The sequence below is a fragment of the Lysobacter spongiicola DSM 21749 genome, from assembly GCF_900167055.1.
GTDB classification, from domain to species: Bacteria; Pseudomonadota; Gammaproteobacteria; order Xanthomonadales; family Xanthomonadaceae; genus Novilysobacter; species Novilysobacter spongiicola.
This window is the reverse complement of the sequence record NZ_FUXP01000001.1, coordinates 53,798-110,596: the sequence shown is the minus strand read 5'-3', so window position 1 is coordinate 110,596 and position 56,799 is coordinate 53,798. Positions and strand designations below refer to the sequence as shown.

The window sequence follows — 56,799 nt, the reverse complement described above, 5'->3', positions numbered from 1 at the left end:
CTGAAGTCGCTCCTACAAGAACTTGCGGATGTTCAGGAGGCAGCCAGCCGGTCCGCGGCTGCGACGATCTCCTCCTCGCCGGGGATGACCAGGAAGGCGGCGCCGGCCAATGGCGTGTAGGTGTCGGCACCCACCACCCGGTGGAAGGGCCTGCTGCCGTGCCCGCCCTCGGCGATGGCGGTGATCACGCCCTCGCCCACGCCGGCGCTGCGGCGTCCCTCGTCCACGACAAGGATGCGTTTGGCGGTGCGCGCCTGCTCGACGATGTAATCGGTGTTGAGCGGCACCAGCCAACGCAGGTCGACCACCCTCGCCTTCCAGCCGTGCTTCTGTTCGATCTGCCGGACCGCGCGCAGGCTCATCGGCACGCCGTTGCCGTAGGTGAAGACCACAAGGTCATCGCCGCTGCTGCCGTCGTCCGGCAGGTACACCCGTCCTTCCCCCAGGGGCATCGCCTCGCCGGGCGCCGGGTAGCGGGTAAGCCACAGGCCATCGCCGGGCTCGTGCAGGTCCTTGGTCATGTACAGCGCGATCGGCTCGAGGAAGATGCTGACCCGGCCGTCCACCTTGGCCAGTGCCGTCAGCGTGCGCAGCATCGTTGCCGCATCGTCGCCGCGCGACGGGCAGCCCACCACCAGCCCAGGGATGTCCCGCAGTGCGGTGATCGAATTGTCGTTGTGGAAGTGCCCACCGAAGCCGCGCTGGTAGCCGAGTCCGGCCATGCGCACCACCATCGGATTGCGATACTGGTCGTTGCTGAAGAACTGCAGGCTGGCGGCCTCGCCGCGGATCTGGTCGCAGGCGTTGTGGAAGTACGCCAGGTACTGGATCTCCGGGATCGGCAACATGCCGACGTTCGCAAAGCCCTGCGCCATGCCCAGGATCATCGTCTCGTCCAGCAGGGTGTTGAACACGCGCCGGGGCCCGAAAGCCTTCTGCAGGCCCTTGGTTACCGTATAGACGCCGCCCTTCTGGGCCACGTCCTCACCGAACAGCACGGCCTCCGGATACTTGGCGAAGGTGTCGTGCAGCGCGTTGTTGATCTGGATCGCCAGGTGTCGTGGGGGCTGGTTCTCGGGCAGCTTCGATTCGCTTCCGAACACCTCTTCCCGGCGTGCACCGTAGTCCGATCGTCCGGCCTCGGCCTCGACCGCCGCAGGCGTGTACGGCGCCAAAGGCGCGACCACATCCTCCAGTCGATCCAGCTTGGGCCGCCGGTCCGCTTCCTCCGCGGCGGCGAAGCAGCGCTTGCGCGTGTCCTCGTACAGCGCCAATACCTCGTCCTTCGACATCAGGCCCGATTCGAGCGCGATCGCGGCGGAGCGCAGCAGCGGGTCGGTGGCCTCCACCTCGCACAGCTCCTGCAGCGAGCGCCACTCGATCTCGAAGTCGGTCCCCGCATGGCCCATGATCCGGGTCGTGCGCAGGTGCAGGAAGGTCGGGCGACGCGTCCGCCGGCAGTGCTCGACCGCCCGCTCCACGTCGCCATAGCCGTTCGCCAGGTCGAGGCCGTCGGCGAAGAAGTAGTCGAGGTTGGGCCGCCGCGAGAAGTTCTGCGCGATCCAGCCGTTGGGCGTCTTGACCGAGATCCCGATGCCGTTGTCCTCGCAGACGAACAGCACCGGCGCCGGCAGCCGCTGGTAGGCGGTCCAGGCCGCCGCGTTGAACGCCGTCTGTGCGGTCGCGTGGTTGGACGAGGCATCGCCGAACGAGCAGATGGCAATGCTGTCGTCGGGGATCGGCAGGCTGTGTCCCAGCCGCTTGCCGGCCTCGATCGCAACCGCGGTGCCCAGCGCCTTGGGCAGGTGGGAGGCGATGGTCGATGTCTGCGGCAGCACCCAAAGCGGTTTGCTGCCCCAGACCTTGTGTCGCCCGCCACTGGCGGGATCGTCCTTGCTGGCGGCGAAGCTCAGCGCGGAATCCATGATCGGGTCGAGCCTGGCTTCGCCCGCCGGCAACTTGCGGAATCGCTCGGCCATGAATGCGCCGGAGCGGTAGTGCAGGAATGCCGGGTCGGTATGGCGCGTGGCGCGCGCGACCATCGCGTTGCCTTCGTGGCCGGACGAACCGATGGTGTAGAAGACCTTGTTCTGCACCCGCAGGACCCGTGCCATCAGGTCGAGGTGGCGGCTCACCAGTTGCGATTCGAATATCTCCCGGAAGCCGTGCGCATCGAGCCGGCTGCCATCGAGGATCGGCTCATCCCCTGCCGGCGCAACGTCGGTGCGCCCGCTCCAGTCCTTGACGAACTCGGTGAAGTTGGCGTCGCAGATTTCCGCGCGGTTGAGGCCGCGCATGCGGGCGGGAATCGGGTTGGCAGTCGACATGGCGCTTCTTGGATGGTGGGGCGGCTTCAGCCGCGACGGGGAGCGTCCCCGGAAGACAGGGTGCTGCGGCGGGCGAACCACTCTTCGCGGGACTGGCCCCAGATCTCGATCGGAACCTCCTCGAGCGGTGGCGGCAGTCGCCCGGGCCCGCGGTTGATGGAGCCCAGCCGCCGTGCAAGCGCCTGGGATGCATGGTTGGCCGGGGCGATCGAGTGGATGACTTCGCTCCAGCCCAGGTGGTCGAAGGCCCAGTCGATCGACGCGATTGCCGCTTCGCGGGCATAACCCTGCCCCCACGCCGAGCGCAGGAACGACCAGCCCACCTCGGTACCAGGCCAGCCTTCCGGCTGCCACGGCCCCGCCCGCCCGATCCAGCGGCCGCTGGACTTGTCGATCACGGAGAACATCGCATAGCCCTGCATCGCCCAGGCACCAGGCATCTGCAGGAAGTTCCGCCAGGCGGCGGTCCGTGGCATGCGGCCGCCGATGTGGCGGGCCGCCTCCTCGTCATCGAGCAGTTCGGCAACGCCTTCGAAGTCTTCCCGCAGCGGCGGACGAAGGATCAGGCGCTCGGTTTCGAGCGTGGGGCCCAACGGATGGGACGGCATGGGGCGGTACTCCGGATCCTGATCGATCAGAACGCGTTGATACCCGTCAGCTCGCGCCCCACCACCAGCTGGTGCACGGTTTCGGTGCCTTCATAGGTGATGACCGATTCCAGATTCAGCGCGTGGCGGATGGCCGCGTGCTCGGTGGTGATGCCGGCGCCGCCGAGCAGGTCGCGGCAGTCGCGCGCGATGTCGATCGCCATGCGGCAGTTGTTCCACTTGGCCAGCGAGACCTGCGTGGGGGCCATCTTGCCGGCATCCTTCAGACGGCCGAGCTGCAGCGACAGCAGCTGAGCGGAGGTGATCTTGCGCGCCATTTCCGCCAGGCGCAGCTGCACCGCCTGGTTCGCCGCCAGCGGACGGTCGAACAGGATGCGCTCCTTGGAATAGCCCAGCGCTTCGTCCAGGCAGGCGATAGCGGCACCGATCGGGCCCCAGGTGATGCCGTAGCGGGCCTGGGTCAGGCATCCGAGCGGCCCCTTGAGGCCCTTCACGTTCGGCAGGCGATTGGCCTCCGGCACGCGCACGTTGTCGAGGAACAGCGAGCTGGTGACCGACGCGCGCAGGCTCATCTTGTGCTTGATCTCCTGGGCGGCGAAGCCGGGCATGCCCTTTTCCACCACGAAGCCCTGGATACCGTCATCCGTGCGCGCCCAGACGATGGCGATGTCGGCCAGGTTGCCGTTGGTGATCCACATCTTCGAGCCGGTCAACAGCCAGTCGTCGCCGTCGCGCTTGGCCACGGTCTTCATGTTGGCCGGATCGGACCCACCGTGCGGTTCGGTCAGGCCGAAGCAACCGATGACCTTGCCCGCCGCCATGTCCGGCAACCACCGCTGCTTCTGCTCCTCGGTGCCGTAGGCGAAGATCGGGTACATGCACAGCGAGGACTGCACGCTGACGAAGCTGCGAATGCCGCTGTCGCCACGCTCGAGCTCCTGGCAGATCAGGCCATAGGACACCGAATTGAGGCCTCCACCGCCGTACTGCTCCGGCAGCGTGGAGCCCAGCAGGCCCAGCTCCGCGATCTCGCCGACCAGCTCGCGCGGGAACCTCGCCTCGTCGAAGGCATCGCCGATGATCGGGATAACGCGCTCGTCCGTGAACCTCGCCACGGTGTCCTGCACTGCGCGCTCTTCCTCGCTGAGCAGTGAGCGGACGTCGTAGAGGTCATACGGATGCAGGGCCATGGGAGACTCGGATGTCGGGAAAACCGCCATTGTAAGGCGAGGAAAACAAAACGGGGCCGGAAGATCCGGCCCCGTGGGGTAGAAGCCTGGCAGTCGGGCATCAGCCCCTGTCGACGCCGCCGATGGCCGCGGTCTGCACCACGACTTCTCCATCAACCACCGGCAGGCGGTCGCCGGGGCGCTGGTCGAAGCGCATCGTCTGCTCGGCACCGTCATAGCGGTAGGTCACGTCGTAACCGACGACATGGTCCTCCGTGCCCAGCTTGATGCGTTCGCCCGGCTTGCTGCCGGTGCGCATCGAACCGGTGGTTCCGTCCGGATTCCGATAGGTCACGTCATAACCGACGACGGTGGTGGACTGGGACGTGTCGGAGACGGTGCGGCACTGCCTGTCGACACGCTCGACCACCTGACCGCCGACGTGGTTGCGGTCCACGCGGTTGCCCACGTAACCACCGGCTACGGCACCGGCCGCGGTGGCGACCTTCTTGCCGTTACCGCCGCCGACCTGGTTGCCGAGCACGCCGCCGATCAGTGCGCCGGCGACCGTACCGCCGACGTTGCCATCGCGCTCGGGCAGGCGCTCCTGGACCACCACGTCTTCGCAAACTTCGCGCGGCGTGGTGCTGGTGCTGGTCTCGCGCACCGGATCGGTCCCGATCACGGTGGCATACAGATCACGCTTCTCGGTCACCTCTTCCACGTCCACCACTTCGGCGTATTCCATCCTGCCGATGTCGGTGTCACCGGCGACATCGCCGTCGGTGGCCGGAAGCAGGTTCGCGGGCTCGACAAGCGCGGCACCCACGCCCTCGCCCGGCTCGGCCTGGAAGCTCTGGTAAGCAGCCACGGCCACACCGCCAACCAGCAGCGAGGCGATGGCAACGGCAATCATGTTCTTGTTCATGGTGCGCCTCCGACGGGATGGGTCCCGGTTGTGGTGATCGCATTCCAGCACCGTGAAGCTGAACGGGCTCCCAATTTCTTAACGAATCGATCCACCAGCCGTCCGGGCCGTTGAAAAATCGGCGGCGACATACACTCCGTGTTAGCTATAAACACTCCTTTCCGACACCGGACTCTTCCATGGCAAACCCGCTGCTGCTGCCACTGCTGGCCTGGGCCCGCAGGTTGCGCTACCCCACCCTGTTCAAGTTCACCGCGATCGCATTCGCGATCAGCGTGCTCTGGCCGTTCGACCCGATCCCGTTCATCGACGAGATCGTGCTGGGCCTGGGCACGCTGCTGCTGGCGAACTGGAAGGACCGCAATCCGCCGATCGAGGGTGAGGTCGTCAAGGAGCGCAGCCGCAAGCGCTAGCCGATGCTCGTCGATTCACACTGCCACCTCGACGCCGCACCGTTCGACGCGGATCGCTTGGACGTGCTGCAACGCGCGCTCGCGGGATCAGTGTGCAGGCAGATCGTGCCGGCAACCACGGCGGACCGGTGGCCACGGGTCCGGGATACCTGCGCATCGCACCCCGGGCTGCATGCCGCGTATGGCCTGCACCCGATGTTCCTTGCCGACCACCTGCCCGCGCACTTGAATCTGCTCCAGGCCTGGATCGAAGCCGAGCGGCCGGTCGCCATCGGCGAGTGCGGCCTGGATTTCCACGTCGAGGGGCTGGCGCGGGACAGGCAGTCATCCTTCTTCGAAGCCCAGCTGCGGCTGGCTGCGGAGTTCGAGCTCCCCGTGATCGTGCACGCGCGCAAGGCTGTGGACGCGGTCATCTCCGCGATCCGGACGGTCGGGGGCCTCTCGGGCATCGTGCACAGCTTCTCGGGGAGCGAGCAGCAGGCCAGGCAATTGGCGGATCAGGGCTTCCTGCTGGGCATCGGCGGCCCCGTCACCTACGAGCGGGCGCAACGCCTCCGGCGCACCGTCGCCAACGTCCCGCTGGAGTGGCTGGTACTGGAGACGGATGCGCCCGACCAGCCCGACTCGGGCATCCGCGGGCAGCGCAACGAGCCGGCCCGTCTCGCTGTGATCGCGCAGGCCGTGGCCGAACTCCGCGGCTTGGCCCCGGCCGAGGTCGCGGCGGCGACGTCGGCCAACGTGGAGCGCATTTTCAGGCTGGCGAAGGCGGAGCGGGAATCCTCCGCTGCTTGAGCAGCATGTCCAGTGCCTTGCCAGCCATCACGAACGCGAATGCGCCGGTGACATGGGTGGCGGCGCCCAGTCCGGCGCCGCAGTCGAGTTTCAGCGCGGCCTCGCCATCCACCGCGGGCCGGGTGCCGCACACGCTGCCATCGGGCTGGGGATAGCGCACGTTCTCGAGTGAATACACCGCGGGGACCCCAAAGTATCGGTCACGGTTCTTCGGAAAGTTGAACTCGCCCCGCAGCTTCCTGCGGATCAGCGCGAGCATCGCGTCGTGTTCGGTCCGCGACAGGTCCCTGACCCTGACCAGGGTTGGATCCAGCCTGCCGCCGGCCGAGCCGCACACCAGCAGCGGCAACTTGCGGCGACGGCACCATGCGATGAGCTCGACCTTGCTGCGGAAACTGTCGCAGGCGTCCAGTACCAGGTCGAAACCTGGCGACAGCAACGCCTCCAGGTTCGACGGCGTCAGGAAGCTGGTGATGGCATTGACCTCAACCAGCGGATTGATCTGCCGGCAACGCTCCGCCATCGCTTCGACCTTGGCGCGCCCGAACTGTCCCTCGTGCGCCGGCAGTTGCCGATTGCTGTTGGAGACGCAGATGTCATCCGCGTCGATCAGCGTCAGGTGGCCAACGCCGCTGCGCGCCAATGCCTCCACCACCCACGAGCCCACGCCGCCCATGCCCACGACCGCGACCCGCGCCCGGCTGAAGCGCGCGAGCGAGCCTGATCCGTACAGGCGGTCGATCCCGCCGAATCGCTCGAGCAACCGTGGGTCCAGTGCAATCTCATCCATCGGGCAATTGTAGTTCGCGCATCGCTTCGGCGCCTTTGGATTCCCCGGCTGCGTGCTATCTTCCCGCGATCCATCACGGAGGTGACGTCATGAGTGATCCGAAGCCCGGAAGTCCCGACTCGTCCCGGCACGGCAACGGGGCGAAGTACATGTTGCTTCTCCTGGTCGGCCTGCTGGTTGGCGTGGTGGCGACGGTGATGGCCATGCGGGCGCTGGACGCGCGACGCGACCACTTCCCCGGCAGCGTCATGCAGGTGCAGCAGTGGCACCTCGCCCAGCTCCGCGGCAGCGTGGAGCGCAACCGCTGCAGCGCAGCCGACAGCGTGCCCCACCTCCAGACCCTGCGCGCCACCGGCAACGACCTTGAACCGGCATTCCCGGGACTTGCCGATGACGAGCGGTTCGCCACGCACGCCAGCCAGTTCCGCCGCACCCTGGATGCGGCGCTTTCGCGTCCACCCGCCGACTGCGAAGCGTTGGGCGTGGTAGTGCAGGACCTGGGCGAGAGCTGCAAGGGCTGCCACCAGGACTTCCGCGGCTGAACCGCCGCCTGCCATGCCTGCAGGGTTGATCGGCTGTTCACGGGGTCGGCAATAGGTTGGTGCGGCGTGGCGACCGCCACCGCGCTTCCCCCATGCAGGAGATCCGCATGAACATCCAGAATACCCGTCTGCTTGGCGTGGCCGCGGCCGCGATGCTCGCCGTCACCGGCTGTGCCACCTCCGGCTATGGTTCCGGCTATGGCAGCACCAGCCCTACCCCCAGCTATGGCAGCGCCCCGTCCAACTGCTACGACTGCGGCACCGTATTGCGCATCGAGCAGGTCGGCGGCAGCAGCGCTCCCCGTGCTACCGGAGCCGTACTCGGCGGCCTCGTGGGCGCCGCCGCAGGCCGCGAGCTCGCCGATGACGAAAGCTCCGGCCGACGCAATACGGCCACGGCAGCCGGTGCAGTCGCAGGCGCCCTGGCCGGCAATGCCATCCAGAAGAACGTCACCGACGCCCGCTACAACGTCCATGTGCGCATGAACGATGGCCGCACCACCGTGGTCACCCAGGAGGACCTGGGTGGAGTCCGCGAGGGCTCGCGCGTCCGCGTGTACAACGGCCGCGCCTGGGCGCAGTAATACACCCAGCGCGATCGGATGGCAGAACGGCCCGCTTCGGCGGGCCGTTTTCGTGCCCGTGCACTATCTTTCCCTGAACCTCGAGCCGGACCCCTACCCGTGGATATGCAGATCGTCTACTACGTCATCGCTGGCATCCTCATCCTTGCCGGCGTCGCAGGCACCATCCTCCCGGCCCTTCCAGGCCTGCCGCTGGTGTTCGCGGGGATGGTGCTGGCTGCCTGGGCGGGCGGTTTCGAGGAGGTGGGGGTCGGCATGCTGGTACTGCTCGGCATACTCACGCTGCTCTCGATAGCCGTGGACTTCCTGGCCACGGCGATGGGTGCCAAGCGTGTCGGCGCAAGCCGCCTCGCCTTGGTCGGCGCGGTCATCGGCACGTTCGTGGGCATCTTCTTCGGCTTCATCGGGTTGCTTGCTGGCCCCTTCATCGGGGCGCTCGCCGGCGAGCTGCTGCACGGGCGCCACGTGGGGCGCGCCACCCGTGTCGGCTTCGGCACCTGGATGGGCATCTTCTTCGGGACGGTACTCAAGATCGGTTTGGCATTCGCGATGCTGGGGCTGTTCGCTTTCGCCTGGTTCTTCTGACAACGACACCGGGCCCGAAGCACTGCGGGAAAACGGCCTTCACGCGCCTTTGGTCGCGCGGAAGCCAGAGTAACGATCCTGAATGGGAGAGGGGACCCGATGCCCTACTGGAGCCAGAAGCGCATGAGTTGGACGATCGCGGCAACCGTGCTGTTGACCATCATCGTGGTGGTCGTGGCGATCAACTTCGTCACGCCGGAGAAGGAACTCCAGCGCAAGATCGAGCATCACTACGCCATTTCCGACTCGCAGTTCCTGCGCGAGATGTCGGTCATGCTCGGACCTTCGGTGCTGCCCGGAAACAAGGTCGAAGCACTCAACAACGGCCAGGAGATCTTCCCGGCGATGCTGGAGGCGATCAAGGGCGCGAAGGTCTCGATCACCTTTGAAACCTACATCTACTGGTCCGGCGAGATCGGCGAGACCTTCACCGACGCGCTGGCCGAACGCGCCCGGGCCGGCATCCCGGTGCACGTCACGATCGACTGGGTCGGCAGCTTGAAGATGGACCAGGAGCTGCTTGACCGCATGGAAGATGCGGGCGTGCAGGTCGTGAGGTACCGGCCGTTGAAGTGGTACAACGTGAGCCGCATGAACAACCGTACCCACCGCAAGCTGCTGGTGGTGGACGGGTTGGTCGGGTTCACGGGTGGCGTCGGCATCGCCGACATCTGGCAAGGGGACGCGGAAGATCCCGATCACTGGCGCGACATGCACTTCCGCGTCCAGGGACCTGTGGTGGCGCAGATGCAGGCCGCCTTCAACGACAACTGGATCAAGGCAACCGGCGAGGTCCTCAACGGGCCGAAGTACTTCCCTGAGCCGGAGCCCGGCGACGGCATGCCCGCCCACCTTTTCATCGCGTCCCCCGCCGGTGGGAGCGAGAGCATGCACCTGATGTACCTGATGGCGATCGCCGCGGCGGAGCACTCCATCAACCTGACGGCCGCCTACTTCGTCCCCGACCCTCTGATCATGGATGCCCTCATGGCGGCACGCGACCGGGGTGTGCAAATTCGCATCCTGGTACCGGGCAAGCACATCGATTCCGATGCGGTGCGCATGTCCTCCAAGGGCAGCTGGGGGCCGCTACTACGCGCTGGGGTGGAGATCTACGAGTACCAACCCACGATGATCCACACCAAACTGCTGGTGATCGACCGGGAGATGGTGTCGGTCGGTTCCACCAACTTCGACATCCGGTCCTTCCGCCTCAACGACGAAGCCAGCATGAACGTCTACGACCGCGAATTCGCTGCCGAGATGGCCGAGGTATTCGAGCAGGACCTGAAGTCCGCCCGGCCCTATACGCTGGAAGAATGGAGGAACCGCCCGTGGACCCAGAAGTTGGCGGAACGGGTGCTCCTGCCGATCAAATCGCAGTTGTGACGGCCAGGCTTCGCTCCCGCTTTGGCGCCTTCGTGGTGCTCTGCGGGTTGCTCGCCGGCCCGGCCGCTGCGGTGCCATCGGCACCGGCACCGGCACCGGCACCGGCCCCGGCGGCTGCCACGGCGGGGCCCAGCGATGACCTGGCAGCACAGCAGCGGATCGAAACCCGTCTCGGCCGGCTGGATGGAATGGATGACGTGCAGGTCGCGGTGCAGGCCGGCGTCGCCCGGCTGGAAGGAAAGGTGGTTGAAGCCAGTGACCGCACCCTTGCCGGGGAGATCGCCGGCCAGCAACCCGGCGTCACCGCCGTGGACAACGGCGTCGTGATGGACACCAGCCTCTCCGTCCGGTTCCAGGTGGCCATGGACGAACTGGCTGAGCGGGCGGTCCAGCTCCTGGGAAGCCTGCCGCTCCTGCTGGCGGCACTCGCGGTTGTACTGCTCGCGTGGTGGCTCGGCCGCACCCTTGGCAGGCGCGCCGGCGCGCGCCACTGGCGCTCGAGCAACCCGTATACCGCCGGGCTCGTCCAGCGGCTGGTGCAGTGGCTGACCATGTTGGCCGGGCTGGTCATGGCGCTGGACCTGCTGGGCGCCACCGCGATGGCCGGGGCGGTGCTGGGGTCGGCCGGGGTCATCGGCCTGGTCGCGGGTTTCGCGTTCAAGGACATCGCGGAGAACTACGTCGCGGGGATCCTGCTGAGCCTGCGCAGGCCGTTCAACCCCGGCGAACTGCTGCGCATCGAACAGTACGAAGGCAAGGTCGCGTCCCTCACCGCCCGCTCCACGATCCTGGTGACCCTCGACGGCAATCGCCTCAGCCTGCCCAATGCACTGGTGTTCAAATCGGTGGTCCTCAACTACACGCGCAACCCGGGGCGCCGGTTCGACTTCTCCATCGCGATCGATGGGAGCATTTCGATCAAGGCTGCGCGCCAGGTCGGCATGGCGGCACTTTCGGCGACGCCCGGCGTGCTGGCGGACCCCCCGCCGTCCTGGACTGCGGAGGACGACGACGGCACCACGGTCCGGGTGCGCTTCTTCGGCTGGGTGGACCAGCGCGAGAACGACATCGGCAAGGTCCGCAGCGAAGCGATCCACCAGGTTCGGGAAGCATTCTCCGCACATGGCATCATCGGCCCACGCCAGCTCCATTACGTGGCATCTTTGTCCGGCGAAGAAACCGCCGCTCCGTCGCGGCCCACCCCTGCCGACGATGGCGAAGTGGACACATCCGTGGTCCACGACATCGACGACCAGGTCCAGGCCGAAAGACGCGAGCATTCCAAGGAAGACCTGATCGGACCTGCACAGTGAAGGGATACCCCGAAGCGCACCGCCCTGCCCCCGCGTCCCCGCCTGCCCTGCGATTGGCAATGCTGATGGGTGCATGCCTGTCGGGGCCCGCCATCGCCCAGGACGAAATACCGAACCCCGGCGCCTGCGCCGCGATCGGCGCCGACGTCGAGCGGCTCGCCTGCTACGACTCGGCCTTCCGCCGGCCACCTCCGGACCCGGAGCTCGCCGATGCGGAGGCACTCGATGCACGTGCTTCGCGCCAGGCGCGCGACAGCCAGGACGACGAGGAACGGGCACCGCTGCCACGGCGGGAGCGCGCCCGCCTTGCATTCAGCGACCTGTTCCGGGACGAAGGTGCGGAATCCGGTCGCGACCGCATCGCCAATGCGGGGCGCGGCGGCTTGCTGGACAGCCGCTGGGAGCTGGCCAAGGACTCGAAGTTGGGCGTGTTCAACTTCCGCGCCTACAAGCCCGTGTACCTGCTCCCGGCGTTCTGGAACAACAACACCAACCCCACGCCGCGCTCGTCCGATCCCGAGGGCGAGCCGGTTGCATCGCAGCCCGTCGATGCGCTGGAAGCCAAGTTCCAGATCAGCTTCAAGACCAAGGCGCTCGAGAACCTCATCGGCGACAACGGCGACGTCTGGATGGGTTACACCCAGAGCTCGCGCTGGCAGGTCTACAACACCGAGGCCTCCCGGCCATTCCGCGAAACCAACTACGAGCCCGAGGTGATGCTGGTCTTCCGTACCGGCTACAGCCTGGGTGGATGGCGCGGGCGGATGGCCGGCATCGGGATCAACCACCAGTCCAACGGCCGGGCGGATCCATTGTCGCGCAGCTGGAACCGGGTGGTCGCAAACATCGGCCTGGACCGGGAGAACTGGGCACTGACCCTGCGCCCATGGTGGCGCCTGTCGGATGGCGACGAAGACGAGAACCCGGGCATCGAGAACTACATCGGGCGTGGCGACCTGACCCTGATACACACCCGCGACGGCCACGAATTCGCGCTGATGGCGCGCCACTCCCTGCGCGGTGGTGATGACTCCAGGGGCGCTTTGCAGTTCGACTGGGGTTTCCCCATCAACCGCACGCTGCGGGGCCACGTGCAGGTCTTCGACGGATACGGCGAAAGCCTGCTCGACTACGACCACCGGGCCACGCACATCGGACTTGGCATTTCGCTGCTGGAATGGTTCTGACGTTGCACCGCTGACGCTTCTGGCCGGCGTGGGCGAAGGTTGCACGACAGGCGCAAAAGGAGGACGAAGCCATGGAAGCCAGACGCATCCTCTCGATCGACGGCGGCGGCATCCGTGGCCTGGTCAGCTGCACATGGCTCGGGGGCGTGGAAGACGCGCTGGCGCAGGCAGGAAAGCCGGGGCTGCTCGCGAACTTCGACCTGATGGCGGGCAGTTCGACCGGCGCCCTGGTCGCCTGCGGGCTGGGCCTGGGGCTGGCGCCCGATGCACTGGCGGAGCTGTACCGGGCAAGGAGCGCGGAGATTTTTCCCGGCATGGCCAGCCGGCTGTGGTCACGGGCGTCGCGCTTCCTCTCAGCGGGCCCCTCGGCCCCCAAATACGACGGGAGGGGGCTGGAGCGGGTGCTGCGCGATGTATTCGGGGACGCGACGCTGGGGCAGCTCCAGCTGCCGACCCTGATCACCAGTTACGACACGATCAGCCGCAAGCCGCTGATCTTCAAGAGCTTCAAGGCCAGCCACAGGGACCTGCCGATCCGTGAAGTCTGCCGCGCCTCCACTGCTGCGCCGACCTACTTCCCCGCCCACCCGATGGACGTCGACGGCCTGCCGCGCTCGTTGATTGATGGCGGCATCGTGGCCAACAACCCTACCGCCTGCGCGATTGCGGAAGCGCTGCGCCACGACCGCGAGGTCATCCAGTGTGGAGACCTGGTGGTTCTCTCGGTCGGCACGGGTGAGCGCAACCGCCCGATCCCCCTGCAGAGCGCACGCGAATGGGGCGCCGTGGAGTGGGCGATCCCGATCATCGACGTGCTGTTCGATGGCAACACCGATTCCGTCGACTACATCACCCGCCACCTGGTGGGCGAAGGCTATTTCCGGATGCAGGCGGAATTGCTGGTTGGCCTGGACGACCTGGACGACACCAGCGCGACCAACGTGGCCGCCCTGGATGCGATGGCCCGGGACTACCTAGAACGGGACAGCACCCGTCGCAAACTGGAAGCGCTGGTCACCCGCCTGTAGGAGCGGCTTCAGCCGCGATCGGATCCATCGCCCGCGCGAGCTGTTGTAGGAGCGGCTTCAGCCGCGATCGGATCCATGGATCGCTCGACCGTCTCCCGTTCGCGGCTGAAGCCGCTCCTACAGAGGAGTCCCACCAGATCGCCGGCGCCCTGACCCTCCCAACGTCGGCGGAGTCCCGCTCCTCCCGCCGTCGGCCGAAGTCCCGCCCCCCCCAAGGTCGGCCGGGGCGCCTGGCGCGGCGGCCGACCTCAGGCCACCACCACCGGTATCTTGCCGATCCGCGCCTGCCATTCGCGCGGCCCGGTCTCGTGGACCGACTCGCCGCTGCTGTCCACGGCGACAGTCACGGGCATGTCCTGCACGGTGAACTCGTAGATCGCCTCCATGCCCAGATCCTCGAAACCGACCACGCGCGAGGCCTTGATGGCCTTGGACACCAGATAGGCGGAACCACCGACTGCCATCAGGTAGACCGACTTGTGGCGGCGGATCGCATCGATGGCGGCCGGGCCGCGTTCGGCCTTGCCGACCATGCCCATCAGGCCGGTCTGCTCCAGCACCTGCTCGGTGAACTTGTCCATGCGGGTGGCGGTGGTCGGACCGGCCGGGCCGACGACTTCGTCGCGAACCGGATCCACCGGCCCGACGTAATAGATGAAGCGCCCGCGGAAATCCACCGGCAACGGCTCGCCCCGGTCCAGCATGCCGACGATGCGCTTGTGGGCGGCGTCGCGGCCGGTCAGCAGCTTGCCGTTGAGCAGCAGGGTCTCGCCCGGCTTCCAGCTCGCAACCTCTTCGCGGGTCACGTTGTCCAGGTCGACGCGGCGGCCCTTGCTGGTGTCGTGGGTGAGCTTGGGCCAGTCCTCCAGCGAAGGCGGGTCCAGCTGCACCGGACCGCTGCCGTCGAGCACGAAATGCGCGTGCCGGGTCGCCGCGCAGTTCGGGATCAGCGCCACCGGCAGGTTGGCCGCATGGGTCGGGTAGTCCTTGATCTTGATGTCCAGCACCGTGGTCAGTCCGCCCAGGCCCTGCGCACCGATCCCCAGCGCGTTGACCTTCTCGTAGAGCTCCAGCCGCAGCTCCTCGATGCGGTTGGCAGGGCCGCGGGCCTGCAGGTCGGTGATGTCGATGGGCTCCATCAACGATTCCTTGGCCAGCAACATCGCCTTTTCGGCGGTGCCGCCAATACCGATGCCGAGCATGCCCGGGGGGCACCAGCCGGCGCCCATGGTCGGCACCGTCTTCAACACCCAGTCGACGATCGAGTCCGACGGGTTGAGCATCGCGAACTTCGACTTCGCCTCCGAACCGCCCCCCTTCGCGGCGACGACCACGTCGACCCGGTTGCCCGGCACCACCTTCACATTCACCACGCCCGGGGTGTTGTCGCGGGTATTGACCCGCTTGCCGGCGGGATCGGCCAGCACGCTGGCGCGCAGTTTGTTGTCCGGATGGGCGTACGCGCGGCGCACGCCCTCGTGGACCATGTCCTCCACGCCCATGGTGGCGTCGTCCCAGCGCACGTCCATGCCGATCTCCAGGAAGACCGTGACGATGCCGGTGTCCTGGCAGATCGGCCGATGCCCCTCGGCGCACATGCGCGAGTTGATCAGGATCTGGGCAATGGCGTCCCGGGCGGCCGGACTCTGCTCACGCTCGTAGGCGGCAGCGAGGTTCCGGATGTAGTCGACCGGGTGGTAGTACGAGATGTACTGCAATGCGTCCGCCACGGACTGGATGAAGTCCTCCTGCCGGATGGACACGGGAACGCGGGGGGCATCGAAGCTGGCGGGGGTGCTGGCGGACATTGCTTGCGGATCACCGGGTGGAGGAGCCGCGTATTCTACCGGCCGGCGTCAGGAGCACCCACCGCAGCAGTCGCTTCCCTCGCCGCTGTGGGGCGGCGCCTCACTGGCGTCGTAGCCGGCCGCGGCCAGCGCGGACAGCGCCTGCTCGGCAGACAACAGGCCTTCCACCTGCACCTGCTTCTGCGGTACGCGCACGGTGACCGCGGCGGTGGGATCGGTGGCCAGGATGGCGGACTGGATCTTGTCGCTGCACTTCTCGCAGCTGATGTTCTCGACTTCGAACAGCATCGGGGGTGACCTCGGTTGATTGATGGCGGCGGTTTGCCGGCGAGGGAAAGCATCGCCCCGGCGTGCCGGTGGCACCTTGATCCAGATCATCCGAGCCGACCGTGCGCCTTCCCGCCCATCCAGCAACGGCAGCCGCGCCAACGTTGCGAAATCGTTCCGCTTCCTTCACCCCGGCGCGAGGTGGAGGCCATTAGGCCGGAACGACGTGACCGACGACGCAGCGGCATACGACTCCCCTGCCGCCCCCATGGCCCGTGCGGAGATGACCCCGGGACAGGAGCCGGCCGACATGACCGCCGACGCCGGCACCCTCGACCAGCGGCGCGCCCTGGAGATGGTGGTGGCCGTGGACGAGCACGAAATCGCAGCGGCGGAACAGGCCCGGGAAAAGGACGTCGACCAGGACGTGCTGGACTACGCCAACACCCTGCACACCGACCACACCCGGAACCTCGAACAGACCCGACAGTTGCTCGACAACGCCGCGGGCGGCGATGGCATGGCCATGGACGGCACGGACACCGCGGGCACCATCGCCAGTACCGATGGGTTGGCAACCGATCCGGCGATGGATGTCGACCAGATGCGCGAGAAACACGAACAGGAGCGGGAGCGCCTCGCTGAGATGGAAGGCGACGAGTACCAGCGTGCATGGCTGGAGGCGATGGTCCAGGGCCACCAGGAAGCGCTGGGCATGCTGGACAACCGGCTGATCCCCGCTGCAACGGACAGCGAGGTGCAGCAGCATCTGAACACCACCCGCGAGGCCATCGCCCGTCACCTCGAAACGGCGCAGGGGCTCCAGGGCGACTCCTGACACAGGCAACAACGGTACCCGGAAGCCCCGTCGGTAGCGGCGGGGCTTCTGCAAGTGGGTAATTTCACCTGCCGCAGCCCGGGCACGGGCAGAATCGGCCGATGCCCCCTCATTCACATTCCCAGACGCCACCTGCCGGGTCGGCCGCTTCGCCCCGCCCGGGATTCCGGGAGCGCTTCAACGCGCTGCGCAACCTGCGTCCCTTCCTCAAGCAGATCTGGGCGACCAGCCCGGCGCTGACCCTGACCTCCCTGGGCCTTCGCATCATCCGCGCCCTGATGCCGGTGGTGACGCTCTACATCGGCAAGCTGATCATCGACGAAGCGGTGCGGCTGGTCGAAGTCGGGACCGGGTTCGACACCCTCGGGGCGGCCTGGGAAAGCGGGCTGCTGGACCACCTCATGTGGCTGCTCGCGCTGGAGTTCGCCCTTGCGATCGCCTCCGATCTGCTGGGCCGGCTGGTCAGCTATGGCGATTCGCTGCTCTCGGAGCTGTTCACCAACGCCACCAGCGTGCGCCTGATGGAACACGCGGCCACGCTGGACCTCGAGGATTTCGAAGACCCGGACCTGCAGGACAAGCTCGACCGCGCCCGGCGCCAGACCATGGGCCGGATGAACCTGATGAGCCAGCTGTTCGGGCAGGTCCAGGACTTCATCACGGTGGTCAGCTTCGCGATCGGCCTGCTGGTGTACGCCCCCTGGCTCATCCTGCTGCTCGCCGTGGCGCTGATCCCCGCCTTCATCGGTGAGTCGCACTTCAACGCGCTGGGTTACTCACTCAACTTCGCCTGGACACCCGAGCGGCGCCAGCTCGAATACGTCCGGCAGATGGGCGCAAGCGTGGAGACCGCCAAGGAGGTGAAGATATTCAACCTCCACAAGTACCTGGTCGCGCGCTACCGGGAGCTGGCCGATGGCTTCTTCCGCGCCAACCGCGCCCTGGCCCGGCGCCGCGCGCTCTGGGGCTCGCTCCTCGCTGCACTGGGCACGTTCGGCTACTACGTCGCCTACGCCTACATTGCCTGGCGCACGGTGCGCGGCGATTTCACCATCGGCGACCTCACCTTCCTGGCCGCCAGTTTCCGTCGCCTGCGCCAGTTGCTGGAAGGCCTGCTGGTCGGCTTTTCGCAGGTGGCCGGGCAGGCGCTCTACCTGGAGGACCTGTTCTCGTTCTTTGCGATCGAGCCGGAGATCACCTCGCCGGCGAATGCGGTGGCGGTACCGAAGCCGATCACCCGCGGATTCACTTTCGAAAACGTCGGCTTCCGATATCCGGAGGCCGAACAGTGGGCGTTGCGGGGATTGGACTTCGAACTGCGGGCGGGCGAGGTGCTGGCGCTGGTGGGCGAGAACGGTGCCGGCAAGACCACGCTGGTCAAGCTGCTCGCCCGCCTCTACGACCCGGACGAAGGCCGGATCCTGCTCGACGGGCGCGACCTGCGCGAGTACGACCTGGACGACCTGCGCCGCAACATCGGGGTGATCTTCCAGGATTTCGTGCGCTACCACCTCACCGCCGGTGAGAACATCGGCGTCGGCCAGATCGACTCGATGCACGACGAGGTCCGGATCCGGGAAGCCGCCCGCAGGGCAATGGCGGACCAGACCATCGATTCGCTGCCGATGGGCTACGACCAGTTGATCGGGAGGCGCTTCAAGACCGGCGTGGACCTGTCCGGAGGGCAATGGCAGAAGATCGCCATAGCGCGGGCGTACATGCGCGACGCCCAGGTGATGATCCTCGACGAGCCCACCGCCGCACTGGATGCGCGCAGTGAGTTCGAAGTGTTCCAGCGCTTCAAGGAATTGTCGGAGCAGCGCACGGCGGTCCTCATATCGCACCGCTTCTCGAGCGTCCGCATGGCCGACCGCATCCTGGTGCTCGCCAATGGAACACTTGAGGCCAGCGGCACCCACGACGAGCTGATGCGTGCGGGTGGGCGCTACGCTGAACTGTTCGAACTCCAGGCGGCCGGGTACCGCTAGCGCATCGGCGATCTTGGCATCGCGCTAACGCCGCCGGCCGTAGCGTGTGACCTCCCGCCTGCGGAGAAGACCATGGCACGTGGCAACCGGAAGGGTTCGAATCAGGAGCACCAGGACGACAACCGGCGCGCGTACCGCGACATGCCGTCGGTGACCAATCGCGAATGGGGCCCGGAATCCCGCGGCGCCGAGCAGTACTCCTATGGCTACCGTGGCCAGGGCGGGTACGACGGCTTTCGCGATGCGCGCCAGACCGACGACGATTACCAGCCGGGCCAGGGCGGCTACGGCGAAGACCAGGGCCGCCACGCACAAAGCGGGCACGGGCGCGGCGGCATTCCGGGCCAGCAGGACGGCCGGCAGCAGGCAGCGCACACCAGCCGCGGCACCCATCGCGGACGTGGGCCCCGCAACTACACCCGCTCGGACCAGAGCATCGCCGAGGAGCTGATCGACCGCATGACCGACCATGACGAGCTTGATGCCAGCGAGATCCTGCTGAACGTCGAGAACGCCGTCGTGAAGCTGACCGGCGAGGTGCCCCAGCGGCGGATGAAGCACCTCGCCGAAGACCTGGCCGACGAAGTACGCGGCGTGCGCGACATCGAGAACCACATCAAGGTCGACAAGGGCACGTCCTCCTTCGGCCCCGTCGGGCAGGCCGTCAGGAGCGGCGAGAACCAGGCCGGGAGCGGCTTCTCCAGTTCCGCCCGCATCGACGACCCGCTGTCGCAGGAGGCGATCCGCAATGGCCGCGCCGGCACCGAATCGGCTGCCCCGGAGCGGCACAATGCCAATCGCCGGGACGGGAGCGACTGAGGCTCAGCGCAACAGCAGTACCGGGATCCGGCAGTTGCGGAGCATGGCCGTGGTCGTGCTGCCGACGATCAACTGCCGGATCCGCGAGTGGCCATAGGCGCCCATGACCAGCAGATCGACCGACTCACTGGCCACGTAGCCGCTGATGACCTCCTCGGGTTCTCCTTGGACGAAGCGGACTGTCGGATCAAAGCCCGCAGACGCCAGCACGCCGGTGGCCCACTCCAGGTCACCCGGCGCCTGCCGGTCGCCGGCCATCACCACGTGGATGTCCAGCCCTTTGCACAACGGGCTCGCCGCGACCATCTCGACACACTTGCGGGTGGTTGCGCTGCCGTCGAAGGCGACCAGCACGCGCCGGATCGGCCTGAACTGGCGTGATGCGACCAGCAGCGGCCGGTGTACCCCCCGCACCACCCGCTCAAGCTGGCTGCCCAGGTGGCCCTTGGCGAAGTCGGCATGGTCTCCGCGCTTGCCGATGACGAACAGCCGAACGTCGGATTCCACTTCGACGAGGTTGTCGACCAGCGCGCCATGGCGCATGCGGGTGTCCGCATCGGCGACGCCGGCCTCGGTCGCCCGTCCACGGGCATGCTGCAGCAGCAGGCGCCCGCGCTCCTGGGCGAGCTTTCCCCGTCGCTCGTCCAGATCGCTCAGCTCCTCGAGCAGTTGCTCACGCTCTCCCAGGCCGAGGTTGCCGCTGAGGTCGATCCGCGGCGGCTGCTCCTGCCGCCCGAGGACGTGCACGAACTCCAGTGGCGCCCCGAGGCGCTGGGCCGCCCACGCGGCATGGCTGCAGACGCTGTCGGTATAGGCGGACTCGTCGATGGCCGCCAGCACGCGGCCGTCGGTCTTGATGTACGGATGCGGGGTGTTCATCGGCTCTCTCCTCAGTGATCGCCCATCAGGCGTTCGGCATCGGGCTTGTCGTGCACGCCCAGGCGGCTGACCAGCGTGGCGCTGGCTTCGTTGAGACCCACCACGTCGACCTCGGTGCCTTCGCGCCGGAACTTCAGCACCACCTTGTCGAGCGCACCCACGGCACTCAGGTCCCAGAAGTGGGCATGGGTCACGTCGATGTGCACGCGCTCCACCGCTTCCTTGAAGTCGAAGTGACTGGCGAAGGCCTGCGCCGAGGCGAAGAACACCTGCCCGGTGACGGTGTAGTACCGCGCCCTTCCCTCCTCGGCGGCAACCGATCCCACGTGCAGCACCTGCCCGACCTTCCGCGCGAAGAACAGCGCCGACAACAGCACGCCCGTCAACACACCCTTTGCGAGGTCGTGGGTGGCGACGGTGACGGCGACGGTCGCCACCATCACCACGCTCGAGCTGGCCGGGTGGTGGCGCAGGTCGCGGATCGAGGACCAGCTGAAGGTGCCGATGGAGACCATGATCATCACCGCCACCAGCGCGGCCATCGGTATCCGGGCCACCCATGGACCGGCGAACACCACCAGTAGCAACAGGAAGACACCGGCCACCAGGGCCGACAGCCTGCCCCGCCCGCCGGACTTCACGTTGATCACGGACTGGCCGATCATCGCGCAGCCCGCCATGCCGCCGACCAGGCCCGAAGCGATGTTGGCAATGCCCTGCCCCCGCGCTTCGCGGTTCTTGTCGCTGGGCGTGTCGGTGAGGTCGTCCACGATCTGCGCGGTGAGCATCGACTCCAGCAGGCCGACGATGGCCAGAGTCACCGACACCGGCAGTACGATCCACAGCGTCTCAAGCGTGAGCGGTACCTGCGGCAGCAGGAACACCGGCAGCGAGTCCGGCAGTTCACCCATGTCGCCCACTGTCGGGATCTGCAGCTTCATCAGCAACGCGATCACGGTCAGCACCACGATCGCGACGAGCGGCGACGGCACCGCACGCGTCAGTCGCGGCAGCAGGTAGATGACGACCAGGCCCGCCGCCACCATCGGATACACCGCCCACGGCACCCCGATCAGCTGCGGCAACTGCGCCATGAAGATCAGGATCGCCAGTGCGTTGACGAAGCCGGTGATCACCGAGCGCGAGACGAAGCGCATCAGCACCGGCAGCTTCAGCACGCCGGCGATGATCTGCAGCACACCGGTCAGCAGGGTCGCCACCAGCAGGTACTGCAGACCGTGGTCGGCGACCAGGTCGACCATGACCAGCGCCATCGCGCCGGTGGCGGCGGAGATCATGCCGGGACGCCCGCCGGTGAAAGCGATCACCACGGCGATGCAGAACGAAGCGTACAGGCCGACCTTGGGGTCGACCCCGGCAATGATGGAAAACGCGATCGCCTCGGGGATGAGTGCGAGCGCAACGACGAGTCCGGAAAGGACGTCGCCACGGATGTTGCCGAGCCAGTCCTGGCGCAGCTGATGCATGTCGATCAAGGAAATACTCCCGCACCCGGACCGGCCGGATGCCCTGTTGCGTGGAAACCTGACGCACGATGGGTCACCGGCATGCGCAATGGAGCCGGGGCGACCGTGTCGGATTTCGAAGCTAGGGTGGCGTGGTCACGGGGAATCCGGAGACGGCGCGGCGGACGCGCCCGGTGAAGGGGCGCGATTGTACAGCAGCAGTCAGAACAGGCTGCCCTGCGGTGGCTCGGGGAGCGAGTAGTCCAGCGCCCCGTCGACGATACGCGCGGCGGACGTGTAGGGGTGTTCCTCGCGCCGGTCCGGAGACATCAGGTGCACCACCGTCCAGCCATCGGCCTTGAAATCGTCCGATATCAGGCCGCGGTGGCACTGCCACCACAGCGCCTCGGCGCACATCACCGCTGTGGGCGCCTGCCCGGCCAGCGCGGCCAGTCGCGCCCTTGCCCCGCGATACTCGTCCGAGGCCATGTGGTCGGCGTAGCCGCGAAAGCTCTCGTTGCGCCAGGCCGTGTTGGGGGTATCGGCGCGCGGCTTGCGGCGCCCGCCCAGCTCCGGCATCGCGACGTACTCGACGCCCGCCCCGGGCAACCGCCGCGCCATCGTTTCACCCGAGAACTGCGGGTTACGCCGCGATCCGGCAAAGCGGCGTACATCCACCAGGTGGCGTATGCCCGCCTGGTGCAGCATCCCCAGGAACACGTCCCACTCCCGGGTGGAGTGCCCGATCGTCCAAAGCGTGTCCGTCGTGTCCGTCGTGGCCATTGCGCACATGGTGCCGACCCGCAAGTGAAGCGACGTTGACGCGCGCCCGGCTACGCTGCGGTGGATCCCACGGAGACCAACATGACGCAAGCCTCCCAGACCGATTCGACCCCCGCGGCGGAGACGCACGAAGGCGGCCTCGGCCGTACCGCGAGAATCGCAAGGTTCCTGCTCAAGTACCGGAACGCCGGCGTCTTCAGCGGGCTGGAACTCGACCAGGCCATCGCGAACGACGAGGCCTTGCCGGACGAGGACCACAAGCCCGAACAGTTCGTTCGCGACCTGGAGGCACTTGGCCCCACCTTCGTCAAGATCGGCCAGAACCTCTCGACGCGGCCCGACATGGTGCCCCCGGAATATCTGGCGGCGCTGGAGCGCATGCAGGACGACGTCGCCCCGATTTCCTTCGATGCGGTGCGAAAGGTGATCGAGGATTCACTCGGCGTGCGGATCAACAAGGTGTTCGAGAGTTTCGACGAGGAGCCGCTCGGCTGCGCGTCCCTGGCGCAGGTCCACCGCGCGACGCTGCATGGCGGCCGGGAGGTGGCCGTCAAGGTCCAGCGTCCGCATGCGCTGGACCAGATCCGTTCGGACCTCGACGCGCTTTCCTCCATTGCCGGCAAGGTGGACCACGTCACCGACATCGGCCGCCGGATGCGCTTCGCCGACTGGGTCCACGAGTTCCGCAAGACCCTGCTGGCCGAACTGGACTATCGCACCGAGGCGGAGAACCTCGAGCGATTCGCCCAGCACTTCGCCCAGTATCCGGAGCTGGTGGTACCGCGGCCGGTCTGGGACCTGACCCGCTCCCGGGTGCTGACCATGGACCTGATCAAGGGCACCAAGGTCACCGACATCAGCGGCGTCTCGAGGACCGAGCAGCCATTGGGGGATCTCGCCAGTGCCCTGATGCGCGGCTACCTCGACCAGGCGTTCGTCCATGGCGAGATCCACGCCGATCCGCATCCCGGCAACCTGCTGCTGACACGGGACAAGCGGCTGGCGATCTTCGACCTGGGCATGGTCGCCCACGTGCCGCCCAAGCAGCGCGACCGGCTGATGAAGCTGCTGTTCGCCGCCGTCGACGGCCGCGGGGAAGAAGTCGCGAACGAGGGCATTGCGATGGGCACGCGGCTGGAGGACTTCAACGAAGAGTCCTACACCCGCGAGGTCGGGCAGCTGGTTTCGCGCTACGCCGCGCATAGCGGCACCCGCCACGGCGAACAGACGATGTCGGAAGGCCGGCTCGTGCTCGACCTCACCCGCATCGCCACCGCCTGCGGGCTGCGCACGCCGCCGGAGCTGAGCCTGCTCGGCAAGACACTGCTGAACCTCGAAACTGTCTGCCGCGCGCTCGACCCGGACCTGGACGTCAAGGGCGTGGTGGAACGCCACCTGGAGAGCGTGATGCGGGCGCGGTGGCGGGGCTCGCTCTCGCCGGCCAACCTCGCCGGGGAGATGATGGAGCTGCAGGCGCTGATGCGCGAGGCGCCGCGCAAGGTGACGGACGTGCTCTCGCTGCTGGCGGACAACCGGATGCAGGTTCGCATCCGCGGCCTGGAGGACTCCTACCTGCTGGAAGCGCTGCAGAAGATCGCCAACCGCGTCGCGGCAGGCATCGTGACCGCATCGCTGATCCTGGCATCGGCGCTGATGATGCGGGTGGGCGACGGCCCCCAGTTCCTCGGATACCCGGCGCTGGCGATGGTGCTGTTCCTCGTTGGCGCCATCCTCGGCCTCGCGATCGTCATCAGCGCGTTGGTCGGGGATCGCCGTGCAAAGCCCAGGGAAGAGCGTGGGCCACGCTGAAGCCGCGGCCGGCAAGGCGTCCTGGCCGGCTTCGCTTCGCCGGCGGCTGGAACATGCCGTCATCGATGCGGACGATCAGCTGGACGCTGCGTGGCTGCGACTCAACAAGCGGCTGGGCCGTGGCCGTCCGCGCCATCTCGCCGCCTATCGTGGATATGCCGACGAGCGCGGGGCGGAGCTGTTCGGCCGGGTGCTGGCGGACGATCCCCTGGGCGGCCCCGGCGACGACGCCGGCTGGTGGGACAACCTGCTGGACACCTACCGTCGGTTCCACAGCCGCGAGGTTCCGGCCCAGCCACTGAAGGTGCGGTTCCGCGGCGTGGAGGTGGAGACCCTCAGCGACCACGAGGGCTACTACACCGCCGCCGTTCCTGCTGCGCCCGGTACACCGCCGGCCGAGCTCTGGGACAACGCGCTGGCCAGCCTCGCCGACGGAACGCTGGCGACCCCGCAGCCGGTGATGCAGGTGCGCAGCGGGGCCGGGTTCGGTGTCATCTCCGACATCGACGACACCATCCTCCACAGCTCCATCACCGACTGGAAGATGGCCGCGCAACTGACCTTCCTGCACAACGCGCGCACCCGGAAGGCACTGGACGGGGTCGCCCGCCTCTACCAGGCGCTGCAAGCGGGCGCGGACGTGAGCGGCACCCACCCCATTTTCTATGTCTCGTCCTCGCCGTGGAACCTCTACGACCTGCTGGACGACTTCATGGAACTCAATGCGATCCCCTGCGGACCGATTTTCCTGCGCGACATCGGCACCGATGCTGGCAAGTTCATCAAGACACCGGGGCACGGCCACAAGCTCGAACGCGCCCGCACCCTGATAAAACGCTTTCCCGGGCTTCGCTGGGTGCTGGTGGGCGACTCGGGGCAGGCCGACGCCGAGCTCTATTCTGACGCGGCGCGGGAGTTCGGGGACCGCATCGTCGCGATCTACATCCGGGACGTGGACCCGGGTTCGGCGTCCGCCCTGGACAGCCGGGTGGACGCACACATCGAGCGTGTCGCCGGCACCGGCGTTCCGATGCTGCGCAGCCGGGACAGCCTGGCGATCGCGGAGCACGCCGCCGGCCTGGGGCTGATCGCACCCGATGCGGTCGCAGCCGTGGCCGAAGACGTGCGCCGCGACCGCTCCCGCCCGACCCTGGGCGAGGCCGCCGCGGAAGAGGCGCTGGATGCTCCGCCCGCCCGGAGTCCACTGGAAGGGAGCACGCCCGACGGGGGCACGCCGATCGGCTAAAATCGGCGGCTCCCCACGCAGTCACTGATCCCGATGTCCTCTGCCTTCGGCACCGAAACCGTGCTGGACGTCCGTCACTGGACGGACGACTACTTCAGCTTCACCACCACGCGCGACGACGGCTTCCGCTTCGACAACGGGCAGTTCGTGATGATCGGCCTGGGGGTCGATCAACCCGACGGCAGCAGCAAGCCGCTGTTGCGCGCCTACTCGATCGCCAGCGCCAATTGGGAAGAACAGCTCGAGTTCTTCAGCATCAAGGTGCCCGATGGCCCGCTGACCTCGCGCCTGCAGCACATCCGCCCGGGCGACCAGGTACTGGTGGGTCGCAAGCCGACAGGCACCCTGCTCATCTCGGACCTGCACCCCGGCCGCAACCTCTACCTGCTGGGCACCGGCACCGGATTCGCGCCCTGGCTGTCGATCATCAAGGATCCGGAGACGTACGAGCGCTTCGAGAACGTCATCCTCTGCCACGGCGTGCGTCGCGCGGCCGACCTGGCCTATCGCGACTACATCGAGAAGGAGCTGCCCCGCCACGAGTTCCTGGGCGAGGTGATCTCGCGGCAGCTGCGCTATTTCCCGGCGGTCACCCGCGAGGATTTCTCCTACGAGGGCCGTGACCACCGTGGCCGGATGACCGACATGATGGCTACCGGCCAGATGATGCGGTACCTCGGTCTCGATGCGCTGGATCCAGAGCATGACCGCGCCATGATCTGCGGCAGCCCCCAGATGCTGGCTGATTTCCGGTCGCTGCTGGACGGGCGCGGATTTTCGGCGGCGCCCCGTATCGGAAGTCCCGGCCAGTACGTGTTCGAACGGGCGTTCGTGGAGAAGTAGCGTCGCCCAGGCGCCGTGGGCCTCCCCCTTCTCCCGCGTGATGTCAACGGCTTTCCCGGCGGTCCCGAGGTGGCCACAATCGGCGCCCCGCTCCGCGGGTTCCGCCACACGCAAGGTTCCAGCCTCCATGTCAGAAGTTCCCTCCGCCGCCCTCGCCGACCAGATCGCCCGCACAATCGCCGCGGAGATCGGCGCCCAGCCGGCGCAGGCCCGCGCTGCCATCGGCCTGCTTGACGAAGGCGCGACGGTGCCGTTCATCGCGCGCTATCGCAAGGAAGTCACTGGTGGGCTGGACGATACCCAGCTGCGCAACCTCGAGACGCGCCTGACATACCTGCGCGAGCTCGAGGACCGTCGCGCCGCCGTGCTCTCCAGCATCGAAGAGCAGGGAAAGCTGACCGACGCGCTTCGCGGCGATATCGAGGCGGCCGACAGCAAGGCGCGGCTCGAGGATCTGTACCTCCCCTACAAGCCAAAGCGCCGGACCAAGGCGCAGATTGCGCGCGAGGCGGGCCTGGAGCCGCTGGCCGACGGACTGTTGCAGGACCCCGACCAGGTGCCCGAGGCGCTGGCGTCAACCTTCATCGACAGCGACAAAGGCGTGGCGGATACGAAGGCGGCGCTGGATGGCGCGCGGGCAATCCTGATGGAGCGCTGGGGCGAGGACGCAACGCTGGTCGGCGAGCTGCGCAACTGGCTGCACGAGGTCGGGCAGATCCGTGCCCGCGTCGCCGATGGCAAGGAAGCCGAGGGTGCGAAGTACCGCGACTATTTCGACCACGTCGAACCGCTGGCCAGGATTCCGTCCCACCGCCTGCTGGCCCTGTTCCGCGCCCGTCGGGAAGAGATCCTGTATCTCGACCTTGATCCCGGCGCGGACGCCGAAGCCGGCCACCTCCATGGCGAAGCCCGGGTCGCGCAGCACGCAGGCGTCCGCGCCCAGGGACGCCCTGCAGACAAGTGGTTGATGGACGCATGCAGGCTGACCTGGAAGGCCAAGCTGCACCTGCACCTGATGCTCGACCTGTTCGGCCAGGCGCGCGAGAAGGCGGAAGCCGAAGCGATCGCGGTGTTCGGCGACAACCTCAAGGACCTCCTGCTCGCGGCCCCGGCGGGCCCGCGGGTGGTGCTGGGGCTGGACCCCGGCCTGCGCACCGGTGTGAAGGTCGCCGTGGTCGACAGCACCGGCAAGCTCGTCGACACCGACACGATCTACCCGCACCAGCCACGCAACCAGTGGGACGCATCGCTGCACACGCTGCGGGCGCTGTGCAAGAAGCACGCGGTCGAGCTGATCGCGATCGGCAACGGCACCGCCTCGCGTGAAACCGACAAGCTGGCAGGCGACCTGGTCAAGCTCGCGCCGGAGCTGAAGATGCAGAAAATCGTGGTCAGCGAGGCCGGCGCATCGGTGTATTCGGCGTCGGAGTTCGCGGCCAAGGAGTTCCCCGGCCTGGACGTCTCACTCCGCGGCGCGGTGTCCATCGCCCGGCGACTGCAGGATCCGCTGGCGGAACTGGTCAAGATCGAACCCAAGGCGATCGGCGTCGGCCAGTACCAGCACGACGTCGACGGATTCCGTCTCGCCCGCGCCCTCGATGCGCGCGTGGAGGACTGCGTGAACGCGGTCGGCGTGGACGTGAACACCGCCTCCGCCGCCCTGCTCGCCCGCGTCTCCGGCGTTTCCTCGACGGTGGCGGAGAACATCGTCGTCTACCGCGACGGCAACGGCGCTTTCGCCAGCCGCAAGGAACTGCTCAAGGTGCCGAGGCTGGGAGACAAGACCTTCGAGCAGTGCGCGGGCTTCCTGCGCATCGCTGGCGGCGACCAGCCGCTGGATGCATCGTCGGTCCACCCGGAAGCCTATCCCGTGGTCGAGCGCATCGTGCGCGACTGCGGCCGGGAGGTGAAGCAGCTGATTGGCGATACCGGCTTCCTGCGCAGCGTGCGTCCGGAGCAGTACACCGACGAGCGCTTCGGCGTGCCGACCGTGCGCGACATCCTGCGGGAGCTGGAGAAGCCCGGCCGCGACCCCCGCCCCGAGTTCCGCGCCGCGCGTTTCGCCGAAGGCGTCGAGGAGCTGAAGGACCTGCAGGCGGGGATGGTGCTGGAAGGCGTGGTGAGCAACGTGGCCGCCTTCGGTGCGTTCGTCGACATCGGCGTGCACCAGGATGGCCTCGTCCACATCTCCGCCCTGTCGGACCGTTACGTCAAGGATCCGCGCGAAGTGGTCAAGGCCGGCGACGTGGTGAAGGTCAAGGTGCTGGAGGTCGACATCCCGCGCAAGCGCATCGCCCTCACCTGCCGGCTCGATGACCCGCTACCGGGCGAAAGCGGCGCCGCCGCCGGGGACGACAGGATGCGTGGCGGCGGACGCCGCGATCCGGGCGCGGCCCGCAACGGTGTCAACGCCGGCGGTGGACGCCAGGCGCCTCGCCCGCCCCGTGGCGCGCCCTCGGCACCACCCGCGAACAACGCGCTTGCCGCGGCATTCGCCAAGGCCAAGGACAAGCGGTAGGAAAGATGTAGGAGGGGCTTCAGCCGCGATCGGGAAGAGGGTCCAGATGCCGGTTCCGGATCGCGGCTGAAGCCGCTCCTACAAGGACGGGACCGCTGCAGGCGGGCCGCAATGGCCCGCGCGGGCGGCCCCCGTCGATCAGTGCGCCGGGCGCGATACCTGCTCGACCATGTTTCCGGTCGTGCGGTCCCGGCCGGACAATGCGATGTCGGCCTGGGCGACGATGCCGCATACGGCGCCGTTGTCGTCGACCACCACCACGCGGCGGATCTGCTTGTCCTCCATCGCCTTGGCGCAGTCCGCGAGCGAGGCCCCGTGCTGGATCGTCGTGACCGGCGTCGTCATGCAGTCGGAGGCCTTGGCCGCCCCGGTATCGCGTCCTTCGGCGACCATCCGGACCGCGATGTCGCGGTCGGTGACCATGCCCAGCGGCTTGCGGCTCTCCGTGCTCTCCACGATCGGTATGCCGCCGCAGTCGTTCTTCGCCATCATCCGGGCGACGTCCCGCAGGGGGGTGTCGGGGGTGCAGCAGGCGGGGTCGGCGGTCATCACCGATTTGAGGTTGGCGTCCATGGGAACTCCAGGGTTGTGGGGGAGCGACCACCCTCTCGCAAGCCGGGTTGTCTCGCCGTGAATCGCCCCCGCCCGGCGACCCATGCCTTTCGCCATGGTCCCGCTCACGGGCCATGCGGTAGTCTTCGGGTTCCTTTGGACGAGGTCCCGACCCGATGAAGCATCCCCTTGCGCTGGCGCTTTCCGTCGCGCTGGCTACCAGCCTTTCCGCCGTAGCCCCGGCCGCCGCCAATGAAGGCGCCCAGTCAGAAACGCAGGCCACCAACGTGAATGCGAGCAACCCGTTCTTTTCCGAAAGCCCGCTCCCCCTGCGCTACCCGCAGTTCGACAAGATCCAGGACAGCGATTTCGCCCCCGGCTTCGACCGCGGCATGAGCGAGCACCTGGCCGAGGTCGAGGCGATCGCCAACAACCCCGAGCCGGCCACGTTCGAAAACACCATCCTGGCCCTGGAGCAGTCCGGTGACGTGCTCAACCGCACCGCCACCGTGTTCTTCTCGCTGCTGGGCGCCGACACCAACGACACCCGCCAGAAGCTGCAGGCCGAGTACGCCCCGAAGCTGTCCGCGCACAGCGATGCCATCAGCCTGAACCCCAAGCTGTTCGAGCGCATCCAGGCACTGTATGAGCAGCGCGATTCTCTGGGCCTGGACGCACAGGGTGTGCGCCTGGTCGAGCGTTACCACACCGATTTCGTCCGCGCCGGCGCCAAGCTGGACGAGGACCAGAAGGCACGCCTGCGCGAAATCAACGGTGAGCTGGCCAAACTCGGCACCGAGTTCAGCCAGAACGTGCTGAAGGAAGTGAACGCCTCTGCGATCACCGTCGACACCGTGGAAGAACTGGACGGGCTGTCGGAGGGCGCGATCGCCGCCGCCCGTGAGGCCGCCAAGTCCCGCGGGCTGGACGGCAAGTACGTCATCACCCTGCAGAACACCACCGGGCAGCCGCCCAACACCTACCTGACCAACCGCGAGCTTCGCCAGAAGCTGCACGAGGCATCGGTCGCCCGTGGCAGCCGCGGCAACGAGTTCGACAACACCGGCATCGTCTCCCAGGTGCTCAAGCTTCGCGCCGAGCGTTCGAAGATGCTGGGCTACGACACCCACGCCGAGTACGTGCTCGCCGACGAGACCGCGAAGAATCCGGAAGCCGTCAACGCGATGCTGCAGCGCCTGGCCCCGGCCGCGGTCGCCAATGCGCGGCGCGAAGGTGCTTTGCTGCAGGCCATGATCGACAAGGAACAGGCGGCGAAGGGCGAGCCGAGCTTCGAGCTGCAGCCGTGGGACTGGGCGTTCTACGCCGAGAAGGTCCGCCAGGACCAGTACGCGTTCGACGAATCCGAGCTCAAGCCATACTTCGAGATGAAGAACGTGCTGGAGAACGGCGTGTTCCATGCCGCCAACCAGCTGTACGGCATCAGCTTCAAGGAGCGTACCGACCTGCCCAAGTACCACCCCGACACGTGGACCTACGACGTGTTCGACAAGGACGGCAGCCAGCTGGCGATCTTCATCTTCGACCCGTACGCACGTGATTCCAAGCGCGGCGGTGCATGGATGAACTCCTACGTCTCCCAGTCCGAGCTCGAAGGCACCAAGCCGGTCGTGGCCAACCACCAGAACATCCCCAAGCCGTCGGAGGGTGAGCCCACCCTGCTGACCTGGGACGAGGTGACCACGATGTTCCACGAGTTCGGCCATGCGCTGCACGGCATGTTCTCGGATGTGAAGTACCCGATGTTCTCGGGCACCAGCGTGCCGCGCGACTTCGTGGAGTTCCCTTCGCAGGTCAACGAGATGTGGGCCGATTGGCCGAGCGTGCTGGCCAACTACGCCAAGCACCACGAAACCGGTGAGCCGATGCCGCAGGAGCTGCTGGACAAGGTCGTGGCCGCCGCGCAGTTCAACCAGGGCTTCGCCACCACCGAGTACCTCGGGGCCGCGATGATCGACCAGGAATACCACCAGCTCACGGCCGACCAGTTGCCCGATGCCGACGAGGTCATGGACTTCGAAGCCGCCGCCCTGGAGAAGGTCGGCCTGGACTACGACCCGGTGCCGCCGCGCTACCGCACCCCGTACTTCAGCCACATCATGGGCGGCTACGCAGCGGGCTATTACGCGTACATCTGGTCCGAAGTGCTGGACGCCAACACCGTGAAGTGGATCGAGGAGAACGGTGGCCTGACGACGGCGAACGGCGATCGCTTCCGCAAGGCGCTGTTGTCGCAGGGCGGCAGCAAGGACGCGCTCCAGCTGTTCAGCGACTTCACCGGCGGTGGCGAGCCGCGCATCGAGCCGCTGCTCGAGCGCCGCGGCTTGGGCACGCCGGTGTCCGACGACAGCGCCGCTCCTGATGCGGCCGATGCGGCTATCCCGGAGGAGCGTCCGGCGGGCAATTGACCTGATCGAGCAGCAAAGCCCAAGGAGCCGCCCGGAGTGATCCGGGCGGCTTTTTCATGTCCTCGCCTAGCCCGCGGCAGCCCCGAACAGCCCGCGGTACGCCGGTGCGATGTGTGGAAGCAGCACCGAAGCAGGTACTTCGACCTGCTGGGTACCATCCGAGTAGGGACCGACCTGATAGGGAGGAAAGACGAAGCGCAATCCCGTCAGTGTCTCCCCATCCCCTGCCATGGGCTCGAAGCGTGAGAAATTCTCCGGCTTCGGTGCCGTCCCTTCATCGATCATGAGCCCCGCATTCGCCACCAGGCGTGCCCGGTCCTCCGCGGGGAGGTCGTCCGCGTCCACGCGCTGCGACAGTGCGGTATGAAGCTGCTCGCGCACGTAGTTTGAAATCGCCTGCCAACCATCGGGTTTCGGTACCAGGTCCCGCGCGCCCAGCATGCGGTCCTCGCGCGGCAACCAGACGAATCGTTCCAGCAGGGGGGTGCCATGGGCGCCGCCGGTATAGCGCGTACCGTCCGCCGCATAGGCGACCAGGCCCGGTTGGTTCAGCACCTCGGTGAACGTCAGGGAGAGATCGTAGAGTGAGCCGTCCTCGGCTCCCGAGCGCCGCCTCGCCTCGACCGCCTCCATCAGCTCGGCTCGCTCGGCGGATGCGTAGCGCTCCAGCTCCCTGGCCAAACCGGGGTACTGCTTCGCCGAATGCGGATAGGTGATGCCCACCACGTAGTCGGACTCGACCTCCACCACATCCTTCAGCTCCGGGGCAGGAAGATTCTCCTCCAGGTCGGTGGCAACGTGGCCGTCGTCAGGCGTTCCGCCCGGTGGACTGGCCGTCGTGACTTGCGGGGCGGTCGGGGTGTCCGGCTCGCGGTCGCATGCCGGCAGCAGGACTGCCAGCACGCCGATGACCAGCGCGTGCTTCAAGAACGAGTGTTGCATCGAAGATCCCTCCTGATTCAGCGGGACCTTATCGGCGCAGGCGTGATGTCCGGATGCAGGGTCCGGCCGCGAGCCTCTACCAGTCGGTACGCAGTGGCAGCAGGCCGCGCAGTTCGGCATCGGTGAGGTTGCGCCACTGGCCCGGCTTCAGGCGGCCGAGCTTGACGTTGCCGATGCGCACCCGGACCAGTTGCTTGACCCGGTACTTGAAGTGGGCCGCCATCAGGCGGATCTGCCGGTTCAGGCCCTGCACCAGCACGATGCGGAAGCCATAGCGGCCCAGCTTGCCGGTCTTGCAGGGCAGCGTGACCTGGCCGTGCAGCGGGACGCCCTTGGCCATGCCGCGCAGGAACTCCGGCGTCACCTCGTGGTTGACGGCGACCAGGTACTCCTTCTCCAGCTTGTTTTCCGCCCGCAGGATCTCGTTGACGATGTCGCCGTTGCTGGTCAGCAGGATCAGGCCCTCGGAATCCTTGTCGAGCCGGCCGATCGGGAAGATGCGCCGTTCGTGGCCGACGAAATCCACGATGTTCTCCTTGACCGCCGATTCGGTGGTGCACACCACGCCCACCGGCTTGTTGAGCGCGATGTAGACATGTTGCTTCTGGCCCTTGGCCACCGAGCGTGCGCGCAGCGCCTGACCGTCGATCCTGACCTCGTCGCCCTCGCCCACCTCCGAGCCGACGCGCGCGCGAATGCCGTTGACCGTGACCCGGCCTTCGCCGATGAGGCGGTCGGCTTCGCGGCGGGAGCAGAAGCCGCTCTCGCTGATGTGTTTGTTGAGTCGCATGCGGGGCATCGGTATCGCGTGGGGCGCACAGGCTGGCACAAGGCCCAGCGCTTGGCGAGCGGAACCGGACGCGGGGAGGCCTTGACATATAAAGTTTGTGACGCAAACATGTTTGTCGATCACAGGAGACAGCCATGAACGACCGCACCGACCAGCTCGCCGACGTGACCGAGCGCTACGCCCGCTACTCGCGCAGCGCAGGGGGCCTGAGCCTGGTGATCGGCAGCATCCTGATGGTGCTCGCTTTCGCGCTCGGCCCGGCTGCGGCCGAAGCGCCCTGGCTCCGCCTGGTACTGATCTCGGCGCCGGTCCTGTGGTTGCTGTCGAAGGAACTGCTGCGGATCTTCTATTACCAGCGCGAGGGAGCAGCGGTCGAGCGGGTGTCCGACAAGCTACGGCGCCAGCACCGTGGCATGGTCATCTACCTGGCCGCAGTGTCGCTGCTGATCCTGCTCGGCAACCTCTTCCTCGGCGGGCTGGAGCAGTGGGACTGGCCGCGGATCGGCTACCTCGTCTTCGTGCTCGCACTCCCGCTCATCGCCGCCCGCTGGTTCTGGTCGGTCAGCGATTTCCTGGTCGGCGTACTGCTGTTCTGCCAGGCCGCCATCGTGACCGGCGGTGGCCACTACCCCGGCTACTGGCTGCTGCTGGCACTCCTGTATGCGGCGATCGCAGTGCCGGTCGGGGTGCGCGAGCACCGCGACTACCTCTGTCTAAGGCGCGAACTCGAGCAACTCGCCGCGCCGGCGGAGCACGCATGAAGCCTGCGACCCGGCACGCAGTCGACGGTGTCCTCGCCGTCGACCGGCTGGTGCACGAGCCGGCCCGGTTGGCCATCCTTACGGTGCTGGCGAACGCCGAAGCCGTCGAGTTCGGGTTCCTGGAAACAGTGTGCCGGCTCAGCCGCGGAAACCTCTCCAGCCACCTTTCGAAGCTGGAGGCCGGTGGGCTGGTCGAGATCGAAAAGAGCTTCAAGGGCAAACGGCCGCTCACGCGCGCTTCCATTACCGCAGGCGGCCGAGAGGCACTGGAGAAGTACAGGCGGCAGATCGCCGCGCTGGTAGGCATGACCGACACGAACCAGAAGGAGACGTAGCCATGAAACTGCTCGATCTGTTGAAGTCCTCCTTATTGTTGCTGGCACTCGCCGCGCCCACTGCCGTTGGTGCGACAGGCCAGCAGGCAACGTCATCCCTCCTGCCACCGGAAACAAGCGTGACTACGCGAGAGCGGACCTTGGCCGAAGGACGGCAACTCTCACGCCTGTTCCTGGAAGGCGACACCGACACGGTCTGGGACCGGATGGGGCCTGACATGCGCCAGGGTTTGGGCAGCCCATCGAACCTCGCCGGGTTCCGCAAGCAGGTGGGTGACCAGCTCGGCGAAGAGACGGCAGTGCAGGATGAGGCGGCGCTGGTGGAAGACGGCATCCGGGTGTACCGCCGCGTATCCACCTGGTCCCAGCACTCCGGTCCGATCCTCATGACATGGGCTTTCGATGATGAGGGGATGGTGGTCGGCTTCTTCGTCCGGCCCCAGCCCCAGACTGCCGCCTCGACACGGCTCGACTACCAGACGCAGGCCCGCTTGCGCCTGCCCTTTGGTGGGCAGTGGAAGGTCTTCTGGGGTGGCCGGACGCTGGAGCAGAACTACCATGCGGAATCGACGGGCCAGCGCTTTGCCTACGACTTCGTGCGCGAGGTCGATGGCAGTTCGCACTCCGGCAATGGCGCCGCACTCGAGGACTACCACTGCTGGGGCGAACCCATCCTCGCGCCAGCGCCTGCCACGGTGGTTGCCGTGGTGGACGGGCTGCCCGACCAGCCGATCGGCACGACCAATGCGCAGGCGCCCGCCGGCAACCACGTGATGCTCGATCTGGGTCGCGGCGAGTACGCCCTGCTGGCCCACTTCCAGCAGGACAGCCTGCAGGTGGCGACCGGTGACGAGGTAGCCGCTGGCGATGTCCTCGGGCGCTGTGGCAACAGCGGCAATACCAGTGAGCCGCACCTGCACTTCCACCTGCAGGATTCACCGGTATTCGGGAAGGGCTCCGGCCTTCCGGCCTACTTCAACGACTACATCGCCGATGGCAAACCGGTGGCGCGCGGCGAGCCGCTGCGCCACCAGCTGGTCGAACCGGCGGGAGAATGATCAACCGTTTGCGATGACCAGGTCCGCATACTCCGGGTGCCGCCCCGCCCATGCTTCCGCATAGGAACACGCGGGCCTGACCCGGATGTCCCCTGCGCGCGCATGGTCGAAGGCAGCGCGGGTCAACGCCCCTGCGACGCCCCGCCCCCCGATGGCATCGGGCACCCGGGTATGGGTGATGACCATCACACCCTCCTCCATCCGGTACGCCAGTTCGGCCTCGGTCCCTTCAACCTCGGCCCTGAACCGGCCGGCCCCGGGTTGGTGCTCCACATCAACGCGTGACTGGTTCATCGGCTGTCCCGCTTGCCCTGGTTATGCCGATCCCGGGTGCTGATGCTTCCCTGGGTTCCGTCCAGCCGCACCTCGGCGGCATGCAGCTCCTCCGCCTTCGCCCGCGCCTCGGGTGACTGGTAGGACTCGTCCTTGACCCCGACGCCGCCGTCGAGCGCCTGCCACGGCTGCTGCGAGCGTGCCTGCGCCTGCTTCTCTTCCAGCAGGCGCCGGGTGTTCGCCAACGCCTGCTCGGGGGTGATGCCTTTGCGTGCCCGTTTGGCTGCCTTCTTCTTGCCTGCCGGCCTTGCCACCGGACGCTTGCTGGCCGTCGACTTCTTCGCCGCCGCGCTCTTCGCTGGCGCCTTCCTGACGGAAACCTTCTTTGCCTTGCCGGAGCTGCTCTTGCTCGCCGCGGTCTTTTTTACCGCCTTCTTGGCGGTCAGCTTGCGTGCGGAGGCCTTCTTGGCGGCGGAGCGCTTGGCTGTTGCCTTCTTGGCGGCTGCCTTCTTGGCGGTTGTCTTGCTGGTGGCTGCCTTCTTCGTGGCCGACTTCTTCGTCGCCACCTTCTTGGCGGGTGTCTTCCTTGTCGCCGCCTTCTTCGTAGCCGACTTCTTCGCGGGTCTCTTCGTGGTCGTCGTCTTCTTCGTAGCCGACTTCTTCGCGGGTCTCTTCGTGGTCGTCGTCTTCTTCGTAGCCGACTTTTTCGTCGCTGCCTTCTTCGCGGTCGTCTTCCTGGTCGCTGTCTTCTTCGTGGCCGACTTCTTCGTCGCCGCCTTGTTCGCTGTCGACTTCCTCGTCGATGCCGCGGTCTTTGCTGACTTTTTCTTCGCAGCCGATTCGCTCGACGCTGCGGCCTTGGTGGACTTGCGGTTGGTGGTGCTCTTCTTGCTCGCCTTGCGGGCTCGGGTCGTCGCCATGCCATCCTCCATCGCTGATGCTTGATGCCTCGATAGCACGATATGCATACACGGTGGGTGAGCGTTGCCCTAGCGGGTCGCCGGGAGCATCAGCCGAACGAGGGGCTCATCAGGGCACTCAGGAAGTGCGGCCCGATGCGCGGCTCCATCAGCAGCATGAACAACACGCCGTAGATCGCGCCCGACAGATGCGCGTTGTGGTTGGTGTTGCCTCCGCCTTGCCGGTCCATCCAGAACGAATAGCCGACGAAGAACACGCCGTAGACGATCGCGGGTACCGGCAGGAAGAAAATGAAGATCAGCGACCACGGCTGCACCAGGATGAAGGCGAACAGCACCGCCGATACCGCGCCCGAGGCCCCGAGACTCCGGTAGTTAACGTCCTGCCGATGGCGCAGGTAGGTCGGCAGGATCGCGATCACGATCGCCGACAGGTAGAACAGCACGTAGCCCACCGGCCCGATCAGCTGCCCGATCACCTGCTCGGCGAAGCGGCCGAAGAAGAACAGCGTGATCATGTTGAACAGCAGGTGCTGCCAGTCCGCATGGATGAAGCCGTGGGTCAGCAGGCGGTCGTACTGCTTCTTGCGATCGATCGCCGGCGGCCAGAGGATCAACCGGTCGATCAGCCGCGGGTTTTTGAACGCCATCCAGGTGACCCCTACGGTCACGGCGATCAGGATCAGGGTCAGCATGCTTGGGTGGTCCTGTGGGATACGGCGCGGGGGCGCCCCTCTGGGTCGATCGTCGGAGCGTACCGGAAGGTCGCGATGCCGTCTTGCAGGGGCGGTAACATCTCCGGTGTTTTCCTGGAGACGAACCGATGACACCTGCCCTGCGTTGCGCCCTGCTCGCCTGCCTGCTCCCGGCCGCCACACCCGCGATCGCGCAGGAGGCGCCATTGACCACTGTCTCCGAGCGCAGCGGCTTCGTCGAGACGGGCCGCTACGCGGAGGTGATCGAGCTGTGCGAGGCCTTCCAGGCGCGCTATCCGGATGCGGTGCGATGCACCGATTTCGGCACGTCCCCCGAGGGGCGCCCGATGAAACTGCTGGTGGTGTCCCGGTCCGGGGTCCTGACGCCGGAAGGGGCGCGGGAGGCGGGCCTGCCGGTGACCCTTATGCAGGGCGGGATCCACGCCGGGGAAATCGACGGCAAGGACGCGGGTTTCCTGGCCCTGCGCGAGTTGCTCGAAGGCGAAGCCGCGCCCGGTGTGCTGGAAAAGCAGGTCTTCCTGTTCGTCCCGGTCTTCAGCGTCGACGGCCATGAGCGTTTTGCCGCCTGGAACCGCCCCAACCAGCGTGGACCACGTGAGATGGGCTGGCGTACCACTGCCCAGAACTACAACCTCAACCGCGACTACGTAAAAGCCGATGCACCAGAGATGCAGGCCATGCTCGGCCTGATCAACGAGTGGGACCCGCTGGTGTACGTCGACCTGCACGTGACCAACGGCGCCAAGTTCCGGCACGACATCTCCATCCAGGTGGAACCGGTCAACAGCGGCGACCCGGCCCTCCGGCAAGCCGGGACCGCCCTGCGCAATGCCACCATCGACTACCTCGCAGCGCACGACGCCCTACCGCTGCCGTTCTATCCCTCGTTCGTCGTGCACGACGACCCCTCGTCCGGATTCGAAGACGGCGTGGCGCCACCCCGCTTCTCACACGGTTACATGCCCCTGCGCAACCGCATCGGCATGCTGGTGGAGACGCACTCCTGGAAGGAATATCCGCACCGCGTCCGCAACACCCATGATGCAATCCTCGCCGTACTGGAAGAAGTCGCCGACCACGGGCGTGAATGGCTGGCACTCGCCGAGGCCGCGGACGCCCGTGCCAGCCGGCTGGCATCGACCCCGGTGGCGCTGTCGCACCAGGCCACCGACCAGTGCCGCGAGATCGAGTTCCTGGGATACGCCTATACCCGCACCCCCTCGGAGGTATCGGGCGGCACGATGACCCGCTACGACGAGTCGACGCCCGAGGTCTGGAACGTCCCCCTGTGCGATGAGATCGAGCCGTCGCTCACCGTTGCCGCACCGGACGCGGGTTACCTGGTTCCGGCCGCCCATGCGGACCTGGTGGCGACGCAGCTTGAACACCACGGCATCGAGTACCGGCGCATGGATCGCGATATCAACGACGCGGCGGTTCAGGTGTTCCGGGCCGACTCGACCGGGTTCGCCGACAGTCCCGTTGAAGGCCACCAGCGCCTCGAACTCGAGGGAAGCTGGCGGGAAGAGCAGGCCGACCTGACTGCAGGCTCGCTGTTCGTCCCCATTGCCCAACCGAAAGCCCGGCTGGCGATGGCGATCCTGGAACCGCAGGCGCCGGACTCGCTGGTGGCTTGGGGACGGTTCAACAACGCCTTTGAGCGCAAGGAGTACATGGAGCCGTACGTGGCCGAGGAAGTCGCGCGGGAGATGCTGGCTGCGGACCCCGCATTGAAGGCCGAATTCGAGCGGCGGCTGGCCCGCGACGATGCGTTCGCCGCGGATCCGCGGCAGCGGCTCGATTTCTTCTATCGGCGCCATGCTTCCTGGGATGACCGCTTCAACCTGTATCCCGTGATGAGGACCGCTAAGGTCCCGCGCTAGGCCCTTCCCGCCCGTCGACCCTGACGCCCGGCCATCGCCGGGCATCTTGCTTGACAGAAAAAGAATGATCGTTCATTCTGCCGCGTCCGCCGGGCCCGGCCCGGCCCCCTATTGCCCTTGATCGAGTCCCTCCACATGCGCAAGCCCTCCCGCCTGATCCTCCTGCCGTTGGCGTTGTCCATCGCCCTTGCCGCCTGCGGCAGCGACGAAGCCGCCCAGCAGCCGCCGCCCGCGGCGGTGACGGTGATGACGCTCGAAAGCCGGCCGGTGACCCTCACCCGCGAACTCCCGGGCCGCACCACGCCTTACCTGATCGCCGAGGTCCGGCCCCAGGTGAACGGCATCGTGGAGCGCCAGTTGTTCAGGGAGGGCAGCCGCGTGGAGGCCGGGCAGCCGCTCTACCAGCTCGAAGATGCGAGCTACGAGGCGAGCACGAGCAGCGCCAAAGCAGCCCTCGCCCGCGCCGAAGCCACCCTCGAGTCGACCCGCTTGGCGGCGCGAAGGGCGAACGCGCTGGCGGAGATCGATGCGATCAGCCAGCAGGACAAGGAAAACGCAGTCGCCGCGCACCGCCAGGCCGAGGCCGACGTGGGCGTGGCACGCGCGGCACTGGCGGCTGCCAACGTGACCCTGGGCTACGCCCGCATCACCTCGCCCATCGACGGCCGGATTGGCAAGTCGACGGTGACGCGTGGCGCGCTGGTGACCGCCAACCAGGCCCAGCCGCTCGCTACGGTGCAGCAACTGGACCCGATCTACATCGACCTGACCCAGTCGGCCAGTGAACTGCTGGAGCTGCGCCGCGCATTGGCGGCCGGCACCCTGGAGAGCACCGAAGTCCCGGTCACCATCCTGCTCGAAGACGGCACCGAGTTTGCTCACAAAGGCACCCTCGCCTTCTCCGAGGTCAGCGTGGATCCGGATACGGCAGTTTCGGGTTGCGCGTGCTCGTCGACAACCCCGACGAAGTGCTGATGCCGGGCATGTACGTACGCGCCGTCATCGGAAGCGGTGTCCGTGAAAACGCGATCCTGGTGCCCCAGCAGGGCATCGCCCGGGATCCGAAGGGCAATACCACCGCCATGGTGGTCAACGCCCAGGGCCTGGTCGAGGCGAGGCCGGTGCAGGTCAGCCGCACGGTCGGCAGCGACTGGTTGGTCGAGGGCGGCCTGGCCGCCGGCGACAAGGTGATCGTCGAAGGCCTGCAGAAGATCCGTCCGGGCGCTCCGGTCCAGGCGACCGAGGCCGGAACCGACGCCGCGGAGGCGGGTGCGCCAGCCGTGCCGATGGGTGCAGCCAGCCCGGCAGAGGGTGCCGACACGCCCGCCGACGCCGCCAATCCCGATGCGGCCGATCCGGCCGCCGACGCCGCGCCGTCGCAGCAGTAAGCGGAGAACCCCATGGCACGCTTCTTTATCGATCGACCCATCTTCGCGTGGGTCATCGCGATCATCATCATGCTTGCCGGTGCACTGGCGATCTTCGCCCTGCCGGTCTCGATGTACCCGTCCGTGGCCCCGCCCTCGGTCGAGGTCCGCGCCAGCTATCCGGGCGCGTCCGCGCAGGTGGTGGAGAACTCGGTGACCCAGGTCATCGAGCAGAACATGACCGGCCTGGACGGGCTGATGTACTTCTCGTCCAACAGTTCCTCGAACGGCATGGCGACGATCTCGCTGACCTTCGAGAGCGGCACCGATCCCGACATCGCCCAGGTCCAGGTGCAGAACAAGTTGCAACTGGCGATGCCGCTGCTGCCGCAGGAAGTGCAGCGCCAGGGCGTCAACGTCAGCAAGTCCGCCAGCGGCTTCCTGCAGGTCATCGGCTTCGTGTCCGAAGACGGCAGCATGGACCGCGTGGACATCTCCGACTATGTCGGTGCCAACGTGGTCGACCCGCTCAGCCGCGTGCCGGGCGTGGGCAACATCCAGGTCTTCGGCGCCCAGTACGCAATGCGGATCTGGCTGGATCCGAACAAGCTCGATACCTACCGGCTGGCGGTGCCCGAGGTGATCGCCGCGATCCAGGCGCAGAACGCTCAGGTGGCCGTGGGCCAACTGGGTGGAACGCCGTCGGTCGAGGGCCAGCAGCTCAACGCCACCATCAACGCGCAGGACCGCCTGCAGACCCCGGAGCAGTTCCGCGACATCGTCGTGCGCGGCGAGACCGATGGCTCGGTGCTGAGGCTGGGTGACATCGCGCGGGTCGAGCTGGGCGCGGAGACCTACGACTTCATCACCCGCTACAACGGCAAGCCCGCCAGCGGCATCGCGATTTCGCTGGCGACCGGCGCGAACGCGCTCGAGACCGCCGCCGGGGTGGAAGCGGCGCTGGACGAACTGGCCCCCTACTTTCCCACCGGCCTCAAGGCGGTGGTGCCGTTCGACACCACGCCCTTCGTGCAGGTGTCGATCAAAGGCGTGATCAAGACCCTGATCGAAGCGATCGTGCTGGTCTTCCTGGTGATGTACCTGTTCCTGCAGAACTTCCGCGCCACCCTGATCCCGACGATCGCGGTGCCGGTGGTGCTGCTGGGCACGTTCGGCGTGCTCGCTGCGCTGGGCTTTTCGATCAACATGCTCACCATGTTCGCGATGGTGCTGGCGATCGGCCTGCTGGTGGACGACGCGATCGTCGTGGTGGAGAACGTCGAACGCATCATGTCCGAGGAGGGGCTGTCCCCGCTCGAGGCGACGCGCAAATCGATGGACCAGATCACCGGGGCGCTGGTCGGCATCGGCCTGGTGCTATCGGCGGTGTTCGTGCCGATGGCCTTCATGTCCGGCTCCACCGGCGTCATCTACCGGCAGTTCTCGGCGACCATTGTTTCCGCGATGGCCCTGTCGGTGCTGGTCGCCATCGTGCTGACCCCGGCCCTGTGCGCCACCATGCTCAAGCCGCTGAAGAAGGGCGAGCACCATGGCACCCGCGGTTTCTTCGGCTGGTTCAACCGGAAGTTCGACCAGGGCAGCAGCAGCTACCGGCGCGGCGTGCGTGGCGTGCTGGCCCGCCGTGGACGCTTCCTGGCGATCTTCGCGGCGATGGCGGTGGTCATGGGCCTGTTGTTCGTGCGCTTGCCCAGCTCCTTCCTGCCGCCGGAGGACCAGGGCGTGCTGATGGCACTGGTGCAGGCGCCGGTCGGCTCCACCCAGGCCCGCACGATGGAATCGATCGAACAGCTCGAGAACCACTTCCTGCAGAACGAGGCCGAGGTCGTCGAGTCGGTGTTCAGCGTGCAGGGCTTCAGCTTCGCCGGCATGGGCCAGAACGCCGGCATGGCCTTCATCAAGCTCAACGACTGGGACGAGCGCCCCGATGCCGACCAGAGCATCCAGGCGGTCGCCGGGCGCGCCATGGGTGCGCTGGGGCAGATCAAGGACGCGATGGTATTCGCCTTCGCGCCCCCGGCCATGCCCGAGCTGGGCATCGCGGCGGGCTATTCGTTCTACCTGCAGGACAACGCCGGCCAGGGCCACGAGGCCCTGCTGGCCGCACGCAACCAGTTGCTGGGTGCCGCGGCGCAGAACGAGCTGCTGGTCAACGTCCGTCCGAACGGGCAGGAGGACACGCCGCAGCTGCGGATCGACATCGACAACCAGAAGGCCAGCGCGCTCGGCCTGAGCACCGATGCGATCAACTCGACGCTGTCGCTGGCGTGGGGCGGACGCTACATCGACGACTTCGTCGACCGCGGCCGGGTCAAGCGTGTCTACGTCCAGGCCGATGCGCCCTTCCGCATGACCCCGGAGGATTTCAGCCTCTGGTCGGTCAAGAACAGTGCGGGCGAGATGGTGCCCTTCCCCGCTTTCGCCAGTTTCCACTGGGATTACGGCTCCCCGCGACTGGAGCGTTACAACGGCGTGCCCGCCATGGAGATCCAGGGCGAGGCGGCGCCGGGCGTGGCCTCCGGCGACGCGATGGACGAAATCGAGCGCCTGGCCAGCGAATTGCCCGCCGGCTTCTCGGTGGAGTGGACGGCGCTGTCCTACCAGGAGCGCGCAGCGGGTTCGCAGACGCCGCTGCTGTACACGCTGTCGCTGCTGATCGTGTTCCTGTGCCTTGCGGCACTGTATGAGAGCTGGTCCGTGCCCACGGCGGTGCTGCTCGTGGCGCCGCTCGGCATCCTCGGCGCGGTGCTGGCCAACACGATGCGCGGCATGGAGCGCGACGTGTACTTCCAGGTCGCCATGCTCACCACCGTCGGGCTGACCAGCAAGAACGCGATCCTGATCGTGGAGTTCGCCAAGGAAAACCTCGAGAGGGGCATGGAGCTGGTGGAGGCCACCATGACCGCCGTCCGCGATCGCCTGCGGCCGATCCTGATGACCTCGCTGGCGTTCGGCCTGGGCGTGTTGCCGTTGGCCATTGCCAGCGGTGCCGGCTCCGGTGCGCAGCGGGCGATCGGCACCGGCGTACTCGGCGGCATGATCGTCGGCACTGCCCTGGGCCTGTTCTTCATTCCATTGTTCTTCGTGGTCATCCAGCGCGTGTTCGTGAAGCGCGGGAAGGACCAGACGCCGCCGGCAGCCCCGGCTGGAGCCGATAGCCATGAATAAGCCAGTACCGACCGTACTCGCACTTGCCGCCAGCCTGTTCGTCGCCGGCTGCGCCACGCTGGAGCCGGACCTGCCGGAGGCCACGCCGGCCATCCCGGCGGAGTGGCCGCTGCCTCCCGACACCGCGCCCGTCGCCAGTGCGATGGTCGACGGCACCGAGGTGGTCGACATCGGCTGGCGCGAGTTCTTTGCCGACCCCAGGCTCGACGAGGTCGTGGCAAGGGCGCTGGACAACAACCGCGACCTGCGGGTGGCGGTGCTGAACGTGGAGCGTGCGCGTTCGCTGTACCGGATCCAGCGCTCCGACCGGCTGCCGTCGGTGGGCGGTGAAGTCGCGCTCAACCGCAGCGGCGGCGATGACCTGGATGTGAGCGAGAGCTACAGCGCCAGCGTCGGTATCACCGGTTTCGAGCTGGACCTGTTCGGCCGGGTACGCAACCTGAGCCACGCCGCGCTGCAGCAGTATTTCGCCACCGAAGAGGCCCGCCGCAGTGCGCAACTGGCGCTGGTGGCCGAGGTTGCCAATGTCTGGTTGGCGCTCGGCGCGGACCAGGAACTGCTGAGGATCGCCGAGGCCACCCTGGCGACGCAGGAGGATTCCCACCGCCTGACCGAGCAGCGCCAGGAGCTGGGCGCCGCCTCCGGACTGGAAGTGAGCCAGGCCCGCACGCTGCTGGAGAACGCCCGGTCCGACGTCGCCCGGTTCCGCGGCCAGGTTGCACAGGACACCAACGCGCTCAACCTGCTGGTGGGCGACGTTGTCGAATCGGCCCTGCTGCCGGAGGGTTTCGTCGCCGACGTGAGTGGCTTGCCGCCATTGCCTGCCGGCATGCCTTCCGAGGTGCTGCTGCGACGGCCCGACGTGCTTGCCGCCGAGTACCAGTTGCGCGCGGCCAATGCCGACATTGGCGCCGCCCGCGCGGCGTTCTTCCCGTCGATCACCTTGACCGGCAGCGTCGGCAGTACCAGCAGCGAACTCTCCGGCCTGTTCGACAGCGGCACCATGGGCTGGAGCTTCATCCCGCGCATCAACCTGCCGATCTTCCAGGGTGGGCGCCTGAGCGCGGCACTGGGGGTGGCCAAGGTCGACCGCGACATCGCGCTGGCCGACTACGAGCGCTCCATCCAGGCCGGTTTCCGGGAAGTGGCCGATGCCCTCGCGCTGTCGCGCACGCTGTCCGAACAGCTGGAGGCGCAAGAGGCCCTACTGGCGGCCGCGGAACGTGCGCACCGGCTATCGGAGGCCCGCTACGAAGCCGGGCTGGACAGCTTCCTGGTGTTGCTGGATGCACAGCGCACGCTGTATGCCGCCCAGCAATCGGTGGTCGCCACCCGGCTGGCGGAACAGTCGAACCGGGTCAACCTGTACAAGGCGCTGGGCGGCGGCTGGAAGGAGGGTTGAGACCATGGCCACCGAGCAGAGCAGCAAGGCGGAGGAACGGGCACGCCTCCAACGCAACCGGATCCTCGATGCCGCGCAGCAGCGCTTCATCGAGAATGGATTCCATGCCGCCAGCATGGCCAACATCGCCGATACCGCGGGGATGAGCGCGGGACTGATCTATCGCTACTTCGAGAACAAGAGCGCGATCATCCTGGCCATCGTGCAGCGCCAGCTCGAGCTGCTTCGCGACGACATCAAACTGCACCGCAAGGTCGACCTCGCGGCCGAACTGGTGTCCCACTACGGTCACGCGTGCACTACCAAGGGCAGCGGAATGAACTCCGCACTACTGCTGGAAATTTCGGCCGAGGCCACCCGCGACCCGCAGATCGCCGCCGCGCTGGACGAGTTCGATCGCACCCTGCGGGGCGCACTGGCCGAGTGGCTGGCGGGTCCACGCGAAAACGATGGCCACGGCCTGCCGCCTGCGCTGGCGCAATCGCGCGCGTTGCTGCTGCAGGTCCTGGTGGAAGGACTGAAAATACGCGAGACCCGCGAGCCCGAGCTAGACCGCGCCCTGCTCGAGACCGGGTTGCGCGAAATCGTGCCGCTGCTGATGAAGCCCTGAACGCTCCCCACCGGAACAGGTACACGGAGCACCCGCCATGCGACCGACCCGTCGGCAGACCTTCGCCTTGGGCGTGGTGCACGCTCTGACCGCCGTAACCGCCAATGCCGCTGATCGGTGCCCGCAGGCGTCGACGATGGAAGATTACCCGCCCGTGGTCAGCCTTCGCGTCGACAACGACCTGTTCGCAAACCAGGACGAGGGCTACACCAGCGGTGTCATGTTGAGCATGGTCTCGCCCAACCTGCGCGACTTCGTCGACGACCCGTGCCTCCCCGGCCCCGCGCGCTGGCTCAACACTTACCTCGCGCGCCTGCAGCCAGAGGGCTTCGACCAGCAGAACATGGTGGTGAGCATCGCCCAAGGCATCTTCACCCCGAGCAACCCGCAACCCACCAACCTGATCGAGGATGACCGTCCGTACGCCGGGGCGCTGCTGGTGAGCTTCGGGTACAACGCGCGCAAGGCCGATCGCTTGCGCACCACCCAGCTGACGCTCGGCATGGTTGGCCCGGCGTCGCTCGCCGAGTCGTCACAGGACTTCATCCATCGGCTCACCGGTTCCCAGGAGTTCCAGGGCTGGGACCACCAGATCCACAACGAGCCGGTGCTCAACCTCGTTCACGAGCAGTCGTTGCGCAGCCCCGTGGTCGCGGTTGCCGGCCCGCTCGAGTTCGATGCGATCAGCCACTGGGGCGGCGCACTTGGCAACCTGCTCACCCAGGTCAACGGCGGGTTCGAGCTCCGCCTGGGCAAGCGCCTGCCGGATGATTTCGGCTCCAGTCCAGTGCGGCCCGCAGGCAACAACACCGCCCCTCCGGTCGATGCCCGTCATACCCGAGGCTGGGCCTGGCACGGGTTCCTGGCGGCCGACGTGCGCCTCGTGCTGCGGGACATCACCCTCGATGGCAATACGTTCCGCAGCAGCCACCGGGTCGACAAGGAGCCGTGGGTCGCCGAGGCCGCGCTTGGCGTGGCGCTGACCCGCGGGCGGACCAAGTTCGCGTTCGCACGGTACTTCCGCACCCGCGAGTTCGAGGGCCAGGATCGCTTCCCGGCGTATGGAAGCTTCACCGTCAGCCGCGCGTTCTGACCATCTGCCGAACCGCTGAGGCGCTGCCACCGGACCTGTGTCAGCCTGGCGGCAGTTCGGCGGCCAGGTAACGGGCCGTGCGACTGGCCGCTGCCCGCGCCACCGCGCGTGGCGTCCCCTGCCCCACCACACGCCCGCCCTCGTCGCCGGCGCCCGGCCCGATATCGATCACCCAGTCGCTGGCTGCCGCGACCCGCATGTCATGCTCGACCACCACCACCGTGCTGCCTGCATCCACCAGCTGATCCAGTTGCTGCATCAGCAGGTCCACGTCGGAAGGATGCAGGCCGGTGGTCGGCTCATCGAGGACATAGAGCTTGCCCCGTCGCTGCTGGCGCTGGAGCTCGTTGGCCAGCTTGATTCGCTGCGCTTCGCCGCCGGACAGCTCCGGCGCCGGCTGCCCGAGCCGCAGGTAACCCAGCCCGACCTCCAGGAGCGTCTCCAGCGGGCGCAGGATCCGGGGTTCACCCGAGAAAAATCCAGCGGCGGCATCCACCGTCATGTCCAGCACCTGGGCGATGTTCTTTCCCCGGCAGGTGACTTCGAGCGTCTGCTCGTTGTAACGCGCACCGTGACAGACAGGGCACGGCACGTAGACGCCCGGCATGAACAGCAGTTCGATGCTGACCGAGCCCTCGCCGTCGCAGTTGCCGCAGCGCCCCTTGGCGACGTTGAAGGAGAACCGCCCTGCGTCGTAGCGGCGCGCCCGCGCCTCCGGCGTGGCGGCGAAGAGCTTGCGGATGGCATCGAACAACCCGGTGTAGGTCGCGAGGTTCGAACGCGGGGTTCGACCGATGGGCTTCTGGTCCACGACCACCAGGCGACGGACGTGGTCGAGCCCCCCGGCGATGTGGCCCTGCCCTTCGGAAAGCAACGGTTCTTGATCGATCGGGCTGCCTTCTTCCTGAACCGGCGCGCCCTGCCCCAGCTTCGCGCCCAGAAGCTCCACCAGTGCCTGCGCCACCAGGCTCGACTTGCCCGAGCCGGACACCCCGGTGACGGTGGTGAAGGTGCCCAGCGGCACGTCGACGTCGAGGTCCTGCAGGTTGTTGCGGGTGATGCCGCGCAACTGCAGCCACGCCTTCGCCTCGCGCGGCTGTCGCGGCTGCAGCGGCTTGCGCCGGAACAGGAAGCCCGCGGTGGATGACGCTTCCACCTCCGCCAGCCCTGCCGGTGGCCCGCTGTAAAGGACCTGCCCGCCCTGCTCACCCGCCGCGGGCCCCAGGTCGACCAGCCAGTCCGCGCGTCGCATCACTTCGGTTTCGTGCTCGACCACGAACAGCGAGTTGCCCGCCCCCTTGAGCTGGCCGAGCGCGACCAGCAGCGCCTCGGTGTCGGCAGGATGCAGGCCGGCAGATGGCTCATCGAGCACATAGACCACGCCAAACAGGTTGGAGCGGATCTGCGTCGCCAACCGCAGTCTCTGGAGTTCACCCGGCGAGAGCGTCGGCGAGGCGCGGTGGAGCGTCAGGTAGCCAAGGCCGAGCCCGATGATGATCTCGATGCGCGCGAGCAGGTCGCCCGCGATCCGGCTGGCGACGAGGGCCCTGGCGGAACCGTCCGCACCCTCGCCCGCTGCGAACGGCGACAACAGGCGGGCCAGCTGCTTCAGCGGCAGCCGCGAGATCTCGCCGATATCGAGGCCGGCGAACGTGACGGCAAGCGCGTCACGCCGCAGCTGCTTGCCGTCGCAGTCCGGGCACGTGGTGCTCACCATGTATTGCTGGATCCGCGCCCTAATCGAAGTGCTCCGGGTGCTCGCCAGCGTGTGCAATACGTAGCGCCGCGCACTGGTGAAGGTGCCCTTGTAGCTGGGGTTGTCGCCGCGCTCGACCGCCTGCCGGGTCTGCTCCGGCGTCAGGTCGCGATAGACCGGCACCACCGGCTGATCCTCGGTGAAGAGGATCCAGTCGCGCTGCTCCCGGGGCAGCTCGCGCCAAGGAATGTCGACGTCGTAGCCGAGCGTCACCAGGATGTCCCGCTGGTTCTGACCGTGCCAGGCCGGCGGCCATGCGGCGACGGCGCGCTCCCGGATGCTCAGCGAGTCGTCAGGCACCATCGACGGCTCGGTCACCTCGTGGATGCGACCCAGGCCGTGGCAGCGGGGACAGGCACCCTGCGGCGTGTTCGCCGAGAAGCCATCGGCAAGGATGAGCGGCTGGCCCTCGGGGTAATCCCCTGCGCGGGAATACAGCATGCGCAGGGAGTTGGAGATCGTGGTGATGCTGCCGACCGAGGAGCGGGTGGAGGCACCGCTGCGCTGTTGCTGCAGCGCGACCGCGGGCGGCAAGCCTTCGATGCTGTCGACGTCCGGCACTCCCGCCTGCTCGATCAGGCGTCGCGCGTACGGCGCCACCGAGTCGAGATAACGCCGTTGCGCCTCGGCGTAGAGCGTGGCGAATGCCAGCGACGACTTGCCCGACCCGGACACGCCGGTGAAAACCACGAACGCCTCGCGCGGGATGTCCACGTCGACATTGCGCAGGTTGTGCTCGCGTGCGCCGCGTACCTGGACGAAACCATCGCGGCGGGCCGACGCGTCGTCGTGATCATTCGTGGCCATCATCATCCACTCCCGTCAGCGGCCATTCCCCTTCGACCGTATATATCCGTTGCCGCCGGCACTGCGCACGAGCACGAAGCGGTCCACCGCCCAGCGCAGCGGACCGACCGCCCCGGTCGCCAACGGTACGCGGCTGTCGCGGATGACCGTGACGTGCGGAACCAATGTCTTGCCCGACTTCGGTGGAACGCCCGCCTGCACCAGACAACGCCCCAGCACCTCCCACAGCCGCCGCAATCCGGTTGGCATGTTGCTGCACCCGAGCCACCCGGTAGCACCGAAGCTGCCGGAACGGTCCAGAGCCAGGTCGAACGGCGCGAGCTCCTGCGCCGCAGATCGCGCTGCCTGGCACGCCCGGTGCAACAGGTCCGGCGGCAGCGGCGAGAAGACACCGAGGAACTGGAGCGTGAGGTGGTAGCGAGCGGGCCGCAGCCGCCGCCCGCCTACTGCATGCCTCGCCTGCAGGCGGTCGACTTCGTCGGCGATGCGCGTGCGCAGGTCGCCGCTGGGCCAAAGCGCGAAGAACAGTCGTTGGGTTTCGGCCGCCGGCCCGAACAGGTCCGGTGGTTGGAGATCTGATTGCATCGGCAAAGTCTATCCGGCCGCCGGCGGCCGGACCCGGAACGCCAGGCTGATGCGGGGCCCGACCGGCTCGCGCGTTTTCGGCACACCGTGCTCGTAGTGCAACTGCGACTGGTGGCTCATCAGCAACAGGCTGCCGGGCTCAAGGTCGATGTGGATGCCACGGTGCCCGGACTGCTTCGAGCGGATGGTCATCCGTCTGACAGACCCCAACGACAGCAGCGCGATGGGGTGGCCGGCCACAAGGCTGTGCAGCTTGTCGTTGTGCGGGGCCACGCTGTCACGACCGTCGCGGTAGTAGTTGAGCCCGACCGAATTGAACGGCACGGCCAAGCTGTCGCGCAGCAGCGCGCCGGCGTCGCGCAGGCAGTCGGGTAGGCCACCATCCTCCAAGTGCCATGACGCCACCAGTCGCGGCACGTCCACCACCCGGTCGTACATCGGCCGTTGCTGCGCCTTCCACGGCACGTGCTCGCGCAGCCAATCGAACCATTGGTCCGCCACCGGCCGGTCAATGAGCCCCGGGTGGTAAGAGACGCCACCTTCGGCATCGTGCAACAGCGAGAGCGGCCCGGTATCGAACAGCCCCGCCTGTGCGGGGGCTACCGGAGGGATGGATGCGGCACACATGGGACGATGATCCCGCGACCGCGTCTCAATGGATGAGCCGGCAGTGAACGGTGCCCGACTGCCCTGTCAGGCCGGGTCTTCCAGCTCCGCCCAACGCGCGTACGCCGCCTCGAGCCGCCCCTGCAGCTCGGCCAGCTCCGCGTTATGGGTCGCGATGGCATCCGCACCCTGCTGGTAGAACTCGGGTTCGTTCATCCGGGTGGTCATCGCTGCAACCTGTGTTTCCAGTTGCTCGATGGCGGCGGGCAGCCGTTCCAGTTCCCTCGCGTCCTTGTACGACAGCTTGCGCTTGGGGGCGGAAGGCGTGGCCGGAGACGCGGTCGAAGCCGCCGATGCCGGGGCAGCGCTCGGAGCAGCCGCCCTGCCCGCGATTTCGGGCGTAGCCGGGCCCACGCGCCGCTGCCTGAGCCAGTCGCTGTAGCCGCCCACGTATTCCCCGACCTGGCCGTGTCCTTCCATCACCAGGGTGGAGGTCACCACGTTGTCGAGGAAGTCGCGGTCGTGGCTGACCAGCAACAGGGTGCCCGGGTACTCGCCCAGCAGTTCCTCCAGCAGCTCCAGCGTTTCCACGTCCAGGTCGTTGGTCGGTTCGTCCATCACCAGCAGGTTGGACGGCTGGGCGAACAGCTTGGCCAGCAGCAGGCGGTTGCGCTCGCCGCCCGACAGTCGGGTGATCGGCGCCCGGGCCCGGTCGGGCGTGAACAGGAAGTCTTGCAGGTAGCCGATGACGTGCTTCTGCTTGCCGCCGACCTCGACGAACTCCCGCCCCTCGGCGACGTTCTCGATGGCGTTCCAGTCCTCGCGCAGCACGGCGCGGTACTGGTCGAAGTAGGCGATCTGCAGGTTGCTGCCGATCTTCACTTCGCCCGCGGTGGGTTGCAGGTCGCCGAGCAGGGTCTTGAGCAGGGTGGTCTTGCCGCTGCCGTTGGGGCCGATCAGGCCAATGCGGTCGCCGCGGAACACGGTGGTCGAAATATCGTCCAGCAGCGCCTTGCCGCCGTAGTCGAAGGAGACGCGCTTGGCCTCGATGACCTTCTTTCCGGAGTTCTCCGCCTGGGCGAACTCCATCCTGACGTTGCCGGTACGGTCGCGGCGGGCGGCACGTTCGTTGCGCATCGCCTCCAGCCTGCGCACGCGGCCCTCGTCGCGGGTACGGCGTGCCTTGATGCCCTGACGGATCCACACTTCTTCCTGCGCCAGCATCTTGTCGAAGCGCGCGTTCTCCTGGGCTTCGGCGTTCAGCCGCTCCTCGCGCCGACGCTCGTAGTTCGCCCAGTCGCCGGGCCAGCTGGTCAGCTTGCCGCGGTCGATCTCGACAATGCGCGTCGCCAGCGCACGCAGGAAGCGCCGGTCATGGGTGACGAATATCAGCGCGCCCTGCCAGCTCTTGAGAAAGGCTTCGAGCCAGTCGATCGCCTCGATGTCGAGGTGGTTGGTGGGCTCGTCGAGCAACAACAGGTCGGGCGCGGACACCAGTGCACGCGCCAGCAGGACCCGGCGCTTCATTCCGCCGGACAGCCCCGAGAAGGCGGCATCGCCGTCCAGCCCCAGCTTGTCCAGCGTCTCGGTCACGCGCTGGTCGGCGCTCCAGCCCTGCGCGGCATCGATCTTCGCCTGCACCGCTGACATGGCTTCGGCGTCGAACTCCTCAGCGTGGCTCAGGTGGTGGAACTCGGCCAGCCAGGCGCCGAGTTCACCCATGCCGGCGGCGACCACGTCGAACACGTCCCCACCGGCACCGGCCGGGACCTCCTGCTCGAGACGCGCGATGCGGGCACCGCCCTCGCGGCGGATTTCGCCGTCATCGGGTTGGATGTCGCCCGAGAGCAGCTTCAGCAGGGTGGACTTGCCGGCGCCGTTGCGGCCGATCAGCGCGACGCGCTCACCGGGTTCGACCGCGAAATCGACGTTCTCGAGCAGGAGCGGGCCGCCGACGCTGTAGTCGACGTTGTTCAGGGTGATCAGGGGCATCCGCCCATTCTACGGGGGCAGGCCCCCGCGCGGGCGCCGGCGGCGCATACTGCTTTACCGTCGCCAGCGGGCAGCGGCCACCCACAAGAGGAACATCCGATGAGCAAGGGCCTGGACCGCAAGAAGGAACAGAAGAAGAAGCCGGCAAAGACCATGAAGGAAAAGCGCAGCGAGAAGAACGAGAAGAAGGTGAACAAGCCTTTTGCTCCCGTCTGAGCCGTTTGCCCACACCTGAGGGCGGCTTGTGCACCAGCCGGGGGCTGCCCGCCCCCGCTTTCGTTCAGGAACTGCAGGAGAGCATCGAGCAACCCGCCTTGTGCCGGGCCCACTCCGGCCGGCGCCCGGCGAATGCCTCCCGTCCCGGCTGGTCTTCGTAGGGGTGCCGCATCACCTCCAGCAACTCGGTGATGCCGCCCGGATCCCCGGCGGTGGCGCGGTCGATCGCCTGCTGCGACAGGTAGTTGCGCAGCACGTAGCGCGGGTTCGCGCCGCGCATCCGCTCGCGCCGCCGCGCCGGCTCGACCGGATCCGCCTCCAGCCGTGACGCATAACGCGCCAGCCAGTCGCCCAGCCGCGGCTGCAACGCGGATCTCTTCCCGTCCTCATAGAACGCGTGGTCGAACGCCGGCAAGGCCGCTGAACCCGGCTCGATGTCGCACAGCGCGCGGAAGGTCAGGGTCATGTCCATGCCGCCTTCCTGCATCAGGTCCAGCAGCGACTGCATGAGCTCTGCATCCCCGTCCAGATGTTCCGACAGGCCCAGTTTCGCCATGGTGTTGCCGCGATCGGCAGCCGAGTAAGCGGCGATGAAGCGGTCCAACCCCGCCTGCAAAGCCTCCACGCCGTCGAACAGCGGCGAGAGCGCGCCGGCGAAGCGCCCGAGGTTCCAATAGGCCACCGCGGGTTGCTGCCCGAACCGGTACCGGCGGTGCTGGGCGTCGGTGGTATTGGGCGTCCAGTCCGGGGCGTAGTCGTCGATCCATCCGTACGGGCCGTAGTCGATCGTCTGCCCGAGGATGGACATGTTGTCGGTGTTCATCACGCCGTGGACGAAGCCCACCCGCATCCAGTGCCCGACCATGGCGGCGGTCCGCTCGCATACCTCGCCGAACCAGTCGCCCAGCAGTTGCCCGCCCTGCCCTTGCAGGTGCGGATAGTCGCGACGGATGCAGAAATCGACCAGCTGGCGAAGCAGCTCGTGCCTGCCCCGCGAAGCGGGCAGCTCGAAGTTTCCGAAGCGGATGAACGACGGCGCGACCCGGCACACGATCGCACCCGGCTCCGGTGCGGGATGGCCGTCGTAGAACATGTCGCGCACAACGTCCTCACCGGTCCCGACGAGGCTGAGGGTCCGGGTGGTCGGTACACCCAGATGGTGCATGGCCTCGCTGCACAGGAACTCGCGGACGGACGAGCGCAGGACTGCGCGGCCGTCGGCGGTCCGGGAGTACGGCGTGGGACCGGCCCCCTTGAGCTGCAGCTCCCAGCGTTCGCCCGCGGCGTCCACCGTCTCGCCCAGCGTGATCGCGCGTCCGTCGCCGAGCTGGCCAGCCCAGTGGCCGAACTGGTGGCCGCCATAGTTCGCCGCGTAGGGCTGCATGCCGTCGAGCAGCCGATTGCCGGCGAACACTTCCGCGAACTCCACGGAGGCGACCTCCTCTTCCGTGATACCCAGACGGGCAGCCATTTCGGCTGAATGTGCAAGCAGGCGGGGCGAGCGCACCGGCGTCGGGTCAACCGGCGACCATAACGCCGCGTCCACCTGCCGCACCCGCGGCCCCTTCTCCGGATCGCCCGGGAGGTCGCGAACGAAGCGGTTGTCGAAGTCGAACGCCAGCACAGGGCTCTCCGTGTGAAATTGGCCACCATCCTAACCACGCGCAGGTGTCGAACCGGTGCGAACACGTCGCATGGCCTAGACTGGCCCGAACCCACTGAAGGACATGTCCAATGGCAAAGCCGAATTACTCGTTCGAAAAGCGTCAGCGCGAGATCGCCAAGAAGAAGAAGAAGGAAGAGAAGCTGGCGAAGAAGCAGGGCAGCAAGGACACCGATCCTGCACCCGGATTCGACAGCGGCGAGTCCGGCGCGACCGGCGGCAACCCGCAGGCAAACTGAAGCAGGATCACGCGGCGGAGCACTGCGCCAGCTAGACTATGCGGTCTTCCGACCGGCACTGCCGGCGCTACCGAGACACGCAATGAGCGCCGAAACGCCTCCTTCCCCCGGCACTCCAGCCGGCACGCCCTCCGCCCAGGCGGAGGCGCCGGAGATCAGGTTCACCGACCTCGCCCTGCCCGAGCCGCTGCTCAGGGCGCTGGCCGACGTCGGCTACGAGTCCCCCTCCCCCATCCAGGCCGCGACCATCCCGCCACTTTTGGCGGGCCGCGACATGATCGGCCAGGCGCAGACCGGCACCGGCAAGACCGCCGCGTTCGCGCTGCCGATCCTCGCGCAGATCGACCCCACCCAGCGCAAGCCACAGGCCCTGGTCCTCGCGCCGACCCGCGAGCTGGCGATCCAGGTGGCCGAAGCCTTCCAGAAGTACGCCACCCACCTGCCCGGTTTCCACGTGCTGCCGATCTACGGTGGGCAGGGCTACGCGCCGCAGTTGTCCGCACTCAAGCGCGGCGTGCAGGTGGTTGTCGGAACCCCCGGCCGCGTGATCGACCACCTCGAGCGCGGCTCGCTCGACCTGTCCGAGCTGCGTTGCCTGGTACTGGACGAAGCCGACGAAATGCTGCGCATGGGCTTCATCGACGACGTCGAGGCGGTGCTCAAGAAGACCCCGGCGACGCGCCAGGTCGCGCTGTTCTCGGCGACCATGCCGCCCCAGATCAAGCGCATCGCCCAGACCTACCTCAAGGAGCCGGCCGAAGTCTCGATCAAGAACAAGACCAGTACCGCGGCCAATATCCGCCAGCGCTACTGGGCCGTCAGTGGCGTCCAGAAGCTCGACGCATTGACCCGCATCCTGGAAGCCGAGCCCTTTGATGCGATGATCGTGTTCGCGCGGACCAAACTGGGCACCGACGAACTCGCCGGCAAGCTCGCCGCGCGCGGGATTTCCGCTGCCGCCATCAATGGCGACGTGCAGCAGGCCCAGCGCGAGAAGACCATCCAGAACCTCAAGGACGGCAGGATCGACGTACTGGTCGCCACCGACGTCGCCGCCCGCGGCCTGGACGTGGACCGGATCAGCCACGTGCTGAACTACGACATCCCCTACGACACCGAGAGCTACGTCCACCGCATCGGCCGCACCGGCCGCGCCGGACGCAAGGGCGAGGCCATCCTGTTCGTGGCCCCGCGCGAGCGCGGCATGCTGCGCGCCATCGAGCGCGCGACCCGGCAGCCCATCGAGCAGATGGAGCTGCCCAGCATCGAGACCGTCAACGAGCAGCGCGTCTCGAAGTTCCTGGATCGCATCACCGGTGCGCTGGGGGGAGACGACCTCGGGCTGTTCCGGGACCTGGTGGAGCGCTATGAGCGCGAACAGAACGTGCCGGCGGTGGAGATCGCCGCGGCGTTGGCCAAGCTGCTCCAGGGCGACAACCCGTTGCTGCTGACGGCCCCGCCGCGCCCTGCGCCCGGGAAGCCGTTCGAGCGTCGCGAGCGCGACGACGCTCGCCCGCCGCGTGAAAGCCGCCCCCACCGCGATCGCTCAGCTCCCGGGCCCGACCGCGGGCCTCCGGCCCGCCACTCCGAGCGACCTGCGCCTGCGCACGGCCAGCAGAACCGGGCCGAGGCGATGTTCGAGGCCGACCCTCCGCGGCGCGAACCGCGCGAGCGGGCAGCACCCGACGTCGGCATGGAAACC

General features: G+C 67.4%; 48 protein-coding genes and 2 pseudogenes (1 of these 50 running past the window's edge). 28 read left to right on the top strand and 22 right to left on the bottom strand.

Annotated elements, in window-relative coordinates; translation table 11 throughout:
• Positions 1-32: 32 nt before the first annotated feature.
• The 4 genes from B5D37_RS00540 to B5D37_RS00525 all read right to left on the bottom strand — a co-directional run bounded on the left by B5D37_RS00540 (position 33) and on the right by B5D37_RS00525 (position 5,032).
• The gene (locus B5D37_RS00540; protein ID WP_078756775.1) at positions 33-2,327 is read right to left on the bottom strand and encodes a thiamine pyrophosphate-dependent enzyme; all 2,295 of its coding nucleotides are present in this window, start codon (positions 2,325-2,327) and stop codon (positions 33-35) included.
• 26 nt (positions 2,328-2,353) lie between these two features.
• On the bottom strand, positions 2,354-2,935 hold the full coding sequence (locus tag B5D37_RS00535) for a GNAT family N-acetyltransferase (RefSeq protein ID WP_078756774.1): 582 nt from the start codon (positions 2,933-2,935) through the stop codon (positions 2,354-2,356).
• 26 nt (positions 2,936-2,961) lie between these two features.
• The gene (locus tag B5D37_RS00530) at positions 2,962-4,125 is read right to left on the bottom strand and encodes an acyl-CoA dehydrogenase family protein (protein WP_078756773.1); all 1,164 of its coding nucleotides are present in this window, start codon (positions 4,123-4,125) and stop codon (positions 2,962-2,964) included.
• Positions 4,126-4,225: 100 nt separating this feature from the next.
• A complete protein-coding gene (locus B5D37_RS00525) occupies positions 4,226-5,032 on the bottom strand; it encodes a glycine zipper 2TM domain-containing protein (protein ID WP_078756772.1) in 807 nt (268 codons plus the stop codon).
• A gap of 179 nt (positions 5,033-5,211) precedes the next feature.
• On the opposite strand from B5D37_RS00525, the gene B5D37_RS00520 reads away from it, so the two are divergent.
• Together B5D37_RS00520 and B5D37_RS00515 are read left to right on the top strand one after the other, a co-directional pair.
• Positions 5,212-5,445, top strand: a complete 234-nt coding sequence (locus B5D37_RS00520; RefSeq protein WP_078756771.1) for a DUF6116 family protein — start codon at positions 5,212-5,214, stop codon at positions 5,443-5,445.
• A 3-nt stretch (positions 5,446-5,448) separates the two neighbouring features.
• Positions 5,449-6,237, top strand: a complete 789-nt coding sequence (locus tag B5D37_RS00515; protein ID WP_078756770.1) for a TatD family hydrolase — start codon at positions 5,449-5,451, stop codon at positions 6,235-6,237.
• Here the strand turns inward: B5D37_RS00515 and B5D37_RS00510 are convergent.
• On the bottom strand, positions 6,197-7,027 hold the full coding sequence (locus tag B5D37_RS00510; protein ID WP_425478004.1) for a tRNA threonylcarbamoyladenosine dehydratase: 831 nt from the start codon (positions 7,025-7,027) through the stop codon (positions 6,197-6,199). The genes B5D37_RS00515 and B5D37_RS00510 overlap by 41 nt on opposite strands.
• A gap of 89 nt (positions 7,028-7,116) precedes the next feature.
• On the opposite strand from B5D37_RS00510, the gene B5D37_RS00505 reads away from it, so the two are divergent.
• From B5D37_RS00505 to B5D37_RS00475, 7 genes are all read left to right on the top strand, one after another.
• Complete coding sequence (locus B5D37_RS00505; protein ID WP_078756769.1) at positions 7,117-7,569, top strand: cytochrome c; 453 nt, start codon at positions 7,117-7,119, stop codon at positions 7,567-7,569.
• A gap of 107 nt (positions 7,570-7,676) precedes the next feature.
• Complete coding sequence (locus B5D37_RS00500; RefSeq protein WP_078757411.1) at positions 7,677-8,153, top strand: glycine zipper 2TM domain-containing protein; 477 nt, start codon at positions 7,677-7,679, stop codon at positions 8,151-8,153.
• Positions 8,154-8,252: 99 nt separating this feature from the next.
• Positions 8,253-8,738 (top strand): DUF456 domain-containing protein, encoded by a 486-nt coding sequence (locus B5D37_RS00495; protein WP_078756768.1) that lies wholly within the window; start codon positions 8,253-8,255, stop codon positions 8,736-8,738.
• Positions 8,739-8,861: 123 nt separating this feature from the next.
• Positions 8,862-10,127: a phospholipase D-like domain-containing protein gene (locus B5D37_RS00490; protein WP_078757410.1), complete on the top strand. Its 1,266-nt coding sequence runs from the start codon at positions 8,862-8,864 to the stop codon at positions 10,125-10,127.
• Entirely contained in the window at positions 10,124-11,440 is a 1,317-nt protein-coding gene (locus B5D37_RS00485; protein ID WP_159447314.1) for a mechanosensitive ion channel family protein, read from the top strand. Before B5D37_RS00490 ends, B5D37_RS00485 begins: the two co-directional genes overlap by 4 nt.
• Before the next feature lie 59 nt (positions 11,441-11,499).
• Positions 11,500-12,627, top strand: coding sequence for a phospholipase A (locus tag B5D37_RS00480; RefSeq protein WP_078756766.1), 1,128 nt, complete (start codon positions 11,500-11,502; stop codon positions 12,625-12,627).
• A 71-nt stretch (positions 12,628-12,698) separates the two neighbouring features.
• On the top strand, positions 12,699-13,655 hold the full coding sequence (locus B5D37_RS00475) for a patatin-like phospholipase family protein (protein WP_078756765.1): 957 nt from the start codon (positions 12,699-12,701) through the stop codon (positions 13,653-13,655).
• Positions 13,656-13,903: 248 nt separating this feature from the next.
• On the opposite strand, the gene B5D37_RS00470 is transcribed toward B5D37_RS00475, so the two are convergent.
• Both B5D37_RS00470 and B5D37_RS00465 read right to left on the bottom strand, forming a co-directional pair.
• Complete coding sequence (locus B5D37_RS00470; protein ID WP_078756764.1) at positions 13,904-15,463, bottom strand: fumarate hydratase; 1,560 nt, start codon at positions 15,461-15,463, stop codon at positions 13,904-13,906.
• 48 nt (positions 15,464-15,511) lie between these two features.
• On the bottom strand, positions 15,512-15,751 hold the full coding sequence (locus B5D37_RS00465) for a heavy-metal-associated domain-containing protein (protein WP_159447313.1): 240 nt from the start codon (positions 15,749-15,751) through the stop codon (positions 15,512-15,514).
• Between the two features lie 205 nt (positions 15,752-15,956).
• Here B5D37_RS00465 and B5D37_RS00460 point away from each other — a divergent pair, with 205 nt between their 5' ends.
• From B5D37_RS00460 to B5D37_RS00450, 3 genes are all read left to right on the top strand, one after another.
• Complete coding sequence (locus B5D37_RS00460; protein ID WP_159447312.1) at positions 15,957-16,568, top strand: DUF4142 domain-containing protein; 612 nt, start codon at positions 15,957-15,959, stop codon at positions 16,566-16,568.
• A gap of 101 nt (positions 16,569-16,669) precedes the next feature.
• The gene (locus B5D37_RS00455; RefSeq protein WP_078756761.1) at positions 16,670-18,556 is read left to right on the top strand and encodes an ABC transporter ATP-binding protein; all 1,887 of its coding nucleotides are present in this window, start codon (positions 16,670-16,672) and stop codon (positions 18,554-18,556) included.
• Positions 18,557-18,628: 72 nt separating this feature from the next.
• The gene (locus B5D37_RS00450; RefSeq protein WP_078756760.1) at positions 18,629-19,375 is read left to right on the top strand and encodes a BON domain-containing protein; all 747 of its coding nucleotides are present in this window, start codon (positions 18,629-18,631) and stop codon (positions 19,373-19,375) included.
• 3 nt (positions 19,376-19,378) lie between these two features.
• On the opposite strand, the gene B5D37_RS00445 is transcribed toward B5D37_RS00450, so the two are convergent.
• The 3 genes from B5D37_RS00445 to B5D37_RS00435 form a co-directional block, all read right to left on the bottom strand.
• Entirely contained in the window at positions 19,379-20,254 is an 876-nt protein-coding gene (locus tag B5D37_RS00445) for a universal stress protein (protein ID WP_078756759.1), read from the bottom strand.
• Between the two features lie 11 nt (positions 20,255-20,265).
• On the bottom strand, positions 20,266-21,741 hold the full coding sequence (locus tag B5D37_RS00440) for a SulP family inorganic anion transporter (RefSeq protein WP_078756758.1): 1,476 nt from the start codon (positions 21,739-21,741) through the stop codon (positions 20,266-20,268).
• Between the two features lie 201 nt (positions 21,742-21,942).
• A complete protein-coding gene (locus B5D37_RS00435) occupies positions 21,943-22,503 on the bottom strand; it encodes a DUF488 domain-containing protein (RefSeq protein ID WP_078756757.1) in 561 nt (186 codons plus the stop codon).
• Positions 22,504-22,584: 81 nt separating this feature from the next.
• Between B5D37_RS00435 and B5D37_RS00430 the strand changes: the two genes are divergently transcribed.
• The 4 genes from B5D37_RS00430 to B5D37_RS00415 all read left to right on the top strand — a co-directional run bounded on the left by B5D37_RS00430 (position 22,585) and on the right by B5D37_RS00415 (position 28,919).
• Positions 22,585-24,312, top strand: coding sequence for an ABC1 kinase family protein (locus tag B5D37_RS00430; protein WP_078756756.1), 1,728 nt, complete (start codon positions 22,585-22,587; stop codon positions 24,310-24,312).
• Entirely contained in the window at positions 24,299-25,558 is a 1,260-nt protein-coding gene (locus B5D37_RS00425; protein ID WP_078756755.1) for an App1 family protein phosphatidate phosphatase, read from the top strand. Before B5D37_RS00430 ends, B5D37_RS00425 begins: the two co-directional genes overlap by 14 nt.
• Positions 25,559-25,591: 33 nt before the next feature.
• A complete protein-coding gene (locus B5D37_RS00420; protein WP_078756754.1) occupies positions 25,592-26,401 on the top strand; it encodes a ferredoxin--NADP reductase in 810 nt (269 codons plus the stop codon).
• Between the two features lie 127 nt (positions 26,402-26,528).
• Positions 26,529-28,919, top strand: a complete 2,391-nt coding sequence (locus B5D37_RS00415) for a Tex family protein (protein ID WP_078756753.1) — start codon at positions 26,529-26,531, stop codon at positions 28,917-28,919.
• Between the two features lie 138 nt (positions 28,920-29,057).
• Here B5D37_RS00415 and B5D37_RS00410 read toward each other — a convergent pair whose 3' ends face one another.
• On the bottom strand, positions 29,058-29,492 hold the full coding sequence (locus B5D37_RS00410) for a CBS domain-containing protein (RefSeq protein WP_159447311.1): 435 nt from the start codon (positions 29,490-29,492) through the stop codon (positions 29,058-29,060).
• A gap of 155 nt (positions 29,493-29,647) precedes the next feature.
• On the opposite strand from B5D37_RS00410, the gene B5D37_RS00405 reads away from it, so the two are divergent.
• Positions 29,648-31,897 (top strand): M3 family metallopeptidase, encoded by a 2,250-nt coding sequence (locus B5D37_RS00405; protein WP_078756751.1) that lies wholly within the window; start codon positions 29,648-29,650, stop codon positions 31,895-31,897.
• 66 nt (positions 31,898-31,963) lie between these two features.
• On the opposite strand, the gene B5D37_RS00400 is transcribed toward B5D37_RS00405, so the two are convergent.
• Both B5D37_RS00400 and B5D37_RS00395 read right to left on the bottom strand, forming a co-directional pair.
• Positions 31,964-32,839 carry a DUF3298 and DUF4163 domain-containing protein gene (locus B5D37_RS00400; RefSeq protein ID WP_143814070.1) on the bottom strand — a complete coding sequence of 292 codons (876 nt, stop codon included), beginning with the start codon at positions 32,837-32,839 and terminating at the stop codon, positions 31,964-31,966.
• A gap of 76 nt (positions 32,840-32,915) precedes the next feature.
• Positions 32,916-33,638 carry a pseudouridine synthase gene (locus B5D37_RS00395; RefSeq protein WP_200809157.1) on the bottom strand — a complete coding sequence of 241 codons (723 nt, stop codon included), beginning with the start codon at positions 33,636-33,638 and terminating at the stop codon, positions 32,916-32,918.
• A gap of 125 nt (positions 33,639-33,763) precedes the next feature.
• Between B5D37_RS00395 and B5D37_RS00390 the strand changes: the two genes are divergently transcribed.
• Genes B5D37_RS00390 through B5D37_RS00380 form a run of 3 tightly spaced genes read left to right on the top strand, consistent with a single transcriptional unit; the run spans position 33,764 to position 35,783 of the window.
• On the top strand, positions 33,764-34,390 hold the full coding sequence (locus tag B5D37_RS00390; RefSeq protein WP_078756749.1) for a hypothetical protein: 627 nt from the start codon (positions 33,764-33,766) through the stop codon (positions 34,388-34,390).
• Positions 34,387-34,725, top strand: a complete 339-nt coding sequence (locus B5D37_RS00385; protein WP_078756748.1) for a transcriptional regulator — start codon at positions 34,387-34,389, stop codon at positions 34,723-34,725. Before B5D37_RS00390 ends, B5D37_RS00385 begins: the two co-directional genes overlap by 4 nt.
• Positions 34,726-34,727: 2 nt before the next feature.
• On the top strand, positions 34,728-35,783 hold the full coding sequence (locus B5D37_RS00380) for a M23 family metallopeptidase (protein ID WP_078756747.1): 1,056 nt from the start codon (positions 34,728-34,730) through the stop codon (positions 35,781-35,783).
• Here the strand turns inward: B5D37_RS00380 and B5D37_RS00375 are convergent, their stop codons facing one another.
• The 4 genes and pseudogenes from B5D37_RS00375 to B5D37_RS00365 form a co-directional block, all read right to left on the bottom strand.
• Positions 35,784-36,077 (bottom strand): GNAT family N-acetyltransferase, encoded by a 294-nt coding sequence (locus B5D37_RS00375; RefSeq protein WP_078756746.1) that lies wholly within the window; start codon positions 36,075-36,077, stop codon positions 35,784-35,786.
• Positions 36,074-36,301 carry a hypothetical protein gene (locus B5D37_RS14565; RefSeq protein ID WP_143814069.1) on the bottom strand — a complete coding sequence of 76 codons (228 nt, stop codon included), beginning with the start codon at positions 36,299-36,301 and terminating at the stop codon, positions 36,074-36,076. Before B5D37_RS14565 ends, B5D37_RS00375 begins: the two co-directional genes overlap by 4 nt.
• Positions 36,302-36,508: 207 nt before the next feature.
• Positions 36,509-36,976, bottom strand: a pseudogene (locus B5D37_RS15185) (hypothetical protein); the annotation flags it as partial.
• An 89-nt stretch (positions 36,977-37,065) separates the two neighbouring features.
• On the bottom strand, positions 37,066-37,671 hold the full coding sequence (locus tag B5D37_RS00365) for a rhomboid family intramembrane serine protease (RefSeq protein WP_078756745.1): 606 nt from the start codon (positions 37,669-37,671) through the stop codon (positions 37,066-37,068).
• A 128-nt stretch (positions 37,672-37,799) separates the two neighbouring features.
• On the opposite strand from B5D37_RS00365, the gene B5D37_RS00360 reads away from it, so the two are divergent.
• The 6 genes and pseudogenes from B5D37_RS00360 to B5D37_RS00335 all read left to right on the top strand — a co-directional run bounded on the left by B5D37_RS00360 (position 37,800) and on the right by B5D37_RS00335 (position 47,233).
• Positions 37,800-39,575 carry a M14 family metallopeptidase gene (locus B5D37_RS00360; protein ID WP_078756744.1) on the top strand — a complete coding sequence of 592 codons (1,776 nt, stop codon included), beginning with the start codon at positions 37,800-37,802 and terminating at the stop codon, positions 39,573-39,575.
• A 135-nt stretch (positions 39,576-39,710) separates the two neighbouring features.
• A pseudogene (locus tag B5D37_RS00355) lies at positions 39,711-40,882 on the top strand (efflux RND transporter periplasmic adaptor subunit); the annotation flags it as partial.
• 93 nt (positions 40,883-40,975) lie between these two features.
• A complete protein-coding gene (locus tag B5D37_RS00350) occupies positions 40,976-44,128 on the top strand; it encodes an efflux RND transporter permease subunit (protein ID WP_078756743.1) in 3,153 nt (1,050 codons plus the stop codon).
• Positions 44,121-45,530, top strand: a complete 1,410-nt coding sequence (locus B5D37_RS00345) for an efflux transporter outer membrane subunit (protein WP_078756742.1) — start codon at positions 44,121-44,123, stop codon at positions 45,528-45,530. Before B5D37_RS00350 ends, B5D37_RS00345 begins: the two co-directional genes overlap by 8 nt.
• Before the next feature lie 4 nt (positions 45,531-45,534).
• Positions 45,535-46,140: a TetR/AcrR family transcriptional regulator gene (locus B5D37_RS00340; protein ID WP_159447310.1), complete on the top strand. Its 606-nt coding sequence runs from the start codon at positions 45,535-45,537 to the stop codon at positions 46,138-46,140.
• 37 nt (positions 46,141-46,177) lie between these two features.
• Positions 46,178-47,233 (top strand): lipid A deacylase LpxR family protein, encoded by a 1,056-nt coding sequence (locus B5D37_RS00335; RefSeq protein WP_078756740.1) that lies wholly within the window; start codon positions 46,178-46,180, stop codon positions 47,231-47,233.
• Between the two features lie 40 nt (positions 47,234-47,273).
• Here the strand turns inward: B5D37_RS00335 and B5D37_RS00330 are convergent, their stop codons facing one another.
• The 5 genes from B5D37_RS00330 to B5D37_RS00310 form a co-directional block, all read right to left on the bottom strand.
• Positions 47,274-49,796 (bottom strand): excinuclease ABC subunit UvrA, encoded by a 2,523-nt coding sequence (locus B5D37_RS00330; protein WP_078757408.1) that lies wholly within the window; start codon positions 49,794-49,796, stop codon positions 47,274-47,276.
• 15 nt (positions 49,797-49,811) lie between these two features.
• Positions 49,812-50,381, bottom strand: coding sequence for a 2'-5' RNA ligase family protein (locus B5D37_RS00325; RefSeq protein ID WP_078756739.1), 570 nt, complete (start codon positions 50,379-50,381; stop codon positions 49,812-49,814).
• Between the two features lie 9 nt (positions 50,382-50,390).
• On the bottom strand, positions 50,391-51,008 hold the full coding sequence (locus B5D37_RS00320; RefSeq protein WP_078756738.1) for an alpha-ketoglutarate-dependent dioxygenase AlkB family protein: 618 nt from the start codon (positions 51,006-51,008) through the stop codon (positions 50,391-50,393).
• A 66-nt stretch (positions 51,009-51,074) separates the two neighbouring features.
• A complete protein-coding gene (gene abc-f / locus B5D37_RS00315; RefSeq protein ID WP_078756737.1) occupies positions 51,075-52,979 on the bottom strand; it encodes a ribosomal protection-like ABC-F family protein in 1,905 nt (634 codons plus the stop codon).
• Positions 52,980-53,259: 280 nt separating this feature from the next.
• Positions 53,260-54,819 carry a protein adenylyltransferase SelO gene (locus B5D37_RS00310; protein WP_078756736.1) on the bottom strand — a complete coding sequence of 520 codons (1,560 nt, stop codon included), beginning with the start codon at positions 54,817-54,819 and terminating at the stop codon, positions 53,260-53,262.
• A 110-nt stretch (positions 54,820-54,929) separates the two neighbouring features.
• On the opposite strand from B5D37_RS00310, the gene B5D37_RS14850 reads away from it, so the two are divergent.
• Both B5D37_RS14850 and B5D37_RS00305 read left to right on the top strand, forming a co-directional pair.
• Entirely contained in the window at positions 54,930-55,097 is a 168-nt protein-coding gene (locus tag B5D37_RS14850; RefSeq protein ID WP_200809155.1) for a hypothetical protein, read from the top strand.
• 82 nt (positions 55,098-55,179) lie between these two features.
• On the top strand, positions 55,180-56,799 hold the 5' portion of the coding sequence (locus tag B5D37_RS00305) for a DEAD/DEAH box helicase (protein ID WP_078756735.1). Its footprint extends 336 nt past the window's final position; 1,620 of the gene's 1,956 nt are visible here — the first part of the coding sequence; its start codon is at positions 55,180-55,182; its stop codon lies off the right edge, out of view.

Bases quoted from the DNA above. Each gene is read 5' to 3' on its own strand.
- B5D37_RS00465 (WP_159447313.1), bottom strand. From the start codon at position 15,751: ATGCTGTTCGAAGTCGAGAACATCAGCTGCGAGAAGTGCAGCGACAAG.
- B5D37_RS00380 (WP_078756747.1), top strand. From the start codon at position 34,728: ATGAAACTGCTCGATCTGTTGAAGTCCTCCTTATTGTTGCTGGCACTC.
- B5D37_RS00420 (WP_078756754.1), top strand. From the start codon at position 25,592: ATGTCCTCTGCCTTCGGCACCGAAACCGTGCTGGACGTCCGTCACTGG.
- B5D37_RS00535 (WP_078756774.1), bottom strand. From the start codon at position 2,935: ATGCCGTCCCATCCGTTGGGCCCCACGCTCGAAACCGAGCGCCTGATC.
- B5D37_RS00440 (WP_078756758.1), bottom strand. From the start codon at position 21,741: ATGCATCAGCTGCGCCAGGACTGGCTCGGCAACATCCGTGGCGACGTC.
- B5D37_RS00540 (WP_078756775.1), bottom strand. From the start codon at position 2,327: ATGTCGACTGCCAACCCGATTCCCGCCCGCATGCGCGGCCTCAACCGC.
- B5D37_RS00455 (WP_078756761.1), top strand. From the start codon at position 16,670: ATGCCCCCTCATTCACATTCCCAGACGCCACCTGCCGGGTCGGCCGCT.
- B5D37_RS00450 (WP_078756760.1), top strand. From the start codon at position 18,629: ATGGCACGTGGCAACCGGAAGGGTTCGAATCAGGAGCACCAGGACGAC.
- B5D37_RS00520 (WP_078756771.1), top strand. From the start codon at position 5,212: ATGGCAAACCCGCTGCTGCTGCCACTGCTGGCCTGGGCCCGCAGGTTG.
- B5D37_RS00410 (WP_159447311.1), bottom strand. From the start codon at position 29,492: ATGGACGCCAACCTCAAATCGGTGATGACCGCCGACCCCGCCTGCTGC.
- B5D37_RS00510 (WP_425478004.1), bottom strand. From the start codon at position 7,027: ATGGATGAGATTGCACTGGACCCACGGTTGCTCGAGCGATTCGGCGGG.
- B5D37_RS00330 (WP_078757408.1), bottom strand. From the start codon at position 49,796: ATGGCCACGAATGATCACGACGACGCGTCGGCCCGCCGCGATGGTTTC.
- B5D37_RS00340 (WP_159447310.1), top strand. From the start codon at position 45,535: ATGGCCACCGAGCAGAGCAGCAAGGCGGAGGAACGGGCACGCCTCCAA.
- B5D37_RS00445 (WP_078756759.1), bottom strand. From the start codon at position 20,254: ATGAACACCCCGCATCCGTACATCAAGACCGACGGCCGCGTGCTGGCG.
- B5D37_RS14850 (WP_200809155.1), top strand. From the start codon at position 54,930: ATGGCAAAGCCGAATTACTCGTTCGAAAAGCGTCAGCGCGAGATCGCC.
- B5D37_RS00385 (WP_078756748.1), top strand. From the start codon at position 34,387: ATGAAGCCTGCGACCCGGCACGCAGTCGACGGTGTCCTCGCCGTCGAC.
- B5D37_RS00325 (WP_078756739.1), bottom strand. From the start codon at position 50,381: ATGCAATCAGATCTCCAACCACCGGACCTGTTCGGGCCGGCGGCCGAA.
- B5D37_RS00470 (WP_078756764.1), bottom strand. From the start codon at position 15,463: ATGTCCGCCAGCACCCCCGCCAGCTTCGATGCCCCCCGCGTTCCCGTG.
- B5D37_RS00505 (WP_078756769.1), top strand. From the start codon at position 7,117: ATGAGTGATCCGAAGCCCGGAAGTCCCGACTCGTCCCGGCACGGCAAC.
- B5D37_RS00400 (WP_143814070.1), bottom strand. From the start codon at position 32,839: ATGCAACACTCGTTCTTGAAGCACGCGCTGGTCATCGGCGTGCTGGCA.
- B5D37_RS00525 (WP_078756772.1), bottom strand. From the start codon at position 5,032: ATGAACAAGAACATGATTGCCGTTGCCATCGCCTCGCTGCTGGTTGGC.
- B5D37_RS00320 (WP_078756738.1), bottom strand. From the start codon at position 51,008: ATGTGTGCCGCATCCATCCCTCCGGTAGCCCCCGCACAGGCGGGGCTG.
- B5D37_RS00435 (WP_078756757.1), bottom strand. From the start codon at position 22,503: ATGGCCACGACGGACACGACGGACACGCTTTGGACGATCGGGCACTCC.
- B5D37_RS00365 (WP_078756745.1), bottom strand. From the start codon at position 37,671: ATGCTGACCCTGATCCTGATCGCCGTGACCGTAGGGGTCACCTGGATG.
- B5D37_RS00430 (WP_078756756.1), top strand. From the start codon at position 22,585: ATGACGCAAGCCTCCCAGACCGATTCGACCCCCGCGGCGGAGACGCAC.
- B5D37_RS00390 (WP_078756749.1), top strand. From the start codon at position 33,764: ATGAACGACCGCACCGACCAGCTCGCCGACGTGACCGAGCGCTACGCC.
- B5D37_RS00335 (WP_078756740.1), top strand. From the start codon at position 46,178: ATGCGACCGACCCGTCGGCAGACCTTCGCCTTGGGCGTGGTGCACGCT.
- B5D37_RS00475 (WP_078756765.1), top strand. From the start codon at position 12,699: ATGGAAGCCAGACGCATCCTCTCGATCGACGGCGGCGGCATCCGTGGC.
- B5D37_RS00375 (WP_078756746.1), bottom strand. From the start codon at position 36,077: ATGAACCAGTCACGCGTTGATGTGGAGCACCAACCCGGGGCCGGCCGG.
- B5D37_RS00415 (WP_078756753.1), top strand. From the start codon at position 26,529: ATGTCAGAAGTTCCCTCCGCCGCCCTCGCCGACCAGATCGCCCGCACA.
- B5D37_RS00395 (WP_200809157.1), bottom strand. From the start codon at position 33,638: ATGCCCCGCATGCGACTCAACAAACACATCAGCGAGAGCGGCTTCTGC.
- B5D37_RS00405 (WP_078756751.1), top strand. From the start codon at position 29,648: ATGAAGCATCCCCTTGCGCTGGCGCTTTCCGTCGCGCTGGCTACCAGC.
- abc-f (WP_078756737.1), bottom strand. From the start codon at position 52,979: ATGCCCCTGATCACCCTGAACAACGTCGACTACAGCGTCGGCGGCCCG.
- B5D37_RS00350 (WP_078756743.1), top strand. From the start codon at position 40,976: ATGGCACGCTTCTTTATCGATCGACCCATCTTCGCGTGGGTCATCGCG.
- B5D37_RS00480 (WP_078756766.1), top strand. From the start codon at position 11,500: ATGCTGATGGGTGCATGCCTGTCGGGGCCCGCCATCGCCCAGGACGAA.
- B5D37_RS00515 (WP_078756770.1), top strand. From the start codon at position 5,449: ATGCTCGTCGATTCACACTGCCACCTCGACGCCGCACCGTTCGACGCG.
- B5D37_RS00360 (WP_078756744.1), top strand. From the start codon at position 37,800: ATGACACCTGCCCTGCGTTGCGCCCTGCTCGCCTGCCTGCTCCCGGCC.
- B5D37_RS00500 (WP_078757411.1), top strand. From the start codon at position 7,677: ATGAACATCCAGAATACCCGTCTGCTTGGCGTGGCCGCGGCCGCGATG.
- B5D37_RS00490 (WP_078757410.1), top strand. From the start codon at position 8,862: ATGAGTTGGACGATCGCGGCAACCGTGCTGTTGACCATCATCGTGGTG.
- B5D37_RS00530 (WP_078756773.1), bottom strand. From the start codon at position 4,125: ATGGCCCTGCATCCGTATGACCTCTACGACGTCCGCTCACTGCTCAGC.
- B5D37_RS00345 (WP_078756742.1), top strand. From the start codon at position 44,121: ATGAATAAGCCAGTACCGACCGTACTCGCACTTGCCGCCAGCCTGTTC.